This window comes from Ruegeria sp. (assembly GCF_965199275.1).
GTDB lineage: Bacteria > Pseudomonadota > Alphaproteobacteria > Rhodobacterales > Rhodobacteraceae > Ruegeria.
In genome coordinates, this window is the sequence record NZ_CBDAQX010000017.1 from 1 (window position 1) to 49,736 (window position 49,736).

Here is a 49,736-nt window from a genome sequence, read left to right on the forward strand (position 1 = left end):
GCGGCGGTGGCCGTCCGGGCGGTGGCTTTGGTCAGGGTGACTTTTCCAGCGCGTTCTCGGATGTGTTCGATGATCTGTTCGGCGACTTCATGGGTGGCCAACGTGGTGGCGGCGGTGGACGTCGCGCCGCACGCGGGTCCGACCTGCGCTATAACCTGCGCGTAACGCTGGAAGAGGCCTTCTCGGGTCTTCAGAAAACCATCAACGTTCCTGCCGCCGTGGCTTGTTCGGCCTGTGACGGCTCGGGCGCTGAGGGTGGTGTTGAACCTACAACATGTCCCACCTGCTCGGGCATGGGTAAGGTTCGGGCTCAGCAGGGCTTTTTCACGGTTGAACGCACCTGCCCGACCTGTTCGGGCTTGGGGCAGATCATCAAAAACCCCTGTAAATCCTGCAATGGCGCGGGTCGTGTGGAAAAAGAGCGCGCGCTGTCGGTCAATATCCCCGCCGGTGTTGAGACCGGTACACGCATCCGCCTGGCGGGTGAGGGTGAAGCCGGTATGCGCGGCGGCCCTCCGGGTGACCTCTATATCTTTGTTGAGGTCTCGGACCACAAACTGTTCGAACGTGACAGCGTGAACCTCTATTGTCGCGTGCCAGTCAGCATGGCCAAAGCCGCGCTGGGTGGGTCCATAGAAGTGCCGACCATTGATGGCGGGCGCGGACGGGTGCAGATACCGGCCGGCAGCCAATCGGGCCGTCAAATGCGCCTGCGCGGCAAGGGTATGCCTGCGCTGCGGGGTGGTGGCATCGGTGACATGTTCATCGAACTGGCTGTGGAAACTCCGGTCAACCTTACCTCTCGCCAGAAAGAACTTTTGCGTGAATTTGATGATTTAGGTGAGGATAACCATCCAGAATCAAAAAGCTTTTTTTCATCCGTGAAGTCCTTCTGGGACGGGATGAAAAGCTAAGTTCAGGCCGCTCCAACTGGGGCGGCCTTTTTCGATCGAGGCTCTGATCCCGCCGCCCCACACGTCTCTGTCGCCGGGTGGCTCGGCCTTCCAAAGGATGTGTTCCTCCATTCTGCTGTCGCAAATAGCTTCGAAGCTTGCGCCAGATTCCCGCAAACTCCACCGTTCCTCTGGCCTTATTTTATTGAAGATATTGGCCATAAGATACGTGGATTGAGGCTTGATTTTCCAGAACGGTCCTGAGATTGTCCGCATCAACCGTTGGGGTGCCCTTATCGAAGGGCTGAGAGGCGCAAGCGCTAACCCATCGAACCTGATCCGGGCAATTCCGGCGTAGGGAACGGTCTAAAGCAAACAGACGTTTTCCATGCCCGGGTTGCTCAAATTAAATGGAGCAATGACGTGGCACCTATTGCCTTGACCATAGCAGGATCCGACAGCGGCGGCGGCGCGGGCATTCAGGCCGATCTCAAGGCGATGTCGGCTTTAGGTGTCTTCGGGGCTAGCGTGATTACCGCTGTTACCGCTCAGAACACGCTGGCGGTTACCGCCGTGCATGGGATTCCGTCCGAGGTCATCTCGGCCCAGATCGAAGCGGTCCTAAGCGATCTGGATGTGCGCGCCATCAAGATCGGGATGCTGGCGACGCCGGAGATTATTGAGACCGTGGCGCAGGGGATTTCTGGATTTCAAGGGCCTGTCGTTCTGGACCCGGTGATGATTGCGAAATCCGGTGATGCTCTTCTGGCCGATGAGGCAGTTCAAACCCTGCGCGACGTTCTGCTGCCCCGTGCAACCGTTCTGACGCCAAACCTGCCCGAGGCGGCATGTTTGCTGGATCAAGGTGATGCCGACACGCCTGAGGTGATGGTTGAACAGGGCAAAGCTCTGTGCGCGTTGGGTGCAAAAGCGGTCTTGATGAAGGGCGGTCATGGCAAGGGGGATGTTTGCCATGATTTGCTGATCGACGAAACCGGGGTGATTGCCGAATTTCAGGCCCCTCGTAAGGCCACCCGAAACACCCATGGAACCGGCTGCACGCTTTCTTCATCCATCGCAGCAGGATTGGCCAAGGGTTTGACGCTTGTCGATGCCGTGGCACAGGCGCATGAGTATCTGCAGGGCGCAATCGCGCGGGCTGATGAGCTGAAGATCGGTGCGGGTCACGGGCCTGTCCATCATTTCCACCGGGTTTGGCCTGCGTGACCCTCTGGTCCGTCATAGGCGCCGGTGTAGCCGGTTTGGCCGTTGCGTCCGAGCTGGTCTCGCGCGGGGCAAAGGTACAGGTTTTTGATCCCGGCGGCCCTCCGGGTCCGCATGCATGTTCCTGGTGGGCGGGCGGTATGCTGGCCCCGTGGTGCGAGTATGAAAACGCGGAGGAACCTGTCCTCAGGCTCGGTCAATCCGCCATCGAGTGGTGGGCCTCCCGAACACCCGTCCAACGAAGCGGTACTCTGGTCGTGGCAAATGCGCGGGACACTCCGGATTTGCGTAGATTCGCCCGTAGGACGAATTCTTATTCCGAGGTAGATCGGGCAAAAATCGCAAATTTAGAGCCTGATCTGCATGGATTCGGAAAGGGATTGTACTTCGATCAAGAAGCGCATCTTGACCCCCGTCAGTCGTTGCTGGACCTGCACCGAGGTCTCAAAGACAAGGGCGTAGAATTCCACCGCAAACTCGCACCTGCGCAGCTGGAAAACGCTATAGACTGCCGAGGGTTGCACGCGCGGGAATACCTGCATGATCTGCGTGGCGTAAAGGGCGAGATGCTGGTGGTGCGGTGCCCCGATGTGACGCTGAACCGTCCAGTGCGCCTGCTGCACCCGCGGATGCCACTCTACATCGTCCCGCGTGGTGAGGGCATTTACATGCTGGGCGCGACCATGATCGAAAGCGAAGATAGCAGCCGGATCACCGCGCGCTCAATGCTGGAACTGCTCAGCGCGGCCTACGCCTTGAACCCGGCCTTTGGTGAGGCTGAGGTGCTGGAAATCGGTGTCGATCTGCGCCCTGCCTTTCCTGACAACCTGCCGCGTATCCGGCGCTTGGGTCGGACGATCTATGCCAATGGCCTTTACCGCCATGGCTACCTGTTGGCCCCCGCCTTGGCACAGGGCGTGGCCGATCTGGCGCTTGAGAACAAACATTCGGAGATGGTCGATGAAGATCGTGCTTAATGGCGACCCCAAGGAGGTAAAGGCCTCGACCTTGGCAGAGCTGCTAGAGGAATGCGGTTTCTCGGGCCGTGTCGCAACGGCAGTGAACGAGGAATTCGTCCCCTCAAGCCTGCGCATCGCCCATGCCCTGAGTGAAGGTGACCGGGTCGAAATCCTGTCGCCGATGCAAGGAGGGTGAGGATGAAAAGCTTCTATGGCGTCGATCTGCCCAATCCACTGATGCTGGGCACCGCGCAATATCCCAGCCCTGCTATCCTCGAACAGGCGTTCCGCGACAGCGGCGCGGGTGTGGCGACAGTCTCTTTGCGGCGGGAAGCGGGGGCGGGACAGACCTTTTGGCAGATGATCCGCGATCTGGGCGTGCTGGTGCTGCCCAACACGGCCGGGTGTCATACGGTCAAGGAGGCGGTAACCACAGCGCATATGGCCCGCGAAGTGTTTGAAACCAAGTGGATCAAGCTGGAGCTGATCGGCCATACCGACAGTCTGCAGCCAGACGTCTTCCAGCTGGTCGAGGCCGCGCGCATCCTGACCGAGGATGGGTTCGAGGTCTTCCCTTACACCACCGACGACTTGATCGTGGGTGAACGGCTGCTTGAGGCCGGGTGTGAGGTTTTGATGCCCTGGGGTGCGCCCATCGGCTCGGGCCGGGGGCTGAACAATGAATACGCCCTGCGCGCGATGCGGGCCGAGTTTCCGGATGTGCCGCTGGTGATTGATGCCGGGATCGGCCTGCCCAGCCATGCGGCCCATGCGATGGAGCTGGGATATGACGCCGTATTGCTGAACACTGCCGTCGCCCGCGCCGGTGATCCGGCGTTGATGGCAAAGGCCATGATGCGCGCAGTTGAGGCCGGGCAGCTGGCCCATCAGGCCGACCCGATCGAGGCGCGGGACATGGCCGAACCCTCAACCCCCGTCGTTGGAAAGACGTTTCTGTCATGAGTTTGGACCGTTTCTACCCGATCTTTGACCATTCGGACTGGCTGCGGCGGATGCTGCCATTGGGTGTAAAGCTGGTGCAGCTACGCATGAAGGACCAGCCGGACGATGTTGTCCGGGCCGAGATCGCAACCTCTCGCGATCTGTGCAAGCAGCATGGCGCGGTTCTGGTGGTGAACGACTTTTGGCAGGCCGCGATAGATGCGGGTTGCGACTGGATCCATCTGGGGCAGGAGGATCTGGATGATGCCGACCTCAAAGCGATCCGAAAAGCGGGTCTAAAGCTGGGCGTTTCCACCCATGATGATGATGAGCTGGAGCGCGTTCTGGCCATGGATCCCGACTACGTCGCTCTGGGGCCGGTCTATCCGACGATCCTGAAAAAGATGAAGTGGGAGCAGCAGGGCTTGCCGCGAGTTACCGAATGGAAAGCCCGTGTAGGCGATATCCCTCTGGTCGGGATCGGCGGTATGAGCGTCGAACGTGCGCCCGGCGTGCTTGAGGCGGGTGCCGATATCGTCTCGGTCGTCACGGACATAACCCTGAACGCCGACCCCGAGGCGCGGGTTCGCCAGTGGATCGAGGCCACCAGATGAGCCGCTACGCTCGCCAGATGATCCTGCCTGAGGTCGGGGCCGAAGGGCAGACGCGCCTGTCCAAGGCGCGGGTTTTGGTTGTCGGCGCGGGTGGATTGGCGGCTCCGGTCCTACCTTTGTTGGCTGGGGCGGGCGTTGGGCATCTGGCGATCCTCGATGCGGATGACGTGGCCCTGTCAAACTTGCATCGGCAGATGCTGTTTACTGAGGCAGATTGCGGACGCCCAAAAGCCGAAGTTGCAGCCGATCGCTGCCGTGCTTTGAATTCTGATATCGACGTCGTCGCGCTAAAACAGGCTCTAACAAGTGAAAATGCGACCGGTTTTGTTTCACAGGCTGATTTGATCCTCGACTGTGCGGACAGCTATGCCGCCAGCTACACGCTGTCGGATATCTGCCTGACCTTGGGCAAACCTTTGGTCAGTGCCTCGGTGTTGGGCCTTTCTGGCTATGTGGGCGCGTTCTGCGGCGGTGCGCCGTCACTGCGGGCCGTGTTCCCCGAGGCTCCGACCAGCGGTGCGAGCTGTGCCACGGCAGGTGTGCTGGGGCCGGTCGTGGGGATGATCGGCGCGATGCAGGCGCAGATGGCGTTGGCTTTGATCCTCGGCCTCGACCCATCGCCCCTGGGCCAGATGGTGCAGGTGGATGCCCGGACCTTCCGAAGCTCTAGCTTCCGTTTTGACGCAGCGCCTGAGCCTGAACATTCCTTCGCCTTCGTCGCCGCCTCGCAGCTGTCTTCAGACGATGTGATTGTTGAGCTTCGGGACGAGGATGAAGCTCCTCAACCCATCCACCCCCTGGCACGTCGGCTTAGCGTGGAACACCTGAAATCAGAGCCTAACATAGCAAAACGACTGGCTTTGTGCTGTGCAACCGGCCTGCGCGCCTGGCGTGCGGCTGAACAGATTGAACCGGATTGGCCGGGCGAGATTGTCCTCGTCGCGGCCTCAACCTCGTGAGTGAAAAGGAAACGCGAGACATGAAAAAGCTGATGACAGCCATCGCCCTTCTGGCCGCTGCGCCGGCCTGGGCCGAAGACAAGATGACCGTTCTGTTGGATTGGTTCATCAACCCCGATCATGGGCCCATCATCGTGGCGCAGGAAAACGGCTATTTCGCCGAGCAGGGCCTCGAGGTTGAGATCGTTCCGCCCGCCGATCCTTCCGCTCCGCCGCGTCTGGTGGCTGCCGGTCAGGCCGAACTGGCCGTATCCTATCAACCTCAGCTGCACCTGCAGATCCACGAAGGCTTGCCGCTGAAACGCGTCGGCACGCTGGTCGCGACTCCTCTGAACTGCTTACTGGTTTTGGAAGACGGCCCGATCAAGTCGCCTGCGGACCTGAAGGGCAAGAAAATCGGCTTCTCGGTCGCTGGTGTGGAAGAGGCCGTTCTGACCACCGTTCTGGGTAAATATGGCGTGACTCTGGACGATGTTGAATTGATCAACGTGAACTTCTCGCTCTCACCGTCGCTGATGACCGGCCAGGTGGATGCAGTGATCGGTGCCTATCGCAACTTCGAGCTGAACCAGATGGATATCGAAGGCCGCCCCGGCACCTGCTTCTATATCGAGGAAGAGGGCGTGCCGTCTTATGACGAACTGATTTACGTCGCCAACCCCGAGACGATGGATAAGGACAAGATCGCGCGTTTCCTGGCGGCGACAGAAAAAGCGACCCAGTACATTGTCAACAACCCCGAAAAAAGCTGGGAGATTTTCGCCGCGACTTCGCCCGAGCTGCAGGATGAGCTGAATGCTCGCGCGTGGGTCGACACTCTGCCGCGCTTTGCTCTGCGCCCGGCGGGTTTTGATGCGGGCCGTTATGCCCGATTTGAGACCTTCCTGAACGAAAGCGGCATGATCGACAACGTTCTGCCGGTCAGCGACATCACCATCGATGTGACCGCGCAATGAGCGACTATGGCAAAGCCTTCACGTTGATGCGTGATGCGGCGCAGGGGCCGTGGCGGGACTACACCCGCCACGCCTTTGTCGAAGGGATGAAGGACGGCTCTCTGCCCCGAGAGGCATTCCTGCATTACCTGCGCCAGGACTATGTGTTTCTGATCCATTTCAGCCGCGCCTGGGCGCTGGCGGTGGTGAAATCGGAAACGCATTCCGAAATGCTGACTGCTGTGGGCACCGTGAACGCCTTGGTCGCGGAAGAGATGCAGCTGCATGTCGGGATCTGCGAAGCGGCCGGGATTTCTCAGGAGGAGCTGTTTGCAACCCCGGAACGTGCTGAAAATCTGGCCTATACGCGCTTCGTGCTTGAGGCCGGGTATAGTGGCGATCTGTTGGACTTGCTGGCAGCGCTGGCACCCTGTGTGATGGGATACGGAGAAATCGGGTCTCGACTGGCCTCCGAGGCCACATCCGAGACCTATCGCGACTGGATCAACACCTATGCTGGTGAGGACTACCAGGGCGCGTGCAAGGCGGTTGGTGAATTGTTGGATTCGGCTCTAACAAGGCGTATTGGAGCGGAATTCGAGGCTTCTCCGCGATGGGAGCGTTTGTGCCAAACCTTCCGAACCGCCACGGAGCTAGAGGTCAATTTCTGGCAAATGGGTCTGACTCCATGACCCCGGCGCCCGATCTCACCATCAGCGGACACGCGAGCATTGGCGAAACGCCCTTGTTCGCACCACTGACTCTGACCCTTGAGGCGGGGCAGTGGACTTGTCTGTTGGGCGGATCGGGTGTTGGCAAAACCACCGTTCTGCGTCTGATCGCCGGGTTGGAGACAGGCGCGGATTTCACCGGTCAGATCATGGCGAGCGATGGCCAAACGGTCCCAACCCGCGTGGCCTATATGGCGCAGGACGATTTGCTTCTGCCTTGGGCGACGGTGGCGCAAAACGTCTCGCTCGGCGCGCGGTTGCGGGGTGAGAAACCCGATCTGGATCGCAGGGACCGTCTGATCGAGCGGATGCGCTTACAAGACCACATGGCCAAGAAACCGTCGGAGCTGTCCGGCGGCCAGAGACAGCGCGTCGCCTTGGCGCGGACCCTGATGGAGGATCGCCCCATCGTGCTGTTGGATGAGCCATTCTCGGCCCTCGACGCGCGCACCCGCGCGGATATGCAGGATCTGGCCTCGGAGGCGCTACAGGGTCGAACAGTCCTTCTGGTCACCCACGATCCGGCCGAGGCTGCGCGTCTAGGCCAATCCATTGTCGTGATGACACAGCAGGGGCTGACCTCTTGCGCCCCACCTGCCGCGCCAGCACCGCGCCATGTGGATGATCTGGAGACATTGGAAACCCAAGGCGCGTTGCTGAAACTATTGAGAGAGGCGACATGAAACTCCTCTCCGCCCTCGCCGCAACCCTGTTCGCTCTGGTCGTCTGGCAAGCGATCGTCAGCCTGACCGGCCTGCCCAAATTCATCCTGCCCGGCCCGGCGCTTGTGGCCGAGACCTGGTGGCAGAACCGCTGGGTAATTGCGGAACATACCTGGATTACCGCGGTTGAGGTCGTGATTGGCCTGGCGGTGGGAACCGTTCTGGGCGTCGTCACCGCGCTGCAACTGGCCAATTCGCGGGCCGCAAGGGTGCTGGTGCAGCCGATGCTGGTGTTCACGCAGGCTCTTCCGGTCTTTGCGCTGGCGCCGCTGCTGACCCTTTGGCTGGGCTACGGCCTCTGGTCGAAGGTCGCGATGGCGGTTCTGATCATCTATTTCCCGATCACCTCATCTTTCTTTGACGGTCTGATGCGGACCCCGCCCGGATATCTCGATCTGGCACGCACGATGCAGGCAAGCCCGCGTTCGATCCTGTGGCACATCCGTATCCCTGCTGCGCTGCCTTCGTTGGCCTCGGGGATGCGATTGGCGGCGGTCTATGCACCGATTGGCGCAGTGATCGGCGAATGGGTCGGGTCCTCGCAAGGGTTGGGCTACCTGATGCTGCTGGCCAATGGCCGGGCCAAGACCGATCTGATGTTCGCGGCGATGCTGACTTTGGGCGTGTTCTCGATCCTGCTGCACATGCTGGTACGCCACGCCACTACCCGCATGGCCGGTGAGGCGCGTTAACCTTTCAGAAACCGATTCTGCGCCAAGGTGAGGCCCATGACACAGGACGCCTTTGCCGAAGCCCAAATGCTTTTCGATACGGACGAAGCGCCAGCGCAGCCGCTGCCGACGGGTCGGTTACCCTCCTACATCAAAGACCATCGCAAGCGGCTGCGCGAACGGTTCATGTCTGGTGGTTCAGGCGCTATGCCGGATTATGAGTTGCTGGAGCTGGTGCTGTTCCGATCCATCCCGCGGCAGGATGTGAAGCCGCTGGCCCGGCTGCTGATGGATACGTTTGGCGACTTCAACCGCGTGCTGACTGCACCAAAGGAGCGGTAAGGCGTTGGCGAAACCGTCATCACCGATCTGAAAATCCTGGAGGCCTGCGCCCATCGCATGGCCCGCGCGCGGGTGATGCAGCGCCACGTGATCTCCGGCTGGGATGCTTTGCTGGACTATTGCCATACAACGATGGCGCATAGAGAGATCGAGCAGTTTCGCGTGTTCTATCTTGACCGCAAGAACGTGATGATCGCGGATGAAGAGCAGGCGAAGGGCACCGTTGACCATGTCCCGGTCTACCCGCGCGAGGTGGCAAAACGAGCGCTGGAGCTGAACGCCTCGGCCCTGATTTTGGTGCATAACCATCCCTCCGGCGACCCCACGCCGTCGCAATCGGATATCGACATGACCAACCGCATTCAGGATGCCTGCACGGCCTTGGGGCTGACGCTGCACGACCATCTTATCATCGGAAAATCAACCGAGCTGAGCTTTCGATCCGAGGGGTATTTGTGACGGGAAGAGTTGTGTTTTCAGTTGATCGCCATGACGACTGAAATTGTTGTCTGGGTTGAGAGTTCCAATTTGGCCGATTCATTTTGATGAGGACAGCTTTTCGCTTTCGTCCATTTTGCCTTTATCCAAATGCGTCACGGGGTTTGTGCATAGTGTTGCGTCTCACCGGAAAGAGCGTCGCGTATCTAGAGATCATACATGGTCTCCGCGCGGTTGGCGGAACCCTCATTGCTTGCAGAGGCGGTTTCGTCCGAGTTTCTGTCCGACATCGTCACTCTCTAGTTCACCCAAACCTCAACCCGGCGGTTTGTTTTTCGGCCCCACTCAGTGTCATCGCAGGCCATCGGCATCGCTTCTCCGAAACCTTTGGTTGTGATCTCGATACTGTCGGAGATTTCGGTCTCAACAGCGGCCAGAACCGCATTGCGCACCGTTTGTGCCCTGCGATGAGCGATCCGGGCATTGGCGCTAGCGCCTCCATCCCCGTCGCTGAACCCGGCAAAGACAAGCTTGCGAGGGGTCAAACTGCCGGATTCAAGCGCCTGGGCCAATTGCAGAATATTAGACCGCGATTGCGCATCCGGGCGAGAGCTTCCCGGCTCGAACCGGAAGGAGATCGACAGTCTAGACAATGGCCGCAGAGTTTCGACCATGTGTTGAAGCTCTTCCAGTCCGACCTCGGCCCCGCCGGAAACGATCGCATTGGCGAGCCGATTGCCTTGCAGCCCCATGGGCAGGTTCTCGGTCGCCTGATCGACAAAGCCGGCCTGCCGTATGGCCATCTGCGCGTCGGCTGAGCGGGTATAGGCCAGAAACTGGCGCGCGATCCGAGGCAGGCGGCGTTGTGGCAGGTAGAGAAACATCGGAGAAGTCAGCGGGTAGTCCTCGGTCTTGATTGACTGGCGGGTCGCCGCAAGCGCATGTCCGCAGCCGCCGGCCAAAGGCAGTGCGCGGGTCGGGCCCGAGGCCGCCTGCGTGGTGATGCCGATCGCGAACGGGTCGTTTGCCACTGCTTGGACAAGATCGCGATTGCGCTGGTGGCGGAGAACGCCTTCCGACAACTCTGTCTGAGCGGGGCGCAAAAGCTGATCCTCGACATCCTGGGACAAGCCTGAACCGGCGTCTGGCGTGTGAAGGGCAATCGGAGCGTCCGGCCCTTCCAAATCTGTCCAGTTGGTGATCTCGCCCGACAGAACACGGACCAGATCCGCAGGTGAGATCTGTTGAACGGTGTTCTCTGGCGCAACCACCGGCACGATCGCATCCAGCGCCACAATCCGCGCGCGGCGGGGATGGGTCAGATCGCCCAGACCTGCGGCCTCGGCGGCGCTGCGTTCCTCATCCCGGATTTCGCGTTGCGCCATCACGATATCAGCGTCGTTGTCCATCAGGTCGGCAAACCCCTGATCCGTCGTTCCAACGCGAAAGAACAGGCGGGCCAGAGGGGCCGTGCGGTCTGGCTGGCGCAGCTCATAGGCAAAGCTGCGTTCATCCACGCGCGATGGGGTTGCTGTCAGACCCTCTTGCCGAGCGAAGCCGATGATCAGGGCAGGCAGGACCGTCTCGGCCATGACGGATGATCCCGAGAACCGGACCTCGGCCACGAAATCGGTCAGGCTGGGGCAGGCCGGGCCGTCGCATGTGACGCCGGACCCATCAACCGTCAGCTCTCCGAACTGGGTGTCGACACGGTAGAATTCACCGTCAAAGCCCAGCAGGGTGCCGGAAACTTCGATCTTGCCATCATGCGATGTCAGAACAATATCCTGTGCGGCGGCTGAAACAGCCAGCGAAACAGAAAACAGTACGGCCAGCGCCGCACGAATACGTGTCATGAGAAGGTCGAGCCTGCCTGCGGTTTAATTTGCCGCGATTGTCAGGTCTTGGAACAGATTATTCAACACCAGAAACTCACCGACTTCGGTACACATCGGCATAGTCAGGATCAGATCGCGCGACCGCAGCCGGCGATCGCTGCGCAGTTCAAGCGACTGGACGTTCAGATCGCGGCCACAATTGGCTTCGGTCACTTCGGTTTCAACCGTCAAAGCGACCGATCCGGTCTGTTCCGAACGCGCAGCCGGGAACGAGTAAATCTGGATATTTTGCCCATCATGGAAGCCCGCACTTCCCAGATGGACCACGGAACCCGCGCCCTGCGATGCGCTATTGGCCGAGATATGCCCCGGCTCCCCATAGCTCGCGCCGAACTCCAAGGCGTGGATTTGCAGATCGGTCTGACCCTGCCATTGCAATGCGACCCGGTCGAACTGGTCAATGTCCATGATGTGAGTGGTGGCGACCGTGCCGGTTTGATCCTCGAATGAGATCAGGAAAATGGCGTATTCGGACAGGGCCGGAATGGTCAGATCCAAGGCACCGTTTTCGTCGGTTTGCTGTGTCAGCGTCAGACCGCTGTGGTGAATCTCAACACGTTCGTTGCTGCGGCAGGGGGCCTTGATCCGCAGCCGTGCATAGGCACCCATTTGGGCGGTGGCACGCGCGCTGATGCTGCAATTGGTGTGCTTTTGTGCGGCCTTCGGCGCAGGGCGCTCAATCGGTTGAGAGGGGGTCTCGTCAGAAGAAGAGGTTTGCACGATACGCTCAAGCCCGGCAATGACCGAGGCCTGATCCGCGACAGAAGCCACGGCGACGGGTTCCTGCGCGCCATTCGGTTGCGCAGGCGCACCATATTGCATCAGGTAACCAATACCTAAGGCACAGGCGACCGTGCCGCACATGGTCACGTAATTTCTGACTACGAACAAAACACCCTCCCCAGTTGAAGGAGCGAGTCGCACTCTCGTTAAAAATCGCGGCCAATTTGTGGCCGCGAAGCGGAGCGATTGTGACTGGTATTTGTTGACGTTAGGTCAATCTACCATGGCAGTGTTTGAATTTCTTGCCCGAGCCACAGGGGCATTGATCGTTGCGCGAGGGATTGCCCCAGGTCGAGGGATCATTCTCGTCAAAGCCGGGCAGTGCATCGCCCGACGCGACGGCCTCGGCCTTGGCTTCGGCGGCACCTGCGGCCTGATCAACCGCTTGCTGAGCCTGCGCTTGCTGGGCCGCCATCTGCGCCAGCATCTCGCGCTGTTCTTCTTCGGTCAGCGGGCGCACGCGCGACAATTGCTGAGTCACAGTTTCGCGCAAACTGTCCAGCATGCCTTCGAACAGCTGGAAGCTTTCGTTCTTGTACTCGTTCAGCGGATCGCGCTGGGCGTAGCCCCGGAATCCAACGACCGAGCGCAAATGTTCCAGCGTCAGAAGATGCTCGCGCCATTTGCCATCGATGGTCTGCAGAAGGACCTGCTTTTCGATGTTGCGCATGTTCTCGGGGCCGAATGCGACGGCCTTTTGCGCCATCATCTCATCAGCGGCCTTAACCAGACGCTCGCGCACCTGTTCGTCATCCACGCCTTCTTCGGCGGCCCAATCCTGAACGGGGGCGTCGATGGTCAGCTTTTCTTTGATCGCCTCATGCAGCCCATCTGTATCCCACTGATCTGCATAGGATTTCGGCGGCATATATTCGTCGATCAGATCGTCGATCACCTGCTCGCGCATGTCCGACACGATCTCGGACAGATCGTCGGCTGACATGATCTCGCGCCGCTGGCTGAAGATCACCTTACGCTGATCGTTCATAACGTCGTCGAATTTCAGAACGTTCTTGCGCATGTCAAAGTTGCGGCCTTCGACCTTGGATTGCGCGCGTTCCAGCGATTTGTTGACCCAGGGGTGAACGATGGCTTCGCCTTCTTTCATGCCCAGCGTGGTCAGTACCTTGTCCAGACGTTCCGAGCCGAAGATCCGCATAAGGTCGTCTTCGAGGCTCAGGTAGAATACTGTGCGGCCGGGATCGCCCTGACGGCCCGAGCGGCCGCGCAGCTGGTTGTCGATGCGGCGGCTTTCATGGCGTTCCGAGGCCATGACATACAGTCCACCCGCATCCAGAACCTTTTGTTTTTCCTCGGCGTGCTTGGCCTCTTCCGCAGCGCGCAGCTCGGCCGGGTCGGCCTCGGGGTTTTCGGCCAGGGCCTGCAGAACCTTCATCTCGACATTGCCGCCCAGCTGAATGTCAGTACCGCGACCGGCCATGTTGGTGGCGATGGTGACCGCACCGTAGCGGCCCGCATCGGCCACGATCTGGGCCTCTTGTTCATGCTGGCGTGCGTTCAGAACGTTGTGTTCGATCTTTTCCTTGGTCAGCATCTGGCTGAGAACTTCGGATTTCTCGATTGAGGTGGTGCCGATCAGAACCGGTTGACCCTTTTCCTTGGCTTCCTTCGCCTCAGAGATAATCGCGCCGTATTTCTCCATCGCGGTGCGGTAGACCTGATCGTCTTCGTCCAGACGCGCAATCGGCCGGTTGGTGGGGACTTCGACCACACCCAGACCGTAGATTTCCTGGAATTCTTCGGCTTCGGTCAGCGCGGTCCCGGTCATGCCGCCCAGCTTGTCATAGAGGCGGAAATAGTTCTGGAAGGTCACACTGGCCAGAGTCACGTTCTCGGGCTGAATCTGGACGTTCTCTTTCGCCTCGATCGCTTGGTGCAGACCTTCCGACAGGCGACGGCCCGGCATCATACGGCCGGTGAATTCGTCGATCAGAACCACATTGCCATCACGCACGATGTAGTCCTTGTCGCGCTGGAACAGCTTGTGCGCGCGCAGGCCCTGATTGACGTGATGCACCACGGTCGTGCTTTCGGGATCGTACAGAGAATGATCCTCGGGGATCAGGCCCGCGGCGATCAGTTGCTGTTCCAGAAACTCGTTGCCCTCATCGGTGAAGGTCACGTTGCGGGATTTTTCGTCCAGCGAGTAGTGATTATCACTCAGGCTCGGGATCAGCGCATCAATCGCTGTGTAAAGGCCCGAACGGTCCTGCGCCGGACCCGAGATGATCAGCGGCGTCCGCGCCTCATCAATCAGGATCGAGTCGACCTCATCCACAATCGCGAAATTGTGGTATTTCTGATAGATATCGGCCATATCGGCCTTCATGTTGTCGCGCAGATAGTCGAAGCCAAGCTCATTATTGGTGGCGTAAGTCACGTCACAGGCATAGGCCGCCTTTTTCTCTGCATCTGGCTGGCCTGACCAGATCACGCCGGTGGTCATACCCAACGCGGCAAAGACTTTGCCCATCCATTCGGCATCCCGCTTGGCCAAGTATTCGTTGACGGTGACGACATGCACGCCCTTACCGGTCAGGGCGTTCAGGTAGGCGGGGAAAGTGGCAACAAGTGTCTTGCCCTCACCCGTCTTCATCTCGGAAATATTGCCCTGATGCAGGAAGGTGCCGCCCATCAGCTGCACATCAAAGGCCCGCAGACCGAGTGCGCGTTTGGCACCTTCGCGCACGTTGGCGAAGGCTTCGGGCAGCAGGTCGTCCAGGCTCTCGCCATCCAGCGCACGTTTGCGCAGTTCGGCGGTTTTTTCGATCAGACCCTCGTCAGAGAGTTTTTCGAACTCGGGCTCCAGCGCGTTGATCTTTTCGATCAGGGGGCGGGTCGCCTTGATCTTGCGGTCGTTCGGTGTTCCGAACACCTTTTTGGCGAGCGTTCCGAGTCCCAGCATGTTCACTCCAGCGGATCTGTTCTTGTCTTGGTTGCGACAGGCTTGCCCACCTTGCGCGCAACCCATAGATACGGGGGGTGAAAGGCGGCCCTGTCCAAGGCTTCAAAGCGATGTAAGCGGCAGGTTCTGAAGTGTCAACGCTGCGCCCTGTCGCGGCAAAGAAATAGGATGATTCCATGCCCAAAGGCCTCACTTTTCTGCCATCGCTGGCTTTGACCGCCGTGATGGCGCTGCCGCTGGCCGCCGAAACCAAGCCAGATGCAGGTACCGTTCTGGCCACGGTCAACGGGGACGAGATCACACTGGGTCACGTTGTCGCCACCGTCGCGGCTTTGCCGCAGCAATATCAGCAGATCGAGGACGATGTGCTGTATGACTTCGTGCTTGAGCAACTGATCCAGCAGCAATTACTGGGCCAACAGCAGGAAGAGCTGACTCAGCAAAACGCCCTGACGCTGGACAATGAGACACGCTCTTTGCTGGCGGTGCAGACTGTGAACGCGCTGACCAACGATGTTGTGACGGATGAGGCCGTACAAGCGGCCTATGACGCGCAATTTGCCGAATTTGAAGGCGAAGACGAGTTCGACGCCAGCCATATCCTGGTTGAATCCGAGGACGAAGCCAAAGCGCTCAAGGCGCAATTGGATGACGGTGCCGACTTTGCCGAGATGGCGCGCGAGCATTCGACCGGGCCGTCCGGCCCCAACGGCGGTGCGCTGGGTTGGTTCGGCAAGGGCCAGATGGTGCCTGAGTTTGAAAACGCCGTGCTGGGCCTTGAAAAAGGTCAGATCTCAGACCCGGTACAAACGCAGTTCGGCTGGCATCTGGTGATCTTGAACGACAAGCGCAAATCTGAAGCCCCCGCGCTTGAGGCCGTACGCGATGAACTGGCCCAGACCATTCAGCAAGAGGCTATTCAGGCTCGTATTGATGAGTTGACCCAACAGGCTCAGATCGAACGCACCGCCCTTGAAGGGGTTGGTCCTGAAGTCATCCGCCAGCTGGACCTGATTCAGGAGTAACTCCCGTGGCCACGATCACCAAAACCTCGCCACTGGCCCCTGCCGGTTTCCCCGACCTGCCCGCGATTGACGGAGTGCGTTTTGCAACCGTCGAGGCAGGGGTGCGCTACACAGGCCGGACCGACGTCATGTTGGCGGTTCTCGATCCCGGCACGTCCGTGGCTGGGGTGTTTACGCGCTCGGCCACACGCGCTGCTCCGGTGCTGGATTGTCAGGATAAGATCGGCGGCGCCAGCGATGGACCAGCGGCAATTTTGGTGAACTCGGGCAATGCCAATGCTTTCACCGGCCACTACGGCCAAAACTCAGTCGCCGAGGTGACTCAAGCGATTGCCAAGGCAACCGGCGTTGCGGTTGAGAGGGTCTTCACCTCATCTACCGGCGTGATCGGAGAGCCTCTGCCGCATGATCGCATCGTTTCTCAACTTGAAGCGCTGAAATCCGGCCTCAACCGTCATGCCATCGAGGACGCGGCGCGGGCGATCATGACCACCGATACCTTCCCGAAAGGGGCGTCGGCTCAGGTCGAGATTGACGGCAAAACAGTCTCTATAGCGGGGATCGCCAAGGGGTCCGGCATGATCGCGCCCGATATGGCGACGATGCTTGTCTACATCTTCACCGACGCCGTGGTTGACCAGTCGGCGCTGCAATCCATGCTGGGCGTGCAGACGGACCGGACCTTCAACTGCATCACTGTCGATAGCGATACCTCGACCTCGGACAGCCTTTTGTTGTGCGCAACGGGAGCGTCGGGTGTCGATGCCACTGGCAATGCGGCCTTCGCCGAGGCGCTGGAAACCGTGATGCTGGACCTCGCGCAGCAAGTTGTGCGCGATGGCGAAGGGGCGACGAAATTCGTAGAAATCCGCGTGACCGGAGCCGCCTCGGACGCAGATGCCAAGGTGCATGGGCTAGCGATTGCGAACTCCCCTCTGGTGAAAACTGCGATTGCAGGTGAGGACTCCAACTGGGGCCGCGTCGTCATGGCCATCGGCAAATCCGGAGCCGCCGCAGATCGCGACCTGCTGAGCATTTCCTTTGGCGATATTCTGGTCGCTGAAAAAGGTTGGGTTAGCCCCGACTATCGTGAAGAAGACGCGGCCACTTACATGAAAGGCCAAGACCTTGTGATCGTGGTCGATCTGGGGCTGGGCGAGGGGCAATCCACCGTTTGGACCTGCGACCTGACCCACGGCTATATCGAGATCAATGCGGACTATCGCTCGTGAAAACTGTTCTGGTATCTGCCGTCGCCCTAATCGATATTGAGGGCCGCGTCCTGCTGGCCCAACGGCCCGAGGGCAAATCCATGGCTGGTCTGTGGGAATTCCCCGGCGGCAAAATCGAACCCGGTGAAACTCCCGAAGCTGCCCTGATCCGCGAATTGCACGAGGAACTGGGTATCGACACCTGGGCCTCTTGCCTCGCGCCGCTGACCTTCGCTAGCCACAGCTACGACGATTTCCACCTGCTCATGCCGCTGTTTGCCTGCCGCAAATGGGAGGGGATACCGCAGTCCAAAGAGGGTCAGGCGCTGAAATGGGTGCGGGCGAACGATCTTCGCAACTACCCGATGCCTGCCGCCGATGTGCCGCTAATCCCAATTTTGAGGGATTGGTTGTAGGAGTCAGGTAAAGCTTCTTGCTTCAAGAATACGGTTCTGGATATTACTCGCATCACGTAATTCTGAGTTCTGAAATCCAAAAAACTGGCTGATCTAGCTGATCTAGCTGATCGCCTAGAGGCTGGAGTGATCAGAATAAACAGTCCTAGCGGCCGTGAGGATACAGCATCAACAATATAGAAAGCGCTAGAGTTCTATTGCGAAGCTGCAAGTCTCGACTCTCGTGCGTGAAGTGCATTCTCAAATTTAAGTCTCGATTGGCCAAGCTTTAGAATTTGAAGTTGTATCCGACTTGGAAAGTCTGGCTCTTATAGTCAATTTCATCAAAAGCAAAACCGACAGTTGAGTCACTCGTAAGGCTTAGATTTGGTGTTTCTCGGTATCTATAACCGATATCTAATTCGCCGGAATTTCCGACTGGAACCGTCACCCCAATGCCAAGCTGGTAGGAAAATCCGCCATCCGAGTCATCAAAACTAGAGATACCCGCGCCTGAGCTTATGTCTGCATCTAAATTCGTGTAACCAATACCGCCGCCAATATAGGGTCGCCACATGCCGTTGGTCTCGAATTCATACCAGGCGTTGATCAGAAGCGAAGTGGCATCAAGGTCACCATTGGCATCGAAACCAGTGCTTTAGCCTAATACTCGGAGCCTTGTTCCGTCTACGTCTGAGTTCGCAAAAGACAATTCTAATTCAGTTCGCACCTGAGAAGTGACCCGAGCGCCAATTACAAAGCCACCAATGAAGTTCCCGCTTGGATCAAAATCCAGAGTCGCGTTTTGGTTTGTGACTAGAGCGTTGTTTTCACCTTCCGCATCGACGCCAAAAACAGCACCGCCGAAAACACCAAAATACATGTCTTCTAGCTTCACTTGCGCTGAAGCTACGCTAGGCAAAATTAAAGCGAAAAACATTGCCGAAATGGAAAGTCGCATGGGGCACCTTTAATCACGGATCCGCATGAAACTCGCAAACTTGGCTGCATAGCGCAAGTTAAAGAACTGAGATTGCAACGCTCTAGGGATCGATGTCGCGCGGAAAGCACAGTGCTAGCCCATCTCATAACGCCCTAGGCCTTCTATTTGCTCCTGTTACAATTCGTAAGAATTGAGAAAACATCAGGCAAAACTTGACGCTGATCGTGCCGATGCTCCTAATCGGGGCATTGGCGTTCGGGCACCATCCCGGACCCGCCATTTCCGGCCCGGGGAGGGGTCGGGTGGGGAGGAGAAAGAGATTGGCTCAGACGCAGTCGGGCGCTGAAGGGATGCAGTCCCTTCCGGCGCTGCTACACCGCAATGCCGCGCAGTTCGGGGATGCCCCGGCTTATCGGGAAAAAGAATTCGGGATCTGGCAATGCTGGACCTGGGCGGAGGCCGCCAAGGAAATCCGTGCCATCGCGCTTGGGTTTCTGGAGTTGGGCGTCGAGAAGGGCGACCACATCGCCGTCATCGGTCGCAACCGTCCGGCGCATTACTGGTCGATGGTGGCCGCACAGATGGTGGGCGCGGTTCCGGTGCCTTTGTATCAGGACTCGGTCGCCGAAGAGATGGCCTATGTGCTGGAACATTGCGGCGCGAATTACGTCGTCTGCGGCGATCAGGAGCAGGTCGACAAGGTCATCGAGATTCAGGAAAACCTGCTTCAGGTCAAACACATCCTCTATACCGACAAGCGCGGGATGCGGAAATATGACCACTCCCAGATGAACGCGCTTGAGGACATCATGGCCGAAGGCAGCGCTGGGCACGCGCGGTTCGATACCGAGCTGGACAAGCGTATCGCGGCGATCACCTATGACGATACCTGTGTGATGCTCTATACCTCGGGGACAACAGGCAAGCCCAAGGGTGTGGTGCTGTCGAACCGGAATGTCATTGAAAGTGCCAAGAACTCGGCCGAGTTCGATCATCTGACCCGGAACGAGGATATTCTGTCTTACCTGCCGATGGCTTGGGTGGGCGATTTCATCTTCTCGATCGGTCAGGCCTATTGGTGCGGCTTCTGCGTGAACTGCCCCGAGAGCGCCGACACGATGATGACGGACCTGCGCGAGATCGGACCGACCTATTTCTTTGCCCCGCCGCGCGTTTTCGAAACCCAGCTGACCAATGTGATGATCCGGATGGAGGATGCGGGCAAGCTGAAGCGCAATATGTTCCATCACTTCATGGCCCATGCCAAGAAGGTCGGTGGTCTGTTGCTGGACGGCAAGCCGGTGGGCTTTGGTGACAAGCTGAAATACGCGCTGGGCAATATGCTGGTTTATGGTCCGTTGAAGGATACGCTTGGCTATGGCCGGTTCCGCGTTGGCTATACTGCGGGTGAGGCCATCGGGCCGGAAATCTTTGATTTCTATCGCTCTTTGGGCATCAACCTCAAACAGCTCTATGGTCAGACCGAAGCAACCGTCTTTATCACCCAGCAGCCGGATGGCGAGGTGCGCGCGGATACGGTCGGCGTTCCGGCCCCTGCGGTTGAGTTGAAAATCGACGAGAGTGGCGAGATCCACTACCGCTCGCCCGGTGTGTTTGTTGAATACTACAACAACCCGGATTCGACGGCCTCGACCAAGGATGCTGAGGGCTGGGTTGCGACTGGGGATGCCGGGTTCATCGAGGAAAGCTCGGGCCATCTACGGATCATCGACCGCGCCAAGGATGTGGGCAAAATGGCTGACGGGTCGATGTTCGCGCCGAAATATGTCGAAAACAAGCTAAAGTTCTATCCCGATATTCTAGAGGTCGTGCTGTTCGGCAACGGCAAGGATCGCTGTGTGGCCTTCATCAATATCGACCTGACGGCGGTTGGAAACTGGGCGGAGCGCAACAACGTGGCTTACGCGTCTTATCAGGAGCTCGCGGGACATCCGCGTGTGTTAGAGACGATTAAGGCCCATGTGGAAGAGGTAAATAAGTCGGTCGCAGCGGATGAGATGCTGTCGGGCTGTCAGGTGCATCGTTTTGTGGTTCTGCACAAGGAACTGGATGCCGATGATGGCGAGATGACCCGGACCCGTAAGGTGCGTCGCGGCTTTGTCGAGGATAAATTCCACGACATTATCGCCGCGCTTTATGACGAATCTTCGAGCGTTTCGACGACAACCGAAGTGACCTATGAGGATGGGCGCAAAGGGTCTATTTCTGCAACGCTTGAGATCGTTGATGCGCCGGTTGTGTCGGTCGCGCAGCACAAGGTTGCGGCGGAATGATGGGCCGTTCGAGCGCCGCTCGACCTGCGGTCATCGCCCCGCCCACCGTCCCGTTTTCGCGTAAGTCTGGGAGAGGCTGATGCTGGATAATTCCGAAGGATATATCACCGAAGACGGCCGCAAGATCGGCGGTGTGGTGATGGAGATGAAGAACATCACCCTGCGATTTGGCGGCGTGGTGGCGATCAAGGATATCTCGTTCGACATTCGCGAGGGGGAAATCCGCGCCATTATCGGACCGAACGGCGCGGGCAAGTCCTCGATGCTGAATGTGATCTCGGGGTTTTATGTCCCGCAAGAAGGGGAGGTATGGTTCCACGGCTCCAAGCGGCCTCCGATGCGGCCGTTTGAGGTGGCACAGCAGGGGATTGCGCGGACCTTCCAGAACATCGCCTTGTTCGAAGGCATGAGCGTTCTGGACAATGTCATGACCGGACGCCTGAGCTTTATGAAGACCAATATCCTTCAGCAAGCGTGGTGGAAGGGGAAGGCCGAAGCGGAAGAGACCGAGAATCGTGAGGCGGTTGAGCGGATCATCGACTTCCTCGAGATCCAGCACATCCGCAAGACGCCTGTGTCACGCCTGCCTTACGGGTTGAAAAAGCGAGTGGAGCTCGCGCGTGCTTTGGCGGCGGAGCCGAAGCTGCTTCTGTTGGATGAACCCATGGCGGGCATGAACGTCGAAGAAAAAGAAGACATGAGCCGTTTCATCCTCGACGTGAATGACGAATTTGGCACCACCATCGCACTGATCGAGCACGACATGGGCGTGGTGATGGACCTGAGCGACCGGGTCATCGTTATGGATTACGGCAAGAAAATTGGCGACGGCACGCCCGACGAGGTGCGCAACAACCAAGAGGTCATCGACGCCTATCTGGGGGTCAGCCATGACTGACATCGGATTAGTAAATTGGGGGGGCACCTATGCCTGAACAACTCGTATTTGCGATGGAGGTCATCCTCAACGGTCTGATGGCCGGGGTGCTTTATGCGCTGGTCGCGCTGGGCTTTGTGCTGATCTACAAGGCGTCGGGGATTTTCAATTATGCCCAGGGGGTTATGGCGCTTTTTGCGGCGATGACGCTGGTTGGGATCATGAAGGGGCAAGTGCCGTTTGCCCATCTGATCAATGCGATTTTCGGGACGCATATCCACTATTTCGGCTGGAACGTGCCTGCGCTTTTGGCGATCCTTTTGACCATGGCGGTGATGGTGTTGCTGGCCTGGGCAGTGCAGCGCTTCGTCATGCGCCATCTGGTCGGACAGGAGCCAATCATTCTGTTCATGGCTACCATTGGTCTGGCTTACTTCCTTGAAGGCGTTGCCGACCTGATGTGGGGGTCTGAGATCAAGACGCTTGACGTGGGTCTGCCCCAGGGCATCAACCTTTGGATTGATGAGACGACCTATAACATCTTCGACTACGGCTTCTTCATCGATAATCTGGACATCGTGGCTACGATCATTGCCGCGCTTCTGGTGGCAGCTCTGGTCGCCTTCAGCCAGTACACCAAACAGGGCCGGGCGATGCGCGCCGTGGCGGATGACCATCAGGCAGCGCTGTCGGTTGGCATCTCACTGAACTTCATTTGGGTCATGGTCTGGTCCGTCGCCGGGTTCGTCGCTCTGGTTGCGGGGATTATGTGGGGCACCAAGTCGGGCGTGCAGTTCTCGCTATCGCTGATCGCGCTCAAGGCGCTGCCGGTGCTGATGCTGGGTGGCTTCACCTCAATCCCCGGTGCCATCGTCGGCGGGCTGATCATCGGTGTAGGCGAGAAGCTGTTCGAATTCGCCTTGGGACCTGCGCTGGGCGGCGCAACCGAGAACTGGTTTGCTTATGTGCTGGCGCTGATCTTCCTCGTGTTCCGACCTCAGGGCCTGTTCGGCGAGAAGATCATCGAGAGGGTTTAGCGATGACCAAGCTGATCGCCATCATCAACGTCATCGCGTGGGCCGGGTTCTGGGCGTTTGGGTATATTGCCCTCACCTCCGACGATCTTTCCGAAGGCCAGCTCACTATCGCAGCAATCCTGGCTTTTGCGGGTCTGATCATGGGCGTTCTGGCCTATTTGAAACTGGTCCGCGCGTCTGAGGCGAGCGGATATGCCAAGGGCTCAAACCAATTGGACGCCGCGGCCCGGAACCGGGCGCAGGAAGAATGGGGAAAGTAAGACATGTTCTATCGTGAGGCCGGGGATTTCAAAACCTCGTACATTGCTGACAGCCAGACTTTCCCGATCAAGTTTGACCGGTATCGCTACTACGTCGTGCTGGCGGTGGCGTTCGGGATCATTCCCTTCATCATCAACGACTATTGGGCCAACGCGCTGCTGCTGCCCTTTCTGATCTACGCCATCGCAGCGATCGGGCTGAACATCCTCGTAGGTTATTGCGGGCAGGTCTCGCTGGGCACGGGGGGGTTCATGGCTGTGGGTGCCTATGCCTGCTACAAGCTGATGACCGCTTTCCCGGATGTCAGCATGTTCATCCACGTGATCCTTGCCGGAGGTATCACGGCCTTTGTGGGCGTGTTGTTCGGCTTGCCGAGCCTCAGGATCAAGGGTTTCTATCTGGCCGTGGCGACGCTGGCGGCGCAGTTCTTCCTGGTGTGGCTGTTTAACCGGGTGCCATGGTTCTACAACTACTCGGCTTCGGGACAGATCAACGCGCCGGAACGGGATGTGTTTGGCATCATCATCACCGGTCCAAATGCTCCGGCATGGGCGACCTATCTGTTCTGCCTAATCTTCCTGACCGTCTGCGCCATCCTTGCGCGCAACCTGACGCGGGGCACCACGGGCCGGACCTGGATGGCGATCCGCGACATGGATATCGCTGCCGAGATCATTGGCGTGAACCCCCTCAAGGCCAAATTGACCGCCTTTGCCGTCAGCTCGTTCTTCGTGGGCATCGCAGGGGCGCTGTTCTTTGCGGTCTATCTGGGCGCGGTCGAAGTCGGTGAGGTCTTTGGCATCCAGAAATCATTTCTGGTGCTGTTCATGGTCATTATCGGCGGATTAGGGTCTATTTTCGGGTCCTTTGCGGGGGCTGCTTTCCTAGTGCTGTTGCCGGTCGTCCTGAAGCTGATCGGCGTAGACATGCTGGGTTGGCCCACGGACATCGTGGCGCACCTGAACCTCGTGATCGTAGGCGGGCTGATTATCATGTTCCTGATCCTCGAACCGCACGGGCTGGCGCAGCTGTGGCGTGTCGCCAAAGAGAAACTCAGACTCTGGCCGTTCCCGCACTAGGGACAGGCCCAATCAAAAAAGACGGGTGCAAACGCCCGAACCCACCATCGGATCAATCAAGGGAGGAGACACCCGATGAACAAGAAACTGGCAACCCTGGCGCTGGGCGCCGTGATGGCCGCAGGTCCGGTCATGGCCGACCTTGTGTTCCCGTCGCTCAGCTACCGAACGGGTCCCTACGCGGCAGGCGGTATTCCGTTTGCTGACGGTTACGCCGACTATTTCACCCTGCTGAATGAACGCGATGGCGGCATCGGGGGTGTTCCAGCCAAGGTTATCGAATGCGAAACCGGCTATAACACTGAAAAAGGTGTGGAATGCTATGAATCGACTAAGGGCGAAGGTGCGCTGGTCTATCAACCACTCTCCACTGGGATTACCTATCAGCTTATCCCGAAAGTGACGGCAGATGGCATCCCGCTGCACACGATGGGATATGGCCGGACCTCGGCTGCGAATGGCGAGGTTTTCAGCCACGTGTTCAACTATCCGGCCAACTACTGGAACGGAGCTTCGGGCGCGATTAACTATCTGCTGGATGAAAACGGCGGAGACCTGAGCGGCAAGAAGATCGCGTTGGTCTACCACAACTCTGCCTACGGCAAAGAGCCGATCCGCACACTGGAAACGCTGGCCGAAAAGCACGGCTATGAGCTGTCTCTGCTACCCGTCGACCACCCAGGTCAGGAGCAGAAGTCACAGTGGCTGCAAATCCGCCGCGAAAAGCCCGATTTTGTGATCATGTGGGGCTGGGGCGTCATGAACCAAGTTGCGGTGCAGGAAGCGGCCAACATTCGCTTCCCGATGGAGAACTTCATTGGCGTCTGGTGGTCAGGTGCTGAATTCGATGTCGAGCCTGCGGGTGAAAAGGCCACCGGCTACAAAGCGCTGACCTTCACGGGCCTGGGTATGGACTATCCGGTCTATGACGATCTGCAGAAATACGTCGTCGATGCCGGTAAAGCCGCAGGCGCAGGGGATCAGCTGGGCACGGTTCAGTATAACCGCGGTCTCTATGCTGCGATGTTGGCGGCTGAGGCGGTAAAAACTGCTCAGGAGATGCATGGCACTGCCGAGATCGACGCGTCGATGATGCGCGATGGCATGGAAGCGTTGGAAATCACCAATGCCAAGATGGAAGGTCTGGGCATGGTCGGTTTCGGACCGGAATTCTCGGTTTCATGTGAAAACCATGGCGGCCCCGGTCTTGTGGGTGTGGTCCAGTGGGATGCAGCAGCCGGAACCTGGAACCCGGTTCAGGACTTCAAACCGACAGATGCCGAAGTCATCAACGCTCTGATCGCAGAAGACTCGGCGGCTTATGCGGCTGAAAACAATATCGAAACGCGCTGTAACTAAAGCGCTCTGAACCAAGCGGGGCGGCGGTTTACTGCCGCCCTGACCCGAACACGCGAACGAGGATAGGCGCTGATGCTGGATGCGGCCCAAACCACGGATGTGCAGGCGGAAACCCTGCTTGAGGTCAACAATATCGAGGTGATCTACAATCACGTGATCCTCGTGCTGAAGGGCGTCAGCCTGACGGTTCCCAAAGGCGGCATCACGGCGCTGCTTGGGGGGAATGGTGCGGGCAAGACCACGACGCTCAAGGCGGTGTCGAACCTGCTGCATTCCGAACGGGGTGAGGTGACCAAGGGCTCAATCAAGTATCGCGGCCAAAGCGTGCATGAAAGCGACCCGGCGGATCTGGTGGAAAAAGGCGTCATTCAGGTGATGGAGGGGCGCCACTGTTTCGAGCACCTCACGGTCGAGGAAAACCTGCTGACCGGGGCCTATACCCGTAAGGACGGCAATGCCGCGATCCAGAGTGATCTGGAGCTGGTCTACAACTACTTCCCGCGCCTGAAAGAACGCCGCAAAAGTCAGGCGGGCTATACTTCGGGCGGGGAACAGCAGATGGTCGCGATGGGCCGCGCGCTGATGTCACGGCCCGAGACGATCCTGCTGGACGAACCCTCAATGGGGCTTGCTCCGCAGCTGGTCGAAGAGATTTTCGGCATCGTAAAAGACCTGAACGAGAAAGAGGGCGTCTCGTTCCTTTTGGCCGAGCAGAACACCAACGTGGCGCTGCGCTTTGCCCATTACGGCTATATTCTGGAATCCGGTCGCGTTGTGATGGACGGCCCCGCTGCCGAACTGCGTGAGAACCCGGATGTGAAGGAATTCTACCTCGGCATGTCGGATGAAGGCCGCAAAAGCTTTCGCGATGTGCGCTCGTATCGCCGCCGCAAGCGGTGGTTGTGATCTGATGGAGGATATGGCGATGACCTATTTCGACGCACTCGAAACGCGCTCGGCGGATCAGCGCGCCTCGGATCAGGCGGTGGCGCTGCAGGCGCAACTGGAACGGGCGCGGTCTGCGCCTGGGTTCATGGCGCATTTCGCTGAAACAGACACTAATACTGTAAAAACGGCCGAAGACCTGCCCATGCTACCGGTGCTTCGCAAGTCGGACCTGACCCGCGCGCAAGGAGAGCGCCCGCCCTTTGGCGGCTTTACGATAAAACGGGCGCGGCACTTTCACCATGTGTTCCAATCCCCAGGCCCGATCTATGAGCCGGGCAGCACCGACCACGATTGGTGGCGCATGGGCCGGTTCCTGAACGCTGCCGGTGTCGGCGCGGGCGACATTGTTCAGAACTGCTTCGGCTATCATCTGACGCCTGCGGGCATGATCTTTGAAAACGGCGCACGCGCGGTTGGTGCGGCTGTTTTGCCTGCTGGAACCGGGCAGACCGAGCTGCAGGTGACCGCCGCTCGCGACGTTGGATGCACGGCCTATGCGGGCACGCCGGACTATCTGAAGGTCATTTTGGACAAGGCCGATGCCATGGGCGTTGCGCTGAGTTTCTCTAAGGCGGCTGTGGGTGGGGGCGCGTTGTTCCCGTCGCTGCGGCAGGAATATGCGGATCGCGGCATTGCCTGCCTGCAATGCTATGCCACCGCTGATCTGGGTAATATCGCCTATGAGAGCGCAGCGATTGAGGGGATGATTCTGGACGAACACGTCATCGTCGAAATCGTTACCCCTGGCACCGGAACTCCGGTTGCCCCCGGTGAGGTTGGCGAGGTCGTGGTGACCTCTCTCAACCCGGATTACCCGCTGATCCGGTTTGCGACCGGCGACCTGTCGGCCATTATGCCGGGTCAGTCGCCTTGCGGTCGTACGAACGCTCGGATCATGGGATGGATGGGGCGTGCCGATCAGACCACCAAAATCAAGGGCATGTTCGTCCGGCCCGAGCAGGTGGCCGCGCTGGTCGACAAACATGCCGAGATCGTCAAAGCCCGGGTCATCGCCGCGCGTCAGGGTGAGATGGACACAATGACCGTTCAGATCGAAAGCCCGGGTGGCGATGACATGGCTTACGCAAAATCCGTTGCCGAAGTGCTGAAACTCAAAGGCGCGATCGAGGTTGTGGCCCCCGGGTCCTTGCCCAAGGATGGCCTGGTGATCGAGGATCAGCGCGTCTATGACTGATATCTGCGGCGTTTGATGCCGCAGATTTGTTGCTCTGGGCACTGGCGTTTCCTAGCGTTTTAGTCGAGAAAGAGGACGCCCTCGCCACCTACAAGCCCGGACAATGGCCCAGATCGAATATTCTGAAAATGGATCACGAAACCGCGGTGTGCGTGGCACGCGGCTTTTGGCGGGTATTGCCTATGTCGTGGCGGCGGCTTGTCTGTTGCCAATGGTCGCGGTGGTTCTGGCGGCGCTGACCGGTGGCACGGAAACTATCTCGCACCTCGCAGAAACCGTATTGCCGCGCTACACGATGACCACCGCCATATTGGTGGTTCTGGTCGCTGTGGGCACCTTCAGCATCGGGACCGGAGCCGCTTGGCTGGTGACGATGACGCGGTTCCCCGGCGTGCGCCTGTTGGAGATTGCGCTGGTCCTGCCGCTGGCCTTCCCGGCCTACGTTCTGGCCTATGCCTACACGTTCATACTTGATCATCCCGGTATCGTGCAGGCCACGCTGCGCGATGTGACGGGTTGGGGGCCGCGCGACTACTGGTTCCCCGAAATCCGCTCGACCGAGGGCGCAGCGGTGATGCTGACGCTGGTGCTATATCCTTATATCTACCTGCTGGCGCGGGCAGCGTTCCTGCAGCAAAGCGCCACCGCATTTCTGGCGGCGCGGGCGTTGGGAAACAGCCCCTGGCTGGCGTTTCGGCGGGTTTCGCTACCGATGGCACGCCCGGCCATTGCCGGAGGTGTTCTTTTGGCGATCATGGAGACCATCGCCGATTTTGGAACCGTCTCGTATTTCGGCGTTCAGACCTTCGCCACGGGCATTTATACCAGTTGGTTTTCGCTAGGAGATCGTGCAGGCGCCGCACAACTGGCGTTGTGCCTGCTGACCTTCGCGCTTGTGTTGGCTGTGGCTGAACGCACGCGGCGCGGCAAGGCCAAGTATTATCAAGCGGGCAAGCAACATGCAGCTCTGCCCGCAGCGCAACTGACTGGATGGCGCGCGATCGGTGCTTTTGCCCTCTGCGCCATTCCCGTGTTTTTCGGGTTCCTCCTGCCGGTGGTCGTTCTGTTCGAGATGGGGTTGAAATCCGAGCAGAACCTGCTGTCGCCCCGCTACCTCGGCTTCATTCAGAACTCGCTGACTCTTGCCGGGACGGCTGCTGTCATCACAGTTATTGCGGCCGTCAGTGTCGGGTTCTTTCAGCGCTTGAGACCGGGGCGGCCCTCGACCATCGCGGGTTATATCGCGCGGCTGGGCTATGCGGTGCCGGGTGGAGTGATCGCGGTTGGACTATTGGTGCCTTTTGCCAGCTTTGACAACGCGTTGGACGCGTGGATGCGCGCGACATTTGACGTATCGACCGGCCTGCTAGTGACCGGGTCAATCTGGCTGCTGGTGGCGGCCTATATGGTGCGGTTCCTTGCGGCGGCCCTAAGTGCTTATGAAGGCGGGCAGAGTACGGTTCACGCCAATATGGACGCCGCAGCCCGGTCTTTGGGGCAGACACCTCTGGGCACGCTCAGGCGGGTGCATCTGCCGATCCTGACGCCCTCGTTGCTGACGGCCCTGTTGATCGTATTTGTCGACGTGATGAAGGAATTGCCTGCAACGCTGATCATGCGTCCCTTCAACTTTGACACGCTGGCGGTGCAGGCATACCGGCTGGCCTCGGACGAGCGGCTCGAGGGGGCGGCGGTGCCATCCTTGGTCATTCTGGCCGTTGGATTACTGCCTGTGATCCTGATATGTCGACAAGTCGGACGGCGGTAACACCCGTTGACGAATTATGGCCCGCTTGCGCATCGGGCTTGATTCAGCCGCGTTTTCCGGCAAGGCTTGTGGTATGAACATGCAGCCTCCCAGCCGGTTCCCAACAAACTCGGCCCAGATGCCCGTCGCGTTCGACCGGCGCGAGATGTCCCATATCCTGTCCGTCTATGGCAAGATGGTCGCCGCCGGAGAATGGCGCGACTACGGAATTTCCAACCTGCGCGACATGGCGATTTTTTCCTGACTTCCGACCTTTTTGTTGATCTGACTGGGTTTTTGGTTTGTTTTCAGGTGTGGTTGCTCAGAGGCGCGTTGTAGTGCCCCATTATTATAAAAAGTATTGACATGGGCCTTCAGATGGCTAACCTCTTCGCCCATGTTCATCCGCACCAAACATGACGCAAAGCTCAACCGCACACGGATCCAGATCGTTGAATCCGTCCGCACCGGCTCCAAGGTACGCCAGAAGATCCTGCGCCATGTGGGTGTGGCCCATAACGACAGCGAGATTGAGGATATCAAGCGTCTGGCGGGCCGCTTGATGGAGCAATTACGCATTGATCGCTCGCCGCAAATGGAACTGTTCACGCCCACGGAATATGCCGATCTGCAGGCGCTGGTGCGCCGCGCTCCGCGGCCGGACAAGCTTGGCGTTGATCTTGCCGAGTGCCGTGAGGAGGCGCGGGTCTCTCTGGGTCTGCGGGATGTCATGGGGACGATGTATGACCAACTGGGTTGGGGGGCCCTTCTGGGGGCGGCGCGTAAAAGTGCCAATCGCATTGTGAAAGAGCTGGTTATGGCGCGGATCGCACAGCCCGAGAGCAAGCGCGCGACCGTGGAGGCGTTGGAGAACCAGGCAGGCATCACGCTCAATCTGGACGTGGTCTATCGGAGCATGGATTACATCAATACGCCGGTGATAGACGGGATTTGCAAAACCTCTCACGCGGCGGCAGAGAAGTTGCTGGGCGGGCCAGTGACCGTGCTGTTCTACGATTGCACGACCCTGGCCTTTGACACCGAGCGCGAGGACCCGGCCGAGGATGCGGACGGGGTCGAGCAGGATCATCTTCTGGCCAAGGGCTTCAGCAAGGATGGCAAGCATCACCGCGCTCAGGTCATGCTGGCGCTGATCGTCACCTCCGATGGGCTGCCTGTGGGCTATGAACTCTTCCCGGGAAACACCTGGGAAGGTCATACGCTGGAAGCTGCGCTGAAGGCGTTGGAGGGACGCTTCGACGTGGCCAGGGTCACGTTCGTGGCCGATGCCGCCATGCTCAGCAAGGACAACCAGCAGATGTTGCAGAACAAGGGTCTGCCCTACATCCTCGGCTATCGCATGAAGTCCGCCCCGGCCGCCGTGAAGGCGAACATTTTGAGCCCGGAGGGACGCCAGCCTTGGGCTGGACACGGTTCTGAAGAGGCAACCGAGAAGGGCTGGTACAAGGTGATCGACCAGGAGGGAGCGCGGGTCATTGTGACCTGGTCACCCACCCGGGCACGCAATGATGCCCACAAGCGCGACAAGGCAATCGAAAAGCTGCACAAGAAGCTCAAGCGCTCTCGCAAACCCGGCAGCTTCAGCAGCCGGGGATATGGCCGCTTCCTGGCCTTCCCCGACAGCGGGGACGTCACGCTGGATGATGCAAAGATCAAGGCAGCGGCACAATGGGACGGGCTGCATGCCATTGTTGTTCATGGTGCGGACGAACTGGAGGCACAGGACGTCATTGCCCGCTATCACCAGTTGTGGGAGATCGAAGCCTGCTTCCGCACCAACAAGCACGATCTGAAAATCCGGCCCATCTATCACTGGTCGCCGCGTCGGGTCCGGGCCCATATCGCCATCTGCTACATGGCCTTCTGCTGCCTGCAGCACCTGCGCAAGCATCTGGACCTGCTCGGACACCCGATGAGCCCGGCTCGTATCCGCAACGAGTTGAACGCATTGCAGCTCTCGATCCTGCGCCACAAAGGCACCCCTGACCGCTACGGCATGCCAAGCCATGCCACGGTCGATGCCAGACGCATCCTCACCTGCGTCGGCCTGACCTGGAACGAAGCCCCTTTCAAGATACCCCCCGGGCGCACCCGAAAAACTGGCCAGACCAAAGCCTGAGCTCCCTCAACACTCCGAAACAATCGCTGGCGAAAAAAGTCCGTGTAGTGCCTTTTGGCAACCAAGGCATAATAATATCAATGACTTATACGAAAAAATGTCGGAAGTCAGGAGATGTCCCATATCCTGTCCGTCTATGGCAAGATGGTCGCCGCCGGAGAATGGCGCGACTACGGAATTTCCAACCTGCGCGACATGGCGATTTTTTCGATCTTCCGACGCACCGCCGAGCATCCCATCTACCGGATCGAGAAACACCCCCGCCTGCGCCAAAAGCAGGGGATGTATTCCGTTGTTGGGATGGACGGGCGTATCCTGAAACGCGGCCACGATCTGCGCACGGTTCTAAGGGTGCTCGAGCGCAAGCTGATCCGCTCAGTTTCTCCGGATTAGAGCCTAAAGCTCCGGATGCCGCCCGTAGCCAGTTACGGCGCCGAATTCCTTTTGACCGATACGCGCGATGGCCTCCTCCAGAGGCTCTTTCGCGACGGCCATGTGATATGCGTTTGAGTGCAAAAGCGTATCTTTATCCAGCATCATGCCCACATGACCTTTCCAAAACACCAGATCGCCTCGGCGCAAGCCAGGTTTTGAAATCGGCCTGAAAAACCTAGATTGCATGTCACTATCGCGCGGGCAGGCCATTCCGCAGGACTGATACGCAATCTGAACCAGGCCCGAACAATCAATGCCAAGCCCTGTGTCACCACCGTAGAGGTAAGGGGTGGCAAGAAACTGTTCCGCGACGGTCACAGGATCAGACGCCACCCAGTCCAATTCGGCCAGCTGAGTTTCGCGAATATACCGAGCCGTCGGGACATAACCCTCCTCCTTCACGCAAACCCAGCCGGTTGATCGAATGGCGTTTTCACGGTCCGGGTCACGACGCGGCCAGTATTCAACGAGTGTTCCGAAAGGTAGAATTCTTTCATTCGCGTTTTTGGTCACATCAGGGTGTTCCAACGAGACCGCTTTGGGCACGCAAACTCGATGCGTCGGCTCAATCGGGCGCTTTTGAATTCCGGGTCTGATCCATCCGACATAACCGTCTTTTTCGCGGTATCCGAACAGGGAATTGTCCGTTTTGTCCAGAATGACGAAGACTTCTCCGGGTACCATTTGGCACTGACGAGTACCATTAGGTTCGTCCAGAATGTCCTCTACGAACCTTTGTATCCGAAAGGGTTCGCCGTCTGTAAAAACCTCAGCCTCGACCTGACCTTTCAGGGAAGAATGCGCGAACCGTCCGTTGAAGGGTAAGAGCCTGCGATCTGTCATAGGCCCAAAATCTCGGGCAGTGCGGTCAGCAGGGCGCGTGGGCCTTGCCCCAATCCACCCTTACTGCGGCCCGGTTGTTTGCTGGGCTGCCAGGAATAGATGTCGAAATGCATGTAATTGCTGTCTTCAACAAAGCGGCGCAGGAACAGGGCTGCGGTGATGGAGCCTGCAAAACCGCCCGAGGGCGCGTTGTCCAGATCGGCGATGCCGGGTTCAATCATCGCCTCGTAGGGTGTGTGGAAGGGCATGCGCCAGACTGGATCAGCGACTTGGGCGGCAGCTTTGCTCAGCGCCGCGGCGCCGCGGTCGTCATCGGTGTAGAACGGGGCCAGATCAGGCCCAACGGCCACACGGGCCGCGCCGGTCAGGGTTGCCATCGAGATCACGAGGTCCGGTTTCCCCTCATCCGCCAGCGCCAGCGCGTCGGCCAGAACCAAGCGCCCCTCGGCATCGGTGTTGTTGATCTCGACGGTCAGGCCCTTGCGAGAGGTCAGGATATCCCCTGGCCGGAAGGCGTTGCCTGCGACTGCATTCTCGACCGCCGGGATCAGCACCCGCAGTTGTAACGGCAGGTTCAGCGCCATGATCATCCGGGCAAGGCCCAGAACATTGGCGGCCCCGCCCATATCCTTTTTCATCAGACCCATCGACGCGCCCGGTTTCAGGTTCAGCCCGCCGGTATCGAAACACACACCCTTGCCGACAAGCGTCAGCGTCGGTCCGGTCGCGCCCCAGTTCATCTCGATCAGGCGCGGGGCCTGATCTGCGGCGCGCCCAACCGTGTGGATCATCGGGAAATTCTGTTCCAGCAGCGCGTCGCCGATGATCGTTTTGCAGGTGGCTCCGAATTCATCCGCCAGCGCTTCGGCTGCCGCTTGCAGTTGATCCGGTCCCATATCAGAGGCTGGCGTGTTGACCAGATCGCGGGTCAGTGCCTCGGCATTTGCCAGTACCTCCAACCGCGCGGCATCAACGCCTTCCGGGGCAACCAGTCGCGCCTTGGCGGCGGATTGAGGCGCATAGCGATCAAAGGCGTAGCCGGTCAGCAACCAGCCCAGACACTCCATCTCCAGATGCTCCGTCGGAACGCCCGCTGCGATGTGATAGCCGCCTTCCGGCAGCGCATCCGCCGCAGCGGCCAGAGGGAACCGCTTGCGGGCGCGCTTGCCCTCGGTCCCGTACCCGGCCAGCGCGAAACCCGCGCCGCCTTCCGTGCTTGGCACCGTCAGGACCTGACCCAACGCGCCTTTGAACCCGTTCGCTGCAACCCAATTTCGGATGTGATCGGACTGACCGGCCAGCCAATCGTCCAGATCAGGTTGCGCCACCACATGCAGCGGCACAGAGGTGTCAGAGGGTTGGGCAAAGCTGAGGGTCATACGCGTCTCGGGCTGAGTGAATTTGCGACCAGACTATCCGCCTGCAGCCTGCCCGCAACCCCCGTCACACCGAAAGGTCCTGCTGATCCCAGATCGCGGTCAGAGAGCGCTCTCCAACCCGGATCAACCGTCCCAGCGTTGCACCTGCTGCAACCGCATCGCCAGCATCTACGGCACCAGTGACATCGCCCGCAACCCGCGCCAGCGCCGTCATTCCGATCTGATCGGCGATTGCCACCAGCGACTTGGCGCATTTGCGCAATGCCTCCCAATCGCGCTGCCGCCAGTGCCGTTCGCAATTCGACAAGCGCACAGCCAATTCCTCGACCGTGCGACACAGCACGTCCAGCGCGTTCTTGTCGCCCAATTGCCGGTACAGCCCGCTGAGGCGATCCGGATCCAGTCGCACGGTTTCCTTGTGTTCAAGCCTGAGTATGTTTTCCACCACATTCACCCTAGTTTAGTTGCCCCCACGGCGTGGCATTGATCCTTGCTGTCAATTCCTTTGCAAAACCTTGCGATGAATTTGGATAATGGCTCGAATTTTTCTTGAATTCGGTTTACAGCAGCCTACGCAACGAAAGACGGGAATGCCGAAATGGATTTAGCCAAACCTTTGCCGACCTATCTGGTGAAACGGTATCACGGCTGGAAAGCGACGACCTATTCCGAAAATCAGGTCTGGTATCGGCGTTTGGCGGATGAGGGGCAGCGCCCACGTGCGATGGTGATTTGCTGTTGCGACAGCCGGGTTCATGTGACCGCGATCTTCGGTGCCGATCAGGGTGAGTTCTTCATTCACCGCAACATTGCCAACCTGGTGCCCCCTTACGCCCCGGATGGGGATCACCACGGGACCAGTGCAGCCATCGAATATGCGGTGACCGCGTTGAAAGTGGCGCATCTGATCGTGCTTGGTCATTCGCAATGCGGTGGGGTGCAGGGCTGTATCGACATGTGCAAAGGGCAGGCCCCGCAGCTGGAAGCGAAAGAGAGCTTTGTTGGCCGTTGGATGGATATCCTCAAGCCCAAGTACGAACAGGTCGCGGATATCGAGGATGGCGTCGAGCAGGCCCGCCAGTTTGAACGTCAGGCCGTCGTTGCGTCGCTGGAAAACCTGATGACCTTCCCGTTTGTTTCCGACGCGGTCAAGACCGACACGCTCAGCCTGCACGGGCTTTGGACAGATATCGGCGCGGGCGGGTTGGAGTGTTTCGATCCCTATCAGAAAAAGTTCGTTCCGGTCTAACGCCCTAGCATCGCGGTAAGCAGCGGTTCCGTCCAATTTTCTATGATATGCTCCAGACAAAGGAATTACCCTTTGGAGCATATTATGAAATTGATTAAACGCGTTTTTCTTGGCCTGGTCGTTCTTGTACTGGCACTGGTCGGCATTGCGTACCTGCTGCCCTCAAAAGCTGATGTATCCCGCAGTATCACCATCAACGCGCCGCCCGAGGCGATCTTTCCCTATGTGAACTCGATGCAACAGACTGAGCATTGGTCGCCTTGGCTGCACCGGGACCCCGAGACCAAGCTGACCTATTCCAGGCCAGAGTCGGGGGTTGGGAATATTTTGAACTGGAGCTCTGACGACCCGCAGGTCGGCACCGGATCGCAAGTGATTGTGGCGAGCGTCGAAAACCAAAGCGTCCAGACCGCGCTTGATTTCGGTCCGATGGGAACAGCCACAGCCGCATTCCTCCTGCAGCCCGATGGGAATCAGACGCAGGTTACATGGGGGTTCGAATCCGAGTTGGGTATGAACCCGATGTCTCGTTGGATGGGGGTGATGATGGATCGGTGGCTTGGTCCAGACTATGAGCGTGGTCTGATGAACCTCAAGGTTTTGGTGGAAGGGCAGGGATAGCCCTGCCCTCGGAAACACCCTTTAATTGCGTTTTGGCTCTGTCGCCAGCCAAGGTGTCGCTAACACGCGATATGTCCGGTGTATGTAACATGCGATCTGTCCGGTTCTATTCTGTCTCTGAGAGGAGGCGTTATGAACCGAGCAGAAGTGTTACAGGAAGTTCGACTGATGAAGTTTGAAGATGTGTATTCGCGGCGAAGCGCGAACAAGCTGACGCAAGAACAGGCGGCTGAGATACTGGGTGTATCCGTGCGCACCGTCAGGCGTTGGGAGGATCGATTTGAGGCGGATGGTGCAGAAGGTCTGTACGACCGTCGGCTTGGCAAACTGGCCAACAATCGTGTTGCCACGGATAAGGTCATGGAGATGCTTGAACTGTTTGATACCAAGTACTGGGATTACACGCCGAAGCATTTCCACGAGAAGCTGGTGGCCCACCATGGTTTCACACAGAGCTACAACTGGGTGCGGCTTACACTGCAGCGCCACGGCCGGGTTCAGGCAGCACCCCGACGAGGTGCCCATCGGCGCAAGCGGCCCCGCCGTCCGATGGTTGGCATGATGTTGCATCAGGACGGCTCCAGCCATGAATGGGTTCCGGGTCAGTGGTGGGATCTGATCGTCACCATGGACGATGCCACCAACCGGGTTTATTCGGCATTCTTTGTCGAGGAAGAAGGGACGATGAGCAGTTTTCAGGGGCTGACAGAGGTGATCGAGGCGCAAGGTCTGTTTTGCTCGCTCTATGCCGATCGGGGCTCTCATTACTGGCATACGCCCGAAGCGGGCGGCAAAGTGGACAAGGACAATCTGACCCAGGTCGGGCGCGCCTTGCAGCAACTCGGCATTGAGCTGATCCCGGCCTATTCACCGCAGGCCCGTGGACGGTCTGAACGCATGTTTGGCACGTTCCAGAACCGATTGCCGCAGGAACTGCGGTCCCATGGGATCACAACCATTGAAGAGGCCAATCAGTTCCTGAAAGAGGTCTATCTTCCCGAACACAATGCCCTGTTTGCAAAGGAGCCGGAGGATACGACCTCGGCCTTCGTGCCGTTTACAGGCAATGTGCGCGACACCCTGTGTGTGCAGGAAGACCGCGTCGTCGGCAACGACAATACGGTGCGCTACAAGGGCCTGGTCATGCAGATCGCGGCAGACAGGCACCGTCATCATTTCGTCAAGGCGAAGGTCAGGGTCCACGAATACCCCGATGGTCAACTGGTCATCTTCCACGGCCCGAGATGCATTGGCCGCTACCAGCCTGACGGATCACCCATCACACAGGAGGATAGCAAACACAAAGTCGCGTGACCCGCTTCGACGTGGCGCGAACGCGGTGGCCCAAATCTACGGTCGCCTACGGCTCCCTCCGAATTGGGCCACCGCGCAATCAACTGAAGCGGACAATTGGCATGTTACCTACACCGGACAATTCAGAATGTTCTCGACAGCCAAGGTTGTTCGACTTTCATCCCCTGATAAATCGCGTGCAGGAAGGTATGTGCCACAACCGGATCGCTAGAAAAGGGCGAGACGTCCAGCTTTCCTTCTCGAACGCCTTCTTCAGCTTCGTAGACAACTGTATCGTTCTTCACGGTCACCAGAACCCGAAGCTCGGCCAGAGTTTCCGGGTCCACCGCTGTCGGATCGTCCGAAAGGATGACGAAGTCGGCGACCTTCCCAACTTTGTCAATCGGCATTGAATAATGACCCCCCATCGGCGTCCAAATTTGACCCCCCTTGGAGCTAAGAGGGGCGTTGAGGGGGTCGTGTTTAGGTTGATTCAGGAGGGGGTGGACAGCAGGTCAAACCGAAAAGAGAGCGTAGCTCGACTGAAGGTTTGACCTGCTGTCTGTTTTGAATTTATTCCCCGATTTCGAGGTTAGTCGCGGTGGTTAATTCGCCAGCTTTCGTTCCCGGTTTCGATGATATCGCAATGGTGTGTCAGTCGATCCAGGAGAGCAGTGGTCATTTTGGCATCTGTGAACACACTCGGCCATTCAGCAAATGCGAGGTTGGTTGTTAGCAGAATAGACGTTCGCTCGTACAGTTTGCTGATGAGATGGAAGAGTAATCGTCCACCAGACTCTGCGAACGGCAGATAACCGAGTTCGTCTATAATCACGAGGTCGACGCGGATCAGCTGCTCGCTGAGCCGCCCGGCGTTGCCTTCGCGATGTTCAGCCTCCAGCTTGTTCGCGAGATCCACAGCGCTGAAGAACCTGACCCGCCGGCGGTTATTGACCGCGTGGCCCCCGATCGCTGTTGCGAGATGCGTTTTGCCCGATCCGGTTCCACCGACCAGCACGCCATTCCTGGCCTGGTCCATAAAATCGCCGTCATGAAGATTGCGCACGACTTCCTCGTTGACGGGGCTGACCGTGAAGTCGAACTCAGGTAAGGACTTGCAGACCGGGAACTTTGCGGCACCCATCTGATACCGGATCGAGCGCGCAGTCTTTTCGGCCAGTTCGGCCGTGAGGAGTTCGGCCACGACCTGTTGGGGCCGCCAGTTGTTTTTGGCTGCGGCCTGCATCACTTCGTCAAAGCAGTTGACGATGCCTGGCAACTTCAGTTGACGGGCAAGTTCGAGAATTTCCTTACGCAGTTGCATGGGAGCCTCCAAGCCTGTCATAGCGAGCGCAATCCGCGATCGGTGCCATTTTCAGCTGCAGGTGGGCAGGCGGCTCAATCGCCTTTGGCGGCGGGGGATTGGTGCGCCGAGAGACAATGTTCAGGATCGCATCGGCCTTGCGCAGGCCAGATTTTAGAGCTTCTTCGCAGGCAGCCTCGACCACATCAATGTCGTGCTGGTAAGCAGCGAAAAGAATATCGGCAAGTTGCCGGTCTCCGTCGGATGTGCCCCGCAGATGGGTCCAGATCTGCGTCATTGCCGGTGGTAGGTCCCAGTCACGGAACGGTGCTCCATTGCGCAGAGCGCCAGGCTTGCGCTTGAGGACGGGCACATAGTGCCAAGGGTTGAAGATCGTTTTTCCTCGGCCGAAGCACCGTTCGTGCTCTCCGACAATCTCACCGTCTTGGCGCAGGACAATCCGCGTGGCGTAGACCTGCAACTGGACCTGACGTCCAACAGCTCTTGCCTCAACGCTGTATTTGTTTCTTTCGAAGTTGATCAGGCAGGTTCGGCTCACGGCGACCGTCTTTTCACGGAACCCGACGAAGGGCTTCTGCAGATGCGTCAGCAGCGGCTTTTCCTGCTGGAACTCCTCCCAGACCGTCACCTCCAGGTTTTCCGGATGCCGCAGTTCTTTTGCGCGTTTGATCGCGTCTTTTTGCAGCCGGGCATTCAATTCATCGAAGTCGGCCACCTCCAGACGCGGTGTAAAACTATAGGCGCGGCTCTCCTTGACCAGATTCTCAACCTGACCCTTCTCCCAACCGGCCGCGCGCGTACAGGCGATCGGGTTCACCAGATGATGAGAACACATCCGGGAGAATGCCTTGTTGAACTTTCTTTCCTTGCCCGACAGGATCGCATCGACGGCGGTCGTCATGTTATCGTAGATCCCGTTGATGCAGCCTCCACCAAAGAATTTGAAGGCCTCGTCGTGGGCATCAAAGACCATCTCCTGCGTCTCGCGCGGATAGGCAATGGAGAATGGCATGCGGCTATGGCAAAGTTTGAAATGGGCAACCTTCACGGTCGTGAGTGCACCGTCCATCAAAACCGTCTCCACACTCCAGTCGAACTGGTACGCCTCCCCAGGATCAAAGATCAGCGGGATGAACGCCTGCGCCTGTTGTCGGCCGTGCGCAATGCGCCAATTCTTTGTGTAGCGTCGAACACTGTCATACCCGCCGCCAAAACCATCATCGGAGAGTTCCTTCCAGATTTTGGTCATCCGCTTGCGGTGTTTCTTCGGAAGCGCCTCGTTCTCCTCAAGCGTTTCATCCAGACGCGCGCGCCAAGGCCCGAGCACCGGGTATGGCTGCGATTTGCGCTCATATTTGAACTCCGTCACTCCCGATCGGATTATCTTTCGAACCGTTGCACGGCTCAAATTGAGCGAACGGCAAATTTCCTTGATGCTCTTTTTTTCGATCAGGTGTAAGCGACGCACTTTTCTAATAGTTTCCACGCAAATCATCCCGCTTGCCTCTCCATCGACTGCTCAATGAAAAGGATGTCTACAACCATAGGGAGGGGTCAAATTTGGACGCCGATTTCCCCGCTTAGGGGGTCAAAATTGCACGCTTTTCTACAGTCCACATCCCCGATCAGGCGGATAAACGCCCCACGCAACTATCGGGCGGCCAGCAACAGCGCGTCGCCATCGCCCGATCCCTGTGCATGGAGCCGAAAGTACTTTTGTTTGATGAGCCGACTTCGGCTCTCGATCCGGAAATGATCGCCGAGGTGCTGGACGTGATGGTTGAGCTGGCGCATGAAGGCATGACCATGGTCGTGGTCACTCATGAAATGGGGTTTGCCCGCAAAGTCGCCGACAAGATGATCTTCATGGATCAGGGCGAGATCGTGGAGCAGGGCAAGCCAGAGCATTTCTTCACCAATCCGACCTCGGAGCGGTGTCGCAAGTTCCTCAGCCAGATATTGCAGCACTGAGTGGGCATGATTAAAAAAGCACTTCTCCTCATACCGCTTCTGCTGCTGGCAGGCTGTTCCTCATCCCAGACATGGGGCTGGTATGTTATCGACCCGAGGACTGACTCGGGCTGGACCAATGTGAAATTCTTGATCTCGGGCATGGGCGCGACGATCCTGATCTCTCTGATCGCGGCGGCGCTGTCAATTGTGATCGGCCTGTTGGTTGCCTTGCCCGGACTGTCCGAGAAACGCGGCTGGCGGCTGCTGAACAGGGTCTATGTCGAGTTCATTCGCGCGATTCCACTGCTGCCCATGCTGTTCTGGGTGTTCTACGGACTGCCGATCGTGTTCCAGTCGATGGGCCTGAACATCCCGATTGATCCTTTCTGGGGCGCGATCATCACCCTGGCGATTTCCGACAGTGCCTTCACGGCCGAGATCTACCGCGCCGGTATCCAATCCATCGCACGCGGCCAGCGCGAGGCGGCCCAGACCATCGGGCTGAACTACGTGCAAACCATGCGCTACGTGATCCTGCCACAAGCGATCCGGCGCATCCTGCCGCCCTTGGCCAACCAGTTCATCTACATCGTCAAGATGAGCGCCTTTGCCAGTGTCATCGGCATGCAGGAACTGACCCGCCGCGCGAATGAACTGGTGGTGACGGAATACCGCCCGCTGGAAATCTACACCTTGCTGATATTTGAATACCTGATCCTGGTTCTGATCATCAGCGCCGGGGTACGTTGGCTGGAACGCCGCATGGGCGCGGACGAACGCGGATAAGGAGACACAGTATGGACTGGAAAGACTTCATGGCCGAGACCGAGGCCAATATCGGTACCCTCTCGAAAGAGGTGCCCGATACGGTGCGCGGCTTCGGGATGATGGGCAAGGCGGCCAAAACCGACGGTGCCTTGAGCGAAAAAACCAAAGAGTTCATCGCGCTGGGCATTGCTATCGCCACACGTTGCGATAGCTGCATCGGGTTTCACGTGAAATCACTGGTGCGTCTCGGCGCCACCCGCGAGGAACTGTGCGAGGCGCTCTCGATGGCGACCTATATGGGCGGAGGCCCGTCTTTTGCCTACAGCGCAAAGGCGCTGAAGGCGTTTGATGTGTTCTCGGAAGGCGACTAACCCAGAAGCTGCCCCAACTTCATCGCCACACCCATATTGCCCGAGATCTTGAGCTTTCCCAAAGCAACGCCTGTCATCGGGTTCAGCTTGCCGGTCAGCAGCTTGGTCAGGTTGTCTTGCGAGATACGGATGGTGCAATCGGTATCCTGATCCTGCGTGGTGGCCTGATTGTCGGCCAGCACGATTACACCCGCGTCGCCACAATCGAACTTGAGCGAGCCGTCAAAGTTTTTGCCATTCAGTCCTTTTTGAATTCCGTCGGCGATCTCTTGCAGCATGGTGTATCCTTTCAAACTTGACGTATGCGTAAAGACATGGCCCCACATCCGGCAAGCATGACGCTGGGTCTGGTGGGCAAAAGAAAACCCCGGCAACCGTGTGATTGCCGGGGTTTTGAATTCTAAACTGATTGTCAGGTTACTTGGACAGACGTTTGTCGCGCGCTGCCAGCAGTTTCAAACGCAGCGCGTTCAGCTGGATAAAGCCTGCGGCGTCGGTTTGATCATAGGCACCAGCGTCTTCCTCGAAGGTCACATGCGCCTCGGAATACAGCGAGTGATCGGACCAGCGGCCCACGGTCGAGGCAAGACCTTTATACAGTTTCACGCGCACGGTTCCGGTGACATGCTCTTGGCTTTTGTCGATGGCGGCCTGCAGCATTTCGCGTTCGGGCGAGTACCAGAAGCCGTTATAGATCAGCTCGGCATATTGCGGCATCAGCTGGTCTTTCAGGTGCATCGCGCCACGGTCCATGGTGATGGATTCGATCCCACGGTGTGCTTCCAGCAAGATGGTGCCGCCCGGAGTTTCATAGATGCCGCGCGACTTCATACCCACGAACCGGCCTTCGACCAGGTCCAGACGGCCAATGCCGTGCTTGCCGCCATATTCGTTTAGCTTGGTCAGGATGGTGGCCGGGCTCATCGCCTCGCCATTGATGCTGACGGCGTCACCTTTTTCGAAACCGATCTCGATGAATTCGGGCTGATCGGGCGCGTCCTCGGGGTGAACGGTGCGCTGATAGACATAATCGGGCGCCATATCTGCGGGGTCTTCCAGAACCTTGCCCTCGGAGGAGGTGTGCAGCAGGTTGGCATCGACCGAGAACGGCGCCTCACCACGTTTGTCCTTGGCAATCGGGATCTGGTTCTGCTCGGCGAATTCCAGCAGTTTGGTGCGGCTGGTCAGATCCCATTCACGCCACGGAGCAATGACCTTGATGTCGGGGTTCAGTGCGTAAGCAGCCAGTTCAAAGCGGACCTGATCGTTGCCCTTGCCGGTTGCGCCATGTGCGACAGCGTCAGCGCCGGTGGCTTCGGCAATCTCAACCAGACGTTTCGAGATCAGAGGCCGCGCAATCGAGGTGCCCAGCAGGTACAGACCCTCATACTGCGCATTTGCGCGGAACATTGGGAAGACGAAGTCGCGCACGAACTCCTCGCGGATGTCCTCGATATAGATGTTTTCGGGCTTGATCCCCAGCAGCTCGGCCTTTTGGCGGGCGGGTTCCAGTTCCTCACCCTGACCCAGATCGGCAGTGAAGGTGACGACTTCACAACCATACTCGGTCTGCAACCATTTCAGAATGATCGAGGTATCAAGGCCACCGGAATAGGCCAGAACAACTTTCTTAGGCGCGGACATCTGACTTCCCCTTATTCGCAAGACGATTGGCCCCTAACGGGTTTTGTGGGCGGGGGCAAGCTGTGTGGATTGACGCAGGCCGGGAATTGGGGTGAAACGGCCGGACAAAGAACAAGAGATGGTTGAGCAGGGGTATTTCCAGATGTTGGCGTTCGGGATTTTCATGCATTCGATCAAGATGGTTTTGCGGAATCTGAAACAGGCGATTCAGATTACGCTGATCCCCGCGCTGATCGGCGGTTTGGCCATCATCGCATTCAGCCTCCTTTTTGGTATTTCGTTCGAAGATATCTCGACCGAGCCAAACGGTCTGCCGGATGCAGCATCGCCAGGCGCGGTCACAGCGTTCCTGTTCTGCGTGCTGGCATCCCTGTTTGCGATCATGGTTTGGATTGTCGTGTCCTGGCATCGCTTTGTGCTGCTCGAAGAATACCCGGCCGGTTTTCTGCCCGCGTTCAGATCGGATCGAATGCTCGCTTACATTAGGCGGATGGTGATGCTGGCCTTGCTGGGTGTAGTCGTCCTGATCCCGGCAATGCTTGTCATCGGATTTTTGACGCAGGCCTCGGCTGCGATGGGCATTTTGGCGTGGCTTCTGGTTGTTGTGGGCCTATCCGTGGCCTTTTACCGGGTGTCCCCGATCATGCCCGCCGCAGCAATAGGCGAACCGTTGAAACTGTCGGATGCGTGGCGGGCAACTGACGGAGCGAACGGCACCATAGTGGCGCTGGTTGTGTTGCTGGTGTTGTTCCAGATGGTGCTTCAGCTTCTTTTCGCGGCGCTTCTAATCATCCCGGTGATTGGCGCTTTGGTGGTGGTTTTCGCCAGCATGCTGATCGTGCCATTGATCAATGTCAGCATCCTGACAACGTTATATGGCGTCTTCATCGAAAAACGCGCGCTGTCGTAATTCGTACACACATGTATTCCTTGCCCTTTTGCCTAGGATAAGCCACTGAAACCGGCATGAGCGATTTCATGACCCGTGCCCGCGCTGCCGAACAGGCGATGCGCTCTGTGTTTCCGGCAACGCCTTTGCAGCGGAATGCCCATCTGTCTGACCGCTACGGTGCAGATATCTGGCTCAAGCGAGAGGACCTCAGCCCGGTACGTTCCTACAAAATCCGGGGCGCCTTCAATGCCATGCGCAAGCAGCAGGGGCAGGATCTGTTTGTCTGTGCCAGCGCGGGAAACCATGCGCAGGGTGTGGCCTTCATGTGCAAGCATCTGGATGTGAAGGGGGTGATCTTCATGCCGGTCACCACGCCTCAGCAGAAGATCCAGAAGACCCGTATTTTCGGCGGCGACAATATCGAGGTTCACCTCAGCGGTGACTACTTCGACGACACGCTTGCTGCGGCACAAGCTTGGTGCGCAAAGGAGGGCGGGCATTTCCTGTCGCCGTTCGATGATGAGGATGTGATCGAAGGCCAGGCCTCACTTGCGGTCGAGATTGAGGAACAGCTTGGCCGCATGCCCGACCATGTCATCCTGCCGGTCGGCGGAGGTGGCATGTCGTCCGGCGTGGCAACCTGGTTCGGCGATCGGACCCACTGTTTGTTTGTCGAACCCAAAGGTGGGGCCTGTCTGCACGCGGCAATGGCTGCAGGGCATCCGGTTGCCTTGGATCACGTAGACAATTTCGTCGATGGCGCGGCGGTCGGCAAGATCGGTGCCAAGCCGTTTGAGCTGTTGAAAGACCGTCACTTATCGGATGTGCTGGTCCTGTCCGAGGATCGCATCTGCACCACTATGATCGAAATGTTAAACGTGGAAGGCATCGTTCTGGAACCCGCCGGTGCCTTGGCGATCGAGGCGGTTGCTGATGTGCAAAGCTTTATCCGTGGCAAAACGGTTGTTTGTGTCACCTCTGGCGGCAATTTCGATTTTGAGCGCCTGCCCGAGGTCAAGGAGCGCGCGCAGCGCTATTCCGGGGTCAAGAAATACTTCATCTTGCGCTTGCCGCAGCGCCCCGGCGCGTTGAAAGAGTTCTTGAACATCCTCGGACCCGAAGACGATATCGCCCGGTTCGAATACATGAAGAAATCGGCGCGCAATTTCGGCTCGGTATTGATCGGGATCGAGACTCGCAAACCTGAGAACTTCGCCCGCCTCTTTGCGCACCTAGATGAGGCCGGGTTCACCTATACCGACATCACCGAGGATGAGACGCTGGCACAGTTTGTGATCTAGTGCAAATTGTCTTTAAGTTCGGTTTGAAACACTGATTTCGACGCAGTAAACACGGCGAGGATTTCGGATAGATCGACTTTTGCCGCCTCACCTGAGGCGGCCATCCTTTCGCCATCCTGACAGAGCTTCGAGAACACCTCGAACCCAAGGCTCAGGGCGCTTCCTTTCAGGAAATGCAAGTTTTGTTCAAGATCCTGTCGCGCGGTGTCTGCATGCACGCGGGCGATGACCTCTTGTACCTCGTCCAGAAAGATCTCGACAACCTCGTCGAACTCATCAGCGCCAACCTCGTCACGGAGCTGTCGAACTCGGGGCCAGTGGATCATGGGTCGCGTCCTGCATCGGAATTGAATGGATCCTTGGTAGCCCGGCTTGAGTAAATGTCAGGTTAAGCGTCGGCCTCAATTGGCCTTCACTCGATGTTAAGCCCCAGACGCGTAGGGTCGCACCATCCCGATAAAAGGAAGCGTGTGGGGTTGCAGAGTGCCAGCGGCAAGTCTTGAGGAAACCAGATCCGATCTGGACTTCGGTGCAATCCGGAGGGTGCTGGTGGTAGATGACAGCCGCCTGCAACGGCGCATTCTGGTGGCCTCGCTCAAGAAATGGGGTTTTGAGGTTCTTGAGGCCGACAATGGCGAGGCGGCGATAGATATCTGCACCGAAGCCGCGCCAGACCTTGTGCTCAGCGATTGGGTCATGCCGGGGATGAGCGGGCTTGAGTTTTGCCGCGCCTTCCGCGCGCTTGAGGCCGAACACTATAGCTATTTCATCCTGCTCACCTCAAAAAGTGAAAAGCAGGAGGTGGCGCGGGGTCTGGATGCGGGCGCGGATGATTTCCTGATCAAACCGCTTGAGGCGGATGAGCTGCGCGCGCGTATCTCGGCTGGGGCGCGAATTCTGGATATGCAGCGTGAGTTGTCAGAGAAAAACCGACTGATCGAATCCGCCCTCCAAGAATTGAAACTGGCGCATGAGGCCATCGACAAGGACCTGATCCAAGCCCGCAAGATACAGGAATCGCTGGTGCCGGACCTTACGCAAGAATTCGGTAAATCGCGTGTCAGTCTGTTGTTGAAACCCTGCGGGCATATCGGGGGCGATCTGGTGGGGATGTTCTCACCCGGTCCGAACCGCCTTGGGTTCTACAGCATTGATGTATCTGGTCACGGCATCACCTCGGCGATGATGACGGCGCGGTTGGGCGGCTATCTGTCCAGCAAACATTTCGAACAGAACGTCGCAATGGAAAAGCGTTTTGACAAATTCTACGCTTTGCTTCCCCCGGAGGAAGTCGCGGGGATGCTGAATTCCCGATTGCTGGCGGATGCCGGGATCGAAGAATATTTTACTATGGTCTATGCCATTGTAGATCTGCGCAACGGGCATATCAGGATGGTTCAGGCCGGGCATCCACATCCGTTGATGCTGCGACGCGATGGCACGACCGAGTTTCTGGGCGAAGGTGGGCTACCCATCGGGTTGATCCCGGATGTGAAGTTTCAGCAGATTGAGACGAAGATGGAGCCGGGGGACCGTTTGTTACTGCATTCAGACGGGTTCACGGAATGCGCTTTGGCTGAAGGCGGAATGCTGGATGACGACGGCTTGCGGGACATGGCGCTCGACTGTGCGGCGGGTCGCGGTGAGCCTGAGTTTTTGGACGATCTGTTCTGGCGCCTGACACAGGTGATGTCACCTGAAAGCGGTATGGGCGACGATGTCTCGGCCGTGTTCTTCGAATATAATGGGGCCTAAAGCGTTTTGGATTTTACCTGAATCATCAAGTGAAACAAATGTCCCGAAAACGCTGAAAGCGTGGCAGGGTTTCGCGTCGCAGGTTTAACCCGAAACGATCTAAAGCCCGCGAAGATGCAACGTCGCGAAATGGCGATCGCCATCGTTGCCCAGCGTTTCAACCGCATCGGCGGCGTGCATCCAGAGCGCTTCGTGGAACGGCTCGGGTGGTGGCCCCAAACGACGTACCGGACGCGCTTGATAGATCAGGCAGATCTTCTCGGCCCAAAGGTCATATTCCGGCATATAAGTGAACCGACGGAACGCGCCGACTCGACGGGGTGCAGCGATCAGCCAGCCTGTTTCCTCGAACACTTCCCGGTGCAGGGCGGTTGTAGGCGATTCGCCCGGATCAATTCCACCACCAGGCAATTGTAGATCCGGCCCCGGTTCGGTCTGGCAGGTCAGAAGAAGGTGCCCGGCGCGGGGCAGCAAAGCGTAGACTCCGACCCGCCGGGTGTACTTGCGCCCGGGTTCAGGGCTTTCGCCGAACCGTCTGATCATGTATGGCCCCTTACAACCCAATCTCTGCGACCTATATGGTGCCGGTATGCCAACCCTTGGCGTGTAAGGAAACCCCATGTCTCTTGGAACAAAAATCGCGTGGGACGATACCGTCCTGCCCTTTCAACTCGATGTATCGGACATGCGCGGGCGTGTGGCCCGTCTGGATGGCGTGCTGGACGGCATCCTGAAACAGCATGACTATCCGGAAAAGGTTGAGGCCCTGGTGGCCGAGATGGCCCTGCTGACCGCGTTGATCGGCCAGACGGTCTCGCTTCGCTGGAAGCTGTCGTTGCAGGTGCAGTCCAAGGGTCCGGTGCGCATGATTGCCACCGACTACTACGCGCCACAGCAAGAGGGCGAACCGGCCCGCATCCGCGCTTACGCTAGTTTCGACCGCGATCGTCTGACCGATGGCGCGCCCTTCGATCAGGTGGGCGAGGGTTATTTTGCGATCATGATCGACCAGGGCGAAGGCACACAGCCTTATCAGGGCATCACTCCGCTGGCCGGAGGCTCGATCAGTGCCTGCGCCGAAGCCTATTTTGCGCAGTCCGAGCAGTTGCCGACCCGGTTCTCGCTGAGCTTCGGCAAATCGACTGAACCGGGTGTGGGTGAGCATTGGCGCGCAGGCGGCATCATGTTGCAACATATGCCCAAAGCCTCGCCTTTTGCGGCGTCCAGCGAAGGCACCGGAGAGATCCTGACCGCCACTGATCTGGTAGATGGCGAAGAAGGTGAGAACTTGGGCCGTGTCAATATACTGCTGGACACGGTCGAGGATCTTGAACTGATCGGCCCCTCGATTGCGCCAACCGATCTGCTGGTGCGTCTGTTCCACGAGGAAAACCCACGGGTCTATGACGCGCAGCAGGTACAGTTCGGCTGTACCTGCTCGGAAGAGCGTGTGCGCCAAAGCCTGTCGATCTATTCGGCCAAGGACATTGAAAAGATGACCACGTCTGAGGGTCAGGTTACGGCCGATTGTCAGTTCTGCGGCGCGCATTACGTGCTAGACCCTGCCACTGTGGGTTTTGACGCCGAAGACAGCAAAAGTGTCTAAGTTAGAGACGCAACTCCGGACGGCTTTGGCTCGTCCGGGCCATGGGTCCAGTGATTTTGACCTGAACCCAGACACCGTGCTGCCGCCGGGGCGAAAACTGCGCCCGGCGGGAGTGCTGGTGCCGATCACGGTCGCGGACGAGATACCGCGGCTGATCCTGACCAAACGCTCCTCGGCGTTGAAGCACCACCCCGGCCAGATCGCCTTTCCCGGCGGCAAGCAGGATGAAGGTGACGCGGATGTCACCGCCGCTGCCCTGCGCGAGGCGCGGGAAGAGGTCGGTCTGCCCAGCGATCTTCCCGAGGTTCTGGGCTTTTTGCCCAAGCATGAAACCGTGACGTCCTTCTCTGTGACTCCGGTGGTGGCGATCATCCGGCAGGGCTTCGATCCGGTGCCTGAACCTGGCGAAGTGGACGAAATTTTCTCGGTCCCCCTTGCACATGTACTGAACCCTGCGAATTATGTGATCGAGTCGCGCCGTTGGCAGGGGACAAGACGGAAGTATTTCGCCGTGCCCTATGGCCCTTATTACATATGGGGCGCGACCGCCCGCATATTGCGCGGGCTTGCAGCACGGGTGAGTGAATGAAGCAAATCAGCGCAGCTTGGGTTTCGGACCCTGCGACACAAAAGGTATGCGCGGCCCTCACGGATGGCGGTGCGCAAGCGCTGTTTGTGGGGGGATGTGTGCGCAACGCGCTTTTGGGCGCGCCGGTGTCGGACATTGATATCGCAACGGATGCGCATCCCAAAA

General features: G+C 58.4%; 50 protein-coding genes, 5 pseudogenes and 1 riboswitch. Of the genes and pseudogenes, 39 read left to right on the forward strand and 16 right to left on the reverse strand.

The window, feature by feature from the left end; all coding sequences use genetic code 11:
* The 12 genes and pseudogenes from ACOERD_RS14000 to radC all read left to right on the forward strand — a co-directional run.
* On the forward strand, positions 1-914 hold a 914-nt coding region (locus tag ACOERD_RS14000), incomplete at its 5' end, for a molecular chaperone DnaJ (RefSeq protein WP_419739431.1).
* Between the two features lie 252 nt (positions 915-1,166).
* A riboswitch (TPP riboswitch) is annotated at positions 1,167-1,271 on the forward strand.
* Between the two features lie 45 nt (positions 1,272-1,316).
* Positions 1,317-2,120 carry a bifunctional hydroxymethylpyrimidine kinase/phosphomethylpyrimidine kinase gene (gene thiD / locus ACOERD_RS14005; protein WP_419739432.1) on the forward strand — a complete coding sequence of 268 codons (804 nt, stop codon included), beginning with the start codon at positions 1,317-1,319 and terminating at the stop codon, positions 2,118-2,120.
* Positions 2,117-3,094: an FAD-dependent oxidoreductase gene (locus ACOERD_RS14010; RefSeq protein ID WP_419739433.1), complete on the forward strand. Its 978-nt coding sequence runs from the start codon at positions 2,117-2,119 to the stop codon at positions 3,092-3,094. The genes thiD and ACOERD_RS14010 overlap by 4 nt, the downstream gene beginning before the upstream one ends.
* A complete protein-coding gene (thiS, locus tag ACOERD_RS14015; protein ID WP_170479983.1) occupies positions 3,078-3,272 on the forward strand; it encodes a sulfur carrier protein ThiS in 195 nt (64 codons plus the stop codon). The genes ACOERD_RS14010 and thiS overlap by 17 nt, the downstream gene beginning before the upstream one ends.
* 2 nt (positions 3,273-3,274) lie before the next feature.
* Entirely contained in the window at positions 3,275-4,039 is a 765-nt protein-coding gene (locus ACOERD_RS14020) for a thiazole synthase (protein WP_419739434.1), read from the forward strand.
* On the forward strand, positions 4,036-4,632 hold the full coding sequence (locus tag ACOERD_RS14025) for a thiamine phosphate synthase (RefSeq protein ID WP_419739435.1): 597 nt from the start codon (positions 4,036-4,038) through the stop codon (positions 4,630-4,632). Before ACOERD_RS14020 ends, ACOERD_RS14025 begins: the two co-directional genes overlap by 4 nt.
* Positions 4,629-5,591, forward strand: a complete 963-nt coding sequence (locus ACOERD_RS14030) for a HesA/MoeB/ThiF family protein (protein WP_419739436.1) — start codon at positions 4,629-4,631, stop codon at positions 5,589-5,591. Before ACOERD_RS14025 ends, ACOERD_RS14030 begins: the two co-directional genes overlap by 4 nt.
* A 20-nt stretch (positions 5,592-5,611) precedes the next feature.
* Positions 5,612-6,547 carry an ABC transporter substrate-binding protein gene (locus ACOERD_RS14035; protein WP_419739437.1) on the forward strand — a complete coding sequence of 312 codons (936 nt, stop codon included), beginning with the start codon at positions 5,612-5,614 and terminating at the stop codon, positions 6,545-6,547.
* Positions 6,544-7,218: a thiaminase II gene (tenA, locus tag ACOERD_RS14040; protein ID WP_419739438.1), complete on the forward strand. Its 675-nt coding sequence runs from the start codon at positions 6,544-6,546 to the stop codon at positions 7,216-7,218. Before ACOERD_RS14035 ends, tenA begins: the two co-directional genes overlap by 4 nt.
* Positions 7,215-7,940, forward strand: coding sequence for an ABC transporter ATP-binding protein (locus ACOERD_RS14045; RefSeq protein WP_419739439.1), 726 nt, complete (start codon positions 7,215-7,217; stop codon positions 7,938-7,940). The genes tenA and ACOERD_RS14045 overlap by 4 nt, the downstream gene beginning before the upstream one ends.
* A complete protein-coding gene (locus tag ACOERD_RS14050) occupies positions 7,937-8,671 on the forward strand; it encodes an ABC transporter permease (protein ID WP_419739440.1) in 735 nt (244 codons plus the stop codon). Before ACOERD_RS14045 ends, ACOERD_RS14050 begins: the two co-directional genes overlap by 4 nt.
* A 36-nt stretch (positions 8,672-8,707) precedes the next feature.
* Positions 8,708-9,451, forward strand: a pseudogene (radC, locus tag ACOERD_RS14055) (RadC family protein).
* Positions 9,452-9,729: 278 nt separating this feature from the next.
* Here the strand turns inward: radC and ACOERD_RS14060 are convergent.
* The 3 genes from ACOERD_RS14060 to secA form a co-directional block, all read right to left on the reverse strand.
* Positions 9,730-11,286, reverse strand: coding sequence for a phosphate ABC transporter substrate-binding/OmpA family protein (locus ACOERD_RS14060; RefSeq protein WP_419739441.1), 1,557 nt, complete (start codon positions 11,284-11,286; stop codon positions 9,730-9,732).
* 24 nt (positions 11,287-11,310) lie between these two features.
* Complete coding sequence (locus ACOERD_RS14065) at positions 11,311-12,192, reverse strand: hypothetical protein (RefSeq protein WP_419739442.1); 882 nt, start codon at positions 12,190-12,192, stop codon at positions 11,311-11,313.
* Between the two features lie 127 nt (positions 12,193-12,319).
* The gene (secA, locus tag ACOERD_RS14070) at positions 12,320-15,037 is read right to left on the reverse strand and encodes a preprotein translocase subunit SecA (protein ID WP_419739443.1); all 2,718 of its coding nucleotides are present in this window, start codon (positions 15,035-15,037) and stop codon (positions 12,320-12,322) included.
* Positions 15,038-15,213: 176 nt separating this feature from the next.
* Between secA and ACOERD_RS14075 the strand changes: the two genes are divergently transcribed.
* The 3 genes from ACOERD_RS14075 to mutT are packed head-to-tail and all read left to right on the forward strand — an operon-like array spanning position 15,214 to position 17,689.
* Complete coding sequence (locus ACOERD_RS14075; RefSeq protein ID WP_170640958.1) at positions 15,214-16,062, forward strand: peptidylprolyl isomerase; 849 nt, start codon at positions 15,214-15,216, stop codon at positions 16,060-16,062.
* Positions 16,063-16,067: 5 nt separating this feature from the next.
* A complete protein-coding gene (argJ, locus tag ACOERD_RS14080; RefSeq protein WP_419739444.1) occupies positions 16,068-17,294 on the forward strand; it encodes a bifunctional glutamate N-acetyltransferase/amino-acid acetyltransferase ArgJ in 1,227 nt (408 codons plus the stop codon).
* Entirely contained in the window at positions 17,291-17,689 is a 399-nt protein-coding gene (gene mutT / locus ACOERD_RS14085) for an 8-oxo-dGTP diphosphatase MutT (protein ID WP_170334201.1), read from the forward strand. The genes argJ and mutT overlap by 4 nt, the downstream gene beginning before the upstream one ends.
* A gap of 268 nt (positions 17,690-17,957) precedes the next feature.
* On the opposite strand, the pseudogene ACOERD_RS14090 reads toward mutT, so the two are convergent.
* Together ACOERD_RS14090 and ACOERD_RS14095 are read right to left on the reverse strand one after the other, a co-directional pair.
* Positions 17,958-18,296: pseudogene (locus ACOERD_RS14090) on the reverse strand (outer membrane protein); the annotation flags it as partial.
* Between the two features lie 30 nt (positions 18,297-18,326).
* Positions 18,327-18,629, reverse strand: coding sequence for a hypothetical protein (locus ACOERD_RS14095; protein ID WP_419739445.1), 303 nt, complete (start codon positions 18,627-18,629; stop codon positions 18,327-18,329).
* Between the two features lie 332 nt (positions 18,630-18,961).
* Between ACOERD_RS14095 and ACOERD_RS14100 the strand changes: the two genes are divergently transcribed.
* From ACOERD_RS14100 to ACOERD_RS14145, 10 genes and pseudogenes are all read left to right on the forward strand, one after another.
* Positions 18,962-20,905, forward strand: coding sequence for an AMP-binding protein (locus ACOERD_RS14100; protein ID WP_419739462.1), 1,944 nt, complete (start codon positions 18,962-18,964; stop codon positions 20,903-20,905).
* A gap of 79 nt (positions 20,906-20,984) precedes the next feature.
* The gene (locus tag ACOERD_RS14105; RefSeq protein WP_419739446.1) at positions 20,985-21,803 is read left to right on the forward strand and encodes an ABC transporter ATP-binding protein; all 819 of its coding nucleotides are present in this window, start codon (positions 20,985-20,987) and stop codon (positions 21,801-21,803) included.
* Positions 21,804-21,832: 29 nt separating this feature from the next.
* Positions 21,833-22,819: a branched-chain amino acid ABC transporter permease gene (locus ACOERD_RS14110; protein ID WP_170462900.1), complete on the forward strand. Its 987-nt coding sequence runs from the start codon at positions 21,833-21,835 to the stop codon at positions 22,817-22,819.
* 2 nt (positions 22,820-22,821) lie between these two features.
* Entirely contained in the window at positions 22,822-23,079 is a 258-nt protein-coding gene (locus tag ACOERD_RS14115) for a hypothetical protein (protein ID WP_170380264.1), read from the forward strand.
* Positions 23,080-23,082: 3 nt separating this feature from the next.
* A complete protein-coding gene (locus tag ACOERD_RS14120) occupies positions 23,083-24,159 on the forward strand; it encodes a branched-chain amino acid ABC transporter permease (protein WP_419739447.1) in 1,077 nt (358 codons plus the stop codon).
* A gap of 75 nt (positions 24,160-24,234) precedes the next feature.
* Positions 24,235-25,518, forward strand: coding sequence for an ABC transporter substrate-binding protein (locus tag ACOERD_RS14125; RefSeq protein WP_170380266.1), 1,284 nt, complete (start codon positions 24,235-24,237; stop codon positions 25,516-25,518).
* Between the two features lie 72 nt (positions 25,519-25,590).
* Entirely contained in the window at positions 25,591-26,424 is an 834-nt protein-coding gene (locus ACOERD_RS14130; RefSeq protein WP_170470807.1) for an ATP-binding cassette domain-containing protein, read from the forward strand.
* 19 nt (positions 26,425-26,443) lie between these two features.
* Entirely contained in the window at positions 26,444-27,661 is a 1,218-nt protein-coding gene (locus ACOERD_RS14135) for a phenylacetate--CoA ligase family protein (RefSeq protein WP_419739463.1), read from the forward strand.
* A gap of 103 nt (positions 27,662-27,764) precedes the next feature.
* On the forward strand, positions 27,765-29,429 hold the full coding sequence (locus ACOERD_RS14140) for an ABC transporter permease (RefSeq protein WP_419739448.1): 1,665 nt from the start codon (positions 27,765-27,767) through the stop codon (positions 29,427-29,429).
* A gap of 73 nt (positions 29,430-29,502) precedes the next feature.
* A pseudogene (locus tag ACOERD_RS14145) lies at positions 29,503-29,670 on the forward strand (DUF2794 domain-containing protein); the annotation flags it as partial.
* Here ACOERD_RS14145 and ACOERD_RS14150 read toward each other — a convergent pair.
* Positions 29,631-29,813 carry a hypothetical protein gene (locus ACOERD_RS14150; protein WP_419739449.1) on the reverse strand — a complete coding sequence of 61 codons (183 nt, stop codon included), beginning with the start codon at positions 29,811-29,813 and terminating at the stop codon, positions 29,631-29,633. The pseudogene ACOERD_RS14145 and the gene ACOERD_RS14150 sit on opposite strands and share 40 nt — an antisense overlap.
* Between ACOERD_RS14150 and ACOERD_RS14155 the strand changes: the two genes are divergently transcribed.
* Positions 29,806-31,548 (forward strand): IS1634 family transposase, encoded by a 1,743-nt coding sequence (locus ACOERD_RS14155; RefSeq protein WP_419737624.1) that lies wholly within the window; start codon positions 29,806-29,808, stop codon positions 31,546-31,548. The two genes, ACOERD_RS14150 and ACOERD_RS14155, sit on opposite strands and share 8 nt — an antisense overlap.
* Before the next feature lie 87 nt (positions 31,549-31,635).
* Complete coding sequence (locus ACOERD_RS14160) at positions 31,636-31,941, forward strand: DUF2794 domain-containing protein (RefSeq protein WP_419739464.1); 306 nt, start codon at positions 31,636-31,638, stop codon at positions 31,939-31,941.
* 3 nt (positions 31,942-31,944) lie between these two features.
* Here ACOERD_RS14160 and ACOERD_RS14165 read toward each other — a convergent pair whose 3' ends face one another.
* The 3 genes from ACOERD_RS14165 to ACOERD_RS14175 all read right to left on the reverse strand — a co-directional run bounded on the left by ACOERD_RS14165 (position 31,945) and on the right by ACOERD_RS14175 (position 34,659).
* Positions 31,945-32,826 (reverse strand): NlpC/P60 family protein, encoded by an 882-nt coding sequence (locus ACOERD_RS14165; RefSeq protein ID WP_419739450.1) that lies wholly within the window; start codon positions 32,824-32,826, stop codon positions 31,945-31,947.
* Complete coding sequence (locus ACOERD_RS14170) at positions 32,823-34,205, reverse strand: leucyl aminopeptidase family protein (protein ID WP_419739451.1); 1,383 nt, start codon at positions 34,203-34,205, stop codon at positions 32,823-32,825. Before ACOERD_RS14170 ends, ACOERD_RS14165 begins: the two co-directional genes overlap by 4 nt.
* Before the next feature lie 64 nt (positions 34,206-34,269).
* A complete protein-coding gene (locus tag ACOERD_RS14175) occupies positions 34,270-34,659 on the reverse strand; it encodes a hypothetical protein (RefSeq protein WP_170640975.1) in 390 nt (129 codons plus the stop codon).
* Between the two features lie 144 nt (positions 34,660-34,803).
* Here ACOERD_RS14175 and ACOERD_RS14180 point away from each other — a divergent pair, with 144 nt between their 5' ends.
* The 3 genes from ACOERD_RS14180 (at position 34,804) to ACOERD_RS14190 (ending at position 37,389) form a co-directional block, all read left to right on the forward strand.
* On the forward strand, positions 34,804-35,454 hold the full coding sequence (locus ACOERD_RS14180) for a carbonic anhydrase (protein WP_419739452.1): 651 nt from the start codon (positions 34,804-34,806) through the stop codon (positions 35,452-35,454).
* Between the two features lie 84 nt (positions 35,455-35,538).
* Positions 35,539-36,075, forward strand: a complete 537-nt coding sequence (locus ACOERD_RS14185) for an SRPBCC family protein (RefSeq protein ID WP_419739453.1) — start codon at positions 35,539-35,541, stop codon at positions 36,073-36,075.
* Positions 36,076-36,207: 132 nt separating this feature from the next.
* Positions 36,208-37,389 carry an ISNCY family transposase gene (locus ACOERD_RS14190; protein WP_419737631.1) on the forward strand — a complete coding sequence of 394 codons (1,182 nt, stop codon included), beginning with the start codon at positions 36,208-36,210 and terminating at the stop codon, positions 37,387-37,389.
* A 122-nt stretch (positions 37,390-37,511) separates the two neighbouring features.
* Here the strand turns inward: ACOERD_RS14190 and ACOERD_RS14195 are convergent, their stop codons facing one another.
* The 3 genes from ACOERD_RS14195 to istA all read right to left on the reverse strand — a co-directional run bounded on the left by ACOERD_RS14195 (position 37,512) and on the right by istA (position 40,187).
* A complete protein-coding gene (locus ACOERD_RS14195) occupies positions 37,512-37,778 on the reverse strand; it encodes an amidohydrolase family protein (protein ID WP_419739454.1) in 267 nt (88 codons plus the stop codon).
* Positions 37,779-37,960: 182 nt separating this feature from the next.
* Positions 37,961-38,692 carry an IS21-like element helper ATPase IstB gene (gene istB, locus ACOERD_RS14200; RefSeq protein ID WP_419737606.1) on the reverse strand — a complete coding sequence of 244 codons (732 nt, stop codon included), beginning with the start codon at positions 38,690-38,692 and terminating at the stop codon, positions 37,961-37,963.
* Positions 38,679-40,187, reverse strand: a complete 1,509-nt coding sequence (istA, locus tag ACOERD_RS14205) for an IS21 family transposase (RefSeq protein WP_419737605.1) — start codon at positions 40,185-40,187, stop codon at positions 38,679-38,681. Before istA ends, istB begins: the two co-directional genes overlap by 14 nt.
* 116 nt (positions 40,188-40,303) lie before the next feature.
* Here istA and ACOERD_RS14210 point away from each other — a divergent pair.
* The 3 genes and pseudogenes from ACOERD_RS14210 to ACOERD_RS14220 form a co-directional block, all read left to right on the forward strand.
* Positions 40,304-40,663: pseudogene (locus ACOERD_RS14210) on the forward strand (amino acid ABC transporter ATP-binding protein); the annotation flags it as partial.
* A 6-nt stretch (positions 40,664-40,669) separates the two neighbouring features.
* A complete protein-coding gene (locus ACOERD_RS14215; protein ID WP_419739455.1) occupies positions 40,670-41,431 on the forward strand; it encodes an amino acid ABC transporter permease in 762 nt (253 codons plus the stop codon).
* 11 nt (positions 41,432-41,442) lie between these two features.
* On the forward strand, positions 41,443-41,784 hold the full coding sequence (locus tag ACOERD_RS14220) for a carboxymuconolactone decarboxylase family protein (protein ID WP_419739456.1): 342 nt from the start codon (positions 41,443-41,445) through the stop codon (positions 41,782-41,784).
* Here the strand turns inward: ACOERD_RS14220 and ACOERD_RS14225 are convergent.
* Positions 41,781-42,062 (reverse strand): SCP2 sterol-binding domain-containing protein, encoded by a 282-nt coding sequence (locus tag ACOERD_RS14225; RefSeq protein WP_170550796.1) that lies wholly within the window; start codon positions 42,060-42,062, stop codon positions 41,781-41,783. The genes ACOERD_RS14220 and ACOERD_RS14225 overlap by 4 nt on opposite strands.
* Before the next feature lie 139 nt (positions 42,063-42,201).
* Complete coding sequence (locus ACOERD_RS14230) at positions 42,202-43,428, reverse strand: argininosuccinate synthase (protein ID WP_170640891.1); 1,227 nt, start codon at positions 43,426-43,428, stop codon at positions 42,202-42,204.
* A 91-nt stretch (positions 43,429-43,519) separates the two neighbouring features.
* Between ACOERD_RS14230 and ACOERD_RS14235 the strand changes: the two genes are divergently transcribed.
* Positions 43,520-44,338, forward strand: a complete 819-nt coding sequence (locus tag ACOERD_RS14235; RefSeq protein WP_419739457.1) for a hypothetical protein — start codon at positions 43,520-43,522, stop codon at positions 44,336-44,338.
* Positions 44,339-44,394: 56 nt separating this feature from the next.
* A complete protein-coding gene (gene ilvA, locus ACOERD_RS14240) occupies positions 44,395-45,621 on the forward strand; it encodes a threonine ammonia-lyase IlvA (RefSeq protein WP_419739458.1) in 1,227 nt (408 codons plus the stop codon).
* Here ilvA and ACOERD_RS14245 read toward each other — a convergent pair.
* Positions 45,618-45,947 carry an Hpt domain-containing protein gene (locus ACOERD_RS14245; protein ID WP_419739459.1) on the reverse strand — a complete coding sequence of 110 codons (330 nt, stop codon included), beginning with the start codon at positions 45,945-45,947 and terminating at the stop codon, positions 45,618-45,620. The genes ilvA and ACOERD_RS14245 overlap by 4 nt on opposite strands.
* Before the next feature lie 217 nt (positions 45,948-46,164).
* Between ACOERD_RS14245 and ACOERD_RS14250 the strand changes: the two genes are divergently transcribed.
* A complete protein-coding gene (locus tag ACOERD_RS14250) occupies positions 46,165-47,376 on the forward strand; it encodes a PP2C family protein-serine/threonine phosphatase (RefSeq protein ID WP_419739465.1) in 1,212 nt (403 codons plus the stop codon).
* Positions 47,377-47,475: 99 nt separating this feature from the next.
* On the opposite strand, the gene ACOERD_RS14255 is transcribed toward ACOERD_RS14250, so the two are convergent.
* The gene (locus tag ACOERD_RS14255; protein WP_170470733.1) at positions 47,476-47,919 is read right to left on the reverse strand and encodes an NUDIX domain-containing protein; all 444 of its coding nucleotides are present in this window, start codon (positions 47,917-47,919) and stop codon (positions 47,476-47,478) included.
* Positions 47,920-47,995: 76 nt separating this feature from the next.
* On the opposite strand from ACOERD_RS14255, the gene ACOERD_RS14260 reads away from it, so the two are divergent.
* The 3 genes and pseudogenes from ACOERD_RS14260 to ACOERD_RS14270 all read left to right on the forward strand — a co-directional run.
* Positions 47,996-48,982: an Hsp33 family molecular chaperone HslO gene (locus tag ACOERD_RS14260; RefSeq protein ID WP_419739460.1), complete on the forward strand. Its 987-nt coding sequence runs from the start codon at positions 47,996-47,998 to the stop codon at positions 48,980-48,982.
* On the forward strand, positions 48,975-49,571 hold the full coding sequence (locus ACOERD_RS14265) for a CoA pyrophosphatase (RefSeq protein WP_419739461.1): 597 nt from the start codon (positions 48,975-48,977) through the stop codon (positions 49,569-49,571). Before ACOERD_RS14260 ends, ACOERD_RS14265 begins: the two co-directional genes overlap by 8 nt.
* Positions 49,568-49,736, forward strand: a pseudogene (locus tag ACOERD_RS14270) (CCA tRNA nucleotidyltransferase); the annotation flags it as partial. The gene ACOERD_RS14265 and the pseudogene ACOERD_RS14270, both read left to right, overlap by 4 nt.

Coding starts and splice junctions, on each gene's coding strand:
- thiS (WP_170479983.1), top strand. CDS start 3,078: ATGAAGATCGTGCTTAATGGCGACCCCAAGGAGGTAAAGGCCTCGACC.
- ACOERD_RS14020 (WP_419739434.1), top strand. CDS start 3,275: ATGAAAAGCTTCTATGGCGTCGATCTGCCCAATCCACTGATGCTGGGC.
- ACOERD_RS14025 (WP_419739435.1), top strand. CDS start 4,036: ATGAGTTTGGACCGTTTCTACCCGATCTTTGACCATTCGGACTGGCTG.
- ACOERD_RS14030 (WP_419739436.1), top strand. CDS start 4,629: ATGAGCCGCTACGCTCGCCAGATGATCCTGCCTGAGGTCGGGGCCGAA.
- ACOERD_RS14035 (WP_419739437.1), top strand. CDS start 5,612: ATGAAAAAGCTGATGACAGCCATCGCCCTTCTGGCCGCTGCGCCGGCC.
- tenA (WP_419739438.1), top strand. CDS start 6,544: ATGAGCGACTATGGCAAAGCCTTCACGTTGATGCGTGATGCGGCGCAG.
- ACOERD_RS14045 (WP_419739439.1), top strand. CDS start 7,215: ATGACCCCGGCGCCCGATCTCACCATCAGCGGACACGCGAGCATTGGC.
- ACOERD_RS14050 (WP_419739440.1), top strand. CDS start 7,937: ATGAAACTCCTCTCCGCCCTCGCCGCAACCCTGTTCGCTCTGGTCGTC.
- ACOERD_RS14060 (WP_419739441.1), bottom strand. CDS start 11,286: ATGACACGTATTCGTGCGGCGCTGGCCGTACTGTTTTCTGTTTCGCTG.
- ACOERD_RS14065 (WP_419739442.1), bottom strand. CDS start 12,192: ATGTGCGGCACGGTCGCCTGTGCCTTAGGTATTGGTTACCTGATGCAA.
- secA (WP_419739443.1), bottom strand. CDS start 15,037: ATGCTGGGACTCGGAACGCTCGCCAAAAAGGTGTTCGGAACACCGAAC.
- ACOERD_RS14075 (WP_170640958.1), top strand. CDS start 15,214: ATGCCCAAAGGCCTCACTTTTCTGCCATCGCTGGCTTTGACCGCCGTG.
- ACOERD_RS14095 (WP_419739445.1), bottom strand. CDS start 18,629: ATGCGACTTTCCATTTCGGCAATGTTTTTCGCTTTAATTTTGCCTAGC.
- ACOERD_RS14100 (WP_419739462.1), top strand. CDS start 18,962: ATGCAGTCCCTTCCGGCGCTGCTACACCGCAATGCCGCGCAGTTCGGG.
- ACOERD_RS14105 (WP_419739446.1), top strand. CDS start 20,985: ATGCTGGATAATTCCGAAGGATATATCACCGAAGACGGCCGCAAGATC.
- ACOERD_RS14110 (WP_170462900.1), top strand. CDS start 21,833: ATGCCTGAACAACTCGTATTTGCGATGGAGGTCATCCTCAACGGTCTG.
- ACOERD_RS14115 (WP_170380264.1), top strand. CDS start 22,822: ATGACCAAGCTGATCGCCATCATCAACGTCATCGCGTGGGCCGGGTTC.
- ACOERD_RS14120 (WP_419739447.1), top strand. CDS start 23,083: ATGTTCTATCGTGAGGCCGGGGATTTCAAAACCTCGTACATTGCTGAC.
- ACOERD_RS14125 (WP_170380266.1), top strand. CDS start 24,235: ATGAACAAGAAACTGGCAACCCTGGCGCTGGGCGCCGTGATGGCCGCA.
- ACOERD_RS14130 (WP_170470807.1), top strand. CDS start 25,591: ATGCTGGATGCGGCCCAAACCACGGATGTGCAGGCGGAAACCCTGCTT.
- ACOERD_RS14135 (WP_419739463.1), top strand. CDS start 26,444: ATGACCTATTTCGACGCACTCGAAACGCGCTCGGCGGATCAGCGCGCC.
- ACOERD_RS14140 (WP_419739448.1), top strand. CDS start 27,765: ATGGCCCAGATCGAATATTCTGAAAATGGATCACGAAACCGCGGTGTG.
- ACOERD_RS14155 (WP_419737624.1), top strand. CDS start 29,806: ATGTTCATCCGCACCAAACATGACGCAAAGCTCAACCGCACACGGATC.
- ACOERD_RS14150 (WP_419739449.1), bottom strand. CDS start 29,813: ATGAACATGGGCGAAGAGGTTAGCCATCTGAAGGCCCATGTCAATACT.
- ACOERD_RS14165 (WP_419739450.1), bottom strand. CDS start 32,826: ATGACAGATCGCAGGCTCTTACCCTTCAACGGACGGTTCGCGCATTCT.
- ACOERD_RS14170 (WP_419739451.1), bottom strand. CDS start 34,205: ATGACCCTCAGCTTTGCCCAACCCTCTGACACCTCTGTGCCGCTGCAT.
- ACOERD_RS14180 (WP_419739452.1), top strand. CDS start 34,804: ATGGATTTAGCCAAACCTTTGCCGACCTATCTGGTGAAACGGTATCAC.
- ACOERD_RS14185 (WP_419739453.1), top strand. CDS start 35,539: ATGAAATTGATTAAACGCGTTTTTCTTGGCCTGGTCGTTCTTGTACTG.
- ACOERD_RS14190 (WP_419737631.1), top strand. CDS start 36,208: ATGAACCGAGCAGAAGTGTTACAGGAAGTTCGACTGATGAAGTTTGAA.
- ACOERD_RS14195 (WP_419739454.1), bottom strand. CDS start 37,778: ATGCCGATTGACAAAGTTGGGAAGGTCGCCGACTTCGTCATCCTTTCG.
- istB (WP_419737606.1), bottom strand. CDS start 38,692: ATGCAACTGCGTAAGGAAATTCTCGAACTTGCCCGTCAACTGAAGTTG.
- istA (WP_419737605.1), bottom strand. CDS start 40,187: ATGATTTGCGTGGAAACTATTAGAAAAGTGCGTCGCTTACACCTGATC.
- ACOERD_RS14215 (WP_419739455.1), top strand. CDS start 40,670: ATGATTAAAAAAGCACTTCTCCTCATACCGCTTCTGCTGCTGGCAGGC.
- ACOERD_RS14220 (WP_419739456.1), top strand. CDS start 41,443: ATGGACTGGAAAGACTTCATGGCCGAGACCGAGGCCAATATCGGTACC.
- ACOERD_RS14225 (WP_170550796.1), bottom strand. CDS start 42,062: ATGCTGCAAGAGATCGCCGACGGAATTCAAAAAGGACTGAATGGCAAA.
- ACOERD_RS14230 (WP_170640891.1), bottom strand. CDS start 43,428: ATGTCCGCGCCTAAGAAAGTTGTTCTGGCCTATTCCGGTGGCCTTGAT.
- ilvA (WP_419739458.1), top strand. CDS start 44,395: ATGAGCGATTTCATGACCCGTGCCCGCGCTGCCGAACAGGCGATGCGC.
- ACOERD_RS14245 (WP_419739459.1), bottom strand. CDS start 45,947: ATGATCCACTGGCCCCGAGTTCGACAGCTCCGTGACGAGGTTGGCGCT.
- ACOERD_RS14255 (WP_170470733.1), bottom strand. CDS start 47,919: ATGATCAGACGGTTCGGCGAAAGCCCTGAACCCGGGCGCAAGTACACC.
- ACOERD_RS14260 (WP_419739460.1), top strand. CDS start 47,996: ATGTCTCTTGGAACAAAAATCGCGTGGGACGATACCGTCCTGCCCTTT.